Origin of the sequence: Lacipirellula sp. (assembly GCF_965279485.1) — a bacterium.
GTDB lineage: Bacteria > Planctomycetota > Planctomycetia > Pirellulales > Lacipirellulaceae > Lacipirellula.
In genome coordinates this window covers 3,566,016-3,623,428 of sequence record NZ_CBDIIC010000002.1, presented here as the reverse complement: position 1 = coordinate 3,623,428, position 57,413 = coordinate 3,566,016, and the positions used below count along the sequence as shown (strand labels likewise).

Genomic DNA, 57,413 nt, shown 5'->3' with positions numbered 1-57,413 from the left:
ATGCGGATCGGCGCGATCGGGAAAACTTTCCGCGGCGCGACGGCAAACCTGCAGCGCGAGTTCGCATTCGCCGCAGCGACCGAGTCCGGCGGCAAGCGTGGCGAGCAGATCGACGGCAAGGTCGGGCAGCGTCGCCAAGTGGCAGTAGATCGCAGAGGCCGATTCGCGGAAGCCGCCGCGATCGTAGCATTTGGCCAGCACCAACTGGGCTCGCGGCGAGAGCGGGATCAGGAGACTCGCCCGCTCGATCGCCGTGAGCGCCAGCTTGAAATCTTCCTTGGCGTAGGCGAGCGTTCCCAGCAGTTCCCACAGCCGACCGTCGTCGGGCCGCTGATCGAGATCGGCCGTGATGAGGTCGACGGCGTCATCGATGCGGTTGACGTTGAACAAGCCAACCGCTCGCTCGTACGTGTCGTCGATTGCGGAATTCGCCACGGCGAAGCCTCCAGAAATAGAGGGTAGGGGGTGTGCTGGACGCGGCCTTTTCAGCCGGCTTTCGCGGATTTGGGGCGATTCGTCGCCTCAGCCCGCCAACACACTTGATACTGACTCTCAATATCATTAACATAATGGTCGCTCGAGGGGTTTCAAGCCCGATCCTCGCATTTCCTGCAAACTCACAAACTGGCAGCGCTCGTAAGCTGCTGTTCCAGAGTTGGATTCAATCGATGATTAAGCCCTTTGCTGCTCTGACGATCGCCCTGCTAAGTTGCGCGTGCCTCCACCCGTTCGTCCACGCCGAGCGGTATGAATTCGACCACGAACACGTCCTGGGAACGTCGCTCGGCATCGTGATTTCGTGCAGCGACCTCGCTGCTGCGCAAGCCGCGGAGACCCGCGCCCTCGCGGAGATCGATCGGCTGGCGCTCATTTTCAGCACCTACAACGCGGAGAGCGAACTGAGCCGCTGGCAACAAACCTCGGGCTCGGCGACCGCCGTTTCGAGCGAACTGCTCGAAGTGCTCGCGGCAAGCGATCGCTGGCGCGAGGCGAGCGGCGGCGCCTTTCAGCCGGGCGTTGAAGCGCTCAGTCGCGTGTGGCGCGAAGCGGCGAAACTCGACCGCGCTCCGTCGGCCGCCACGCTTGAAGCGGCCGCGAAGCTCGCGAACGAAACGCACTGGAATCTCGACGTGGCCCACGGCACGGCAACGCGGCTCTCGGCGACGCCGCTTTCGCTCGACGGCATCGCCAAAGGTTTTATTACCGAACGAGCGCTCGCCGCGGCGATGGCCTCGCCTGATGTTGCGGGAGCGCTGCTCAACATCGGCGGCGACATGCGCGTCGCGGGCGACGTCACGGAAACGATTCGCATCGCCGATCCGCGGCAGCATGCCGTCAACGCCCCGCCGATCGCCGTGGTTCGCCAATCGAGCCATCGCGACGAGCGGCGACTACCGCCGCGGTTTTGAAGTGGAAGGGGTTTGGCACTCGCACATTATCGACCCGCGTTCCGGCAGCCCGGCCGTTGCTGCGGCGAGCGCCACCGTGATCGCCGCCAACTCGACCGACGCCGACGCCCTCGCGACGCTCTGCAACATCCTGCCGGCGGAGGAAGCGCTTGCGCTGGTTGAGTCGACGCCTGGCGCTGCAGCGCTGATCGTCACCGCCGATCGCCAGCAATTCAGCACGGCGAACTGGCGTTCGTTCGAAACGGCGACGCCGGTCGTGTTCGCTTCCGCCGAAGTCGAAACGCCGGCAGCCGCAACAAACGAAACGGAAGACACAGCAAAGAAATCCACGCCGTCACCGACTACTGCAACGGAGGATGGTGCCAAGAAACCGACGACCGAATCGCCGGAGACAACCAAAACTCCTGCAGAAAAGCCCGCCGAATCTGAAACAGAACTGCTCGAACTCGTCGTCGACTTCGAAATCAATCGCCCCAGCGGCCGCCGGCTGCGCCGCCCCTATGTCGCCGTCTGGCTGGAGAACGCCGATGGCTTCGCGGTAAAAACGGCCGTTCTGTGGCTCCAAACCGAACGCCCCGGCCCGCGGTGGCACCGCGATTTGTCGCGGTGGTATCGTAACGAGGGAAATCGCAAGCTCGTCGATCTCACACCGCTGGTCGGCACGATCGCCTCCGCGACGCGCGGGCCCGGCAAGTACCAGGCGCTGTTCGACGGCACGAGCGACGAGGGGACGCCGCTCAAGCCGGGGAAGTACACGCTGTTCATCGAGGCGGCTCGCGAGCACGGGACCTATCAGTTGATTCGCCACGAGATGGCGCTCGGCAGCGAGCCGATCGCCGCAACGAAGCTAGAAGGCAATGTTGAAATCAAGTCCGCCTCCGTCGCCTACCGACCAAAGCCCGCCGCCCCCGCACCAGCCGCCAAAAAATAGAGTGACGCTGCGGCGCGTCGACTCGGGCGCCATCGTCAATCAGCGGAATCGCTCGAAGCAGTTCGCGGGGGCGATGCGGTGGCTGCACGTCTACTTGTCGATGTTCGCATTCGCGTCGCTCATCTTCTTCGGCGTCACCGGCGTTACGCTCAACCATCCCGATTGGTTTGGCGCCGATATGGAGCGAGTGAGCGAACGGCAGGGAACGCTCGATCGCAAGTGGCTTGGCGAGGGGAGCGAAGAATCAGCCGCTGAGGAGTCGAATGTCGACAAGTTGGCGATCGTCGAATTTTTGCGAGCTGAGCAAGGCGTCCGCGGCGCGCTGGGCGAGTTTCAAGTCGACGAGTACGAGTGCGTCGTCATGTTCAAGGCGCCGGGGTACATCGCCGACGTGATCATCGACCGCGCGACGGCGGAGTTTACCGTCACCGAAGCGAGCTACGGGCTCGTTGCGGTGATGAACGACTTGCACAAGGGACGCGACGCAGGGCCGGCATGGTCGCTGATCATCGACGTCGTGTCGGTGCTGACGGTGTTGCTGTCGATCACCGGGTTCGTGCTGATTTTTTACCTGCGGAAGATGCGCTTCGGCGGACTTGGCGCGGCGCTCGCGGGCGGAGTAATCGTGCTGGCCGTCGCGGCGTACGTGACCTTCTAGCCCCTGGCTCCGCCAGGGGGTTGCACCACGTAGGGCGACGTCCAGCGAAAGAGAGGCCGACCCCCTGGCGGAGCCAGGGGCTATGGAAATGCGAAGCTCACGCAGGGCCGTCCACCGCATGAAAACAGCGGGTGGCAAGCTGCTCCACCGAGCCAACCTCGCTGCGCTGAAACTGATCCGAAATCCGCCCGTCGGCCAGCACGATGATGCGATCGGCATAGGCGGCGACCATCGGCTCGTGCGTCACGACGGCCACCGCGCGGCCGTCAGCGGTGGCGACTTGCCGCAGGAGTTTGCACACAGCGAGCACATTCTTGCGATCGAGATTGCCGGTCGGTTCGTCGGCGAGGACGACCTGCGGATTGCTCACAAGCGCGCGGGCAATCGCGACGCGTTGCTGCTCGCCGCCAGAGAGCAGCGGCGGACGGCGTTTGGCGAACGACTCCATGCCGACGGCGGCGAGTCGCTCGGCCGCGACCGCACGGGCGTGCGACCGTCGACTGCCCGCCAACAACAGCGGCAAGGCGACGTTATCGAGAACGCTCATCGTCGGCATCAGATTGTACGCTTGAAACACGACGCCGATCCGCTCGCGACGGAGCGCGGTGATTCGTGCATCGGACGCGGCGGCGACGTCGACCCCGTCGAGGCGGATGCTGCCGCTGTCGGGGCGAATCAATCCGGCGAGCAAGTGAAGCAACGTCGTCTTGCCCGAGCCAGATGCACCCATGATCGCCAGGATCTCTCCCGGCAGCAGGTCGACGTCGATGCCGGCGACGGCATGCACGGCGGCCGTACCGCTGCCATACGCTTTGCGAAGGCCAGCGGCGGTGAGAACTGGTTGCGTGGCAGTAGTCGTCATGGGGCGTTTAGCAAATGCAGAGCGAATGTTCAGCGGAGGTTAGCGGCGCCCGACATGAGCGTGGCAGGCGGCGTACGGCTCACGCGCCACGCGGCAAGCAGCGCCGCAAGGCCGCAGATGATGAGCGTGAGCAGGGCGCCGGGCCAGAGCCATGCCCAAGGAATCGTCAGTTCCGCGTTGATGCCGGAGAAATCGAGCCGATAGCCGACAACGTTAGCGACCTCGAGCATCAGCCACGCGCCGCCGGTGCCAACGAACGCCGCAACGGGGATCGCCGCCAGCCCTAGCAGCAGGCTCTCGGCGAGGGCGAGCCGTGCGAGCCCCATCCGCGTGAGGCCACAGCTGCGCAGCACGCCGAGTTCGCGCGAGCGCGCTCGCAGCGAAACGACGAGCGTGCCGCTCACCGTAGAGAGACTGAGGGCGAGCGCGAGCAGCGGGGCCACAGCCATCCGCTTGACGGCGCCGCCCCCCCAATCGCCGACGAGTTCGAAGCGGGTGCGATCGAGATCGTCGACCTGCGCGATCCGCTGGTTGGCGACCACCGCCGGGCCGCCGTCGGGTTGAAATTCGATTGGCCGCTGCAAATCGACCGCAGCGGCGAGGGCCGCTTCGAGCGCCTCGCGCTCACGGTTCGACGCATCGTAGGCTTCATCCCGCGGCAGATCGCCGCGGAAGAGGTTCGGCTGGCCGGCGCCGTTCACCAGCGATCCGCCGAGCAAGAAGTTGGCGTAAGCGACAGGAAAATCATGCCGCACCGTGTCGGCGGAGAGGACGACCATCACGCGATGCTTCTCGCCGCGAAGGCGAACCTTGTTGAGCTTCGTCGCCATCCGCCAACCCCGGAGTTCGACGACGGCAGCGACCTTGTATTTGCGCTCCGCACGGCCATCGCCGCCGGGGACGGCGACGGCTACTTCGTCGCCCGGTTTGATGCCGGCGCTCGCGGCGTACCAATCGCTGATGAGGCACGCCTCGCCCTTGGCGACCTCTTCGATCGCTTCCGTCCGATCGCCGGCGATGAACTCGAAGGGGAGGGCGGTCGGCGCCGTGCCAAATGCGAGCGACGCATCGACGCCCATCACCAGCGTCGGCGCCTGGTCGTTACCGGCGAGTCGCGTGTCGACGAGCGTTAGCGGCTGAAAATCCTTCAATAGCGGCGCGGCAAGAGCTTGCTGAGTCTCAACCTCGGTGAGTCCGTACGGATGGATCGACGCGAGCCACCGCGGAATCTCGCGATCGATGACGAACGCACCGATCATCGAGGCGCCCCAGCAGAGGATCCAGAAGAAGCCGCCGAGGCCAACCGCCATCGCGACGACCGAGCCGGCGCTGCGGGCGCCGTCGGCGGCGAGTTGATCGGCAAGCACGAGCGGGTTGGTCCATGTGAGCCACGCAACCGGCCGCACGAACAGGCGTTCGACGAGACGAACGGCGAGCGGCGTCAGGCAGATCGCGGCGAGGGCGACCATCGGGACGCCGACCCACGCGGCGAACTGCGCCCGCACGAGCGAACTCGCGGGGATGAGTAGGACGACGCCGACGGCAGCGACGGCGATGATCACGCCCAACGCTGCAGTTCGAGAAGCGAACTTGGCCGCCCGCTCGGCATCGCCGCTGAAGGCCGCCATCTCTTCGGGCCGCGTCCGCGCGGCAACGAACGCGGGGAGCGCGCTGCCAGCCAGCACGCCAAACAAAATCACGACGCCGGTGATCGCGACGCTCATCGCATCGGGCCCGGCAGGCGGCTTCAAGAATGGCAGCAACATGCCAACGCCGGTCATCATCGCCCACGACAGCACGACGGCGGCCGCCAAGCCGGCGGCGGCTAACAGCGCTCCCTCGGCAAGCACCGCGGCGAGCAACGTGCCACGGCTGGCCCCGATTGAACGGAGCAGCGTCAGTTGCGAGGCCCGTTCGCGAACGCCGTTCCCTTGAACGCCGAGTGCGATGCACACGACGCACGCAGCCGCAAGCATCACAGCGCTCATGACGGCCAAACGGGCGGACTCGATCGTGGGATTGTCGAGCCCCGCCTGGCGGATTGTTTCGACGTCCCAAATTTCAACGTGACCTGGAAGCGCCGCGACGCGCTCCGACCAATCGTCGATGAACGCCTGACGATCGTCGGCTTTGCGGAGCGTCACTCGGACATCGGAAGGCGCGAGCGGGTGACCGGCGAGACGTTCGGCGGCGGCTTTACTGATTTGCCGCGCCATGAACCGTAATCCTTGAGGCGTCGCGACATGTCCCATGTCGCCTTCGCATGTGCCGACGATGCGCGCGACGTGAACGCCGGTATCGCTCTCGAGCCGGCGCCAGGCGCCAATCTTCTGCCGCCAGATCGCGGGGGAGACGACCTCGATCACGTCGACCGCATCGGGGTCGGGCCAGCGGCCTTCGAGCAGTTTGCCGCGCGGCCCGTCGTCGTCCCAAGCGAGATAGCTGTCGCGTCGACCAGGAATCCAGCCCCCCATGCCGCCGTCGTCGAGACTGTAGAACGTCGGCACGTCGAGTTCGCCCGTCTCGGTCCCGGGCATGTCGACGGCCCGCACCGAGACGGCGGTTTCAATGCCCGCGACACGCGGATCGTCGCGCAGCTCGGCGACGAACGACTCGTCGATGAACGGCGAGATCGTGTCGGTCGCGGCGAGGTGCAACTCGATGTCGCTAAGCAGCGACTCGGCGGCTCGCGGCGCCTGCTGACGCATCGCTTCGCGTCCCACCAGCGCCGCTAGCAGCACACTACCGGCGAGGCCGATCGCGAGACTCGCCGCAATAATGCGCCCACGATGGGCGGCAACGCTAGCTCGCAGTAGGATCGGGAGGGCGGAGTAGGACATGGGAGCTGTTGCGAAAACGGCATGCGAAACAAGCACGCAACACCGTGGGCGAAGGTAAAGCCTGAACACCTTGAGAATAGTCGACTCGCCACCGACAGCCCAGGCGTCGCACAGCGCGACGCGCGGTGTCGACAGATTCGCCACCGGCCGGCGACGATCATGTTAAACTAATCTCTCCAGCCGCAGCCACACCGCAATCACGCCCCGCTCGATGGACTATCTGAAACGCATCCTCAACGCCCGCGTCTACGACGTGGCCAAAGAGACTCCGCTCCAACTCGCCCGCAAACTCTCCGAGCGGATCGTCAATCGCGTCTGGCTGAAACGCGAAGAGACGCAGCCGATCTACAGCTTCAAGCTCCGCGGCGCCTACAACAAAATGGCCCGGCTGTCGGCGGAGGAGTTGGCCCGCGGCGTCATCTGCGCGTCGGCCGGCAACCATGCCCAAGGGGTCGCGCTCAGCGCCGCGACGCTCGGGTGCGAAGCGACGATCGTGATGCCGGTGACGACGCCGAAGTTAAAGCGCGACGCCGTCGCCGCGCTCGGCGGCAAAGTCGTTCTCCATGGCGACAGCTACAGCGACGCCTATGCGAAGGCTCGCGAACTCGGCGATGCGCACGGCTACGTGTTCGTTCACCCCTTCGACGACCCCGACGTCATCGCGGGGCAGGGGACGATCGGCATGGAAATCTTGCGGCAGCGGCAAGGCGAAATCCACGCCGTGTTCGTCGCCATCGGCGGCGGCGGACTCATCTCCGGCGTCGCCGCCTACATCAAAGCGGTGCGACCGGAGATCAAAATCATCGGCGTGCAAATGAGCGACTCCGACGCCATGCTTCGCTCGGTGCGAGCGGGCAAGCGGGTGGAGCTAGCCGACGTCGGCCTGTTCAGCGACGGCACGGCGGTAAAGCTCGTCGGCGAAGAAACTTTCCGCCTCACGCGCGAGCTCGTCGATGACTTCGTCGTCGTCGACACCGACGCCGTTTGCGCGGCAATCAAAGACGCCTTCGAAGACACCCGTCGCGTGCTCGAGCCAGCCGGCGCCATGGGAATTGCGGGACTGAAAAGCTACGCCGCCCAGCATGGCCTGCGAGACAAAACGCTCGTCGCCGTCACCTGCGGGGCGAATCTCAACTTCGATCGCCTGCGCTTCATCGCCGAGCGTGCCGAAACGGGCGAGGAGCGCGAAGCCCTCTTCGCCGTGAGCATTCCCGAAGAGCGCGGCAGCTTCAAACGCCTTTGCCAAGCGGTCGGCGATCGCAACGTCACCGAATTCAATTATCGCATCTCCGAACAGCACGCTGCTCATGTGCTCGTCGGCGTGACGACGGCGAGCCGCGCCGACGCGGAGTCGATTCGCCAAGCGTTCGAAGCGGAGCGGTTCAGCGCGATCGATCTCGTCGACGACGACCTCGCGAAGGAACATCTGAGGTATATGGTCGGGGGCCGTAGCGAACTGGCCGCGAACGAACGGCTCTATCGCTTTCAGTTTCCGGAGCGGCCCGGTGCGCTCATGCGGTTTCTTACCAGCATGCACCCGAATTGGAATATCTCGCTATTCCATTACCGCAACCAGGGCGCCGACTACGGCCGCATCCTCGTGGGCATCCAGTCGCCAGACGGCGATGCGGAGGCCTTTCGCGGATTCATCGACTCGCTCGGTTACCCCTACGTCGATGAGACGAACAACCGGGCCTATCAATTGTTCTTGCGGTAGAACAAGGCGCGGCGAAGCAGGGCAGCGACGACGCACTCGACGCGCGACGCGACTTCAGCGGTTGTGGCTCGGAGGATTCGCGAGGGATCCCTTGAACCGTTGGGCCTTCGGCTTCTTGAGTTCGCGTTGCAGCCACTCCACGTCGCGATCGCCTGGTTCGATCGCGAGCGCCGCCGTGCAATCGTCGAGGGCCGCTTGGTCGTTGCCGAGTTGTTCGTGCAGTTTCGCCCGTTCGAACAGCGACCACGTCGAGGGTTCTGCGTCGACCGATGCGGTGAACAGCTTGAGCGCCTCCTCGCGGTTGCCCGTCTTCAGCTGAGCTTGGGCATCGATGAACAGCTGGTTGGCATTGGAGACGGGTGCTTGCTCGCCGCTGCACCCTAAACATGCGAGCAATGCGGCGACAAGCGTCAGGGCCTGCCAGTGCGGCTGCGGCGAGCGCTGAGCCGTGCAAGACAAACGAATCATCAGCTTCTACTGAGTGGGGTTGGGGGGAAGCACCGTTTCAGAGTCGCGCGTCGCCAGGTCGCGCCAAACGATGGGGTCGACGTCGTCGTTCACCACCGCGGCCGAACCGTCGCAATGGGCAATTTGCGTCATGCCCGGGTGGGTGCTGCCGAAAGCCAACTGGAATTTCTGGCAAGCTTCGGTGCCCGAATTCGAACCGGTGCAAACTTCGGTGCCGAGGAGCCCTTGCTGGAAGTTGGGCGGAACGGCGGTCGAGCCGAGACACTCCGAAGGATCGCGAGCCGCGGGGGGGCCGCCGGAGCCGTCGATGTCGTCGCTGCCAATCACCCAATGATCTTTCTTGCCGCCCACATCAGCTTCTCTCCTGGTGGCGGCCGACTGGCCTTCGACGTCATGCACGGCTTCACCGACGATCATCGTGTTCGACGTGCCGTCGAGAACGTTTTTGATGGCGACCTTGCTGAGGGCGAACAGGACGCCATCGAGTTCGGCCATGTACGCGTTATTCACGCCGCGCGGGGTGTTTTGAGTCAACAAGAAACCAGTCGCACTCCCAATGTAGGAGGCGGGCGAGCGCTTCATGACGATCCAGTTATAAGTGGAGACGTCGGACTGCGCCTCGGGCAACCCTGCCGACGGGCACCGAAAGACCTGGAAAGGCATCTCGCAAAGCAGGATGTTGCGCGACGTCGGATCATTCCCAATCGTGGCAGAGTCGTAGGGACCAGAGCTAGCCCAGTTGAAGTTACCGCCTGCGCCTTCGCCAAGTTTCGAGATGCTAACGGCGCCATTCTGCTCCAAGTACGGCAGCAGGGGGTACGACCACATCGATCCTTCGCCGCTCGCAGCCCCCATCGGGAAGTAACCTTTGGCATCGTGATGCATCTGCATCGCAAGGCCAATTTGTTTGAGATTGTTCTGACAGGTCGACCGCCGCGCGGCTTCGCGGGCGGCCTGAACCGCCGGCAGGAGCAGCGCGACCAGCACGCCGATAATGGCGATCACCACCAGCAACTCGACAAGCGTGAAGCCAGCGACGCGTGAACGTCGTCGACCGCGCTCGCGAAAAGATGCGCAGCTTCTCATTGTTCCGTTCCTCAACTCTGCCTGTTCTCTAAATCCGCGAATCTGTTCTGAGCTCTGTTCGTTCTCAGCACACTCTTCGTTCCACGCGAGCCGCTAGCGACGGCGTTTCAGCGCGAATCCGGCTACGCCCAATCCGACGAGCGCGATCGACGATGGTTCGGGGACGGCGGCGACGGCGAACGAGGTGACGTAGCGCACATTCCCGCGGACCAGTTGACCGGGCGTCTTCGGAATCGCCGAGTTGCCGAACTCGCTTTTCCAAATGGCCAAGTCGGCGGCGTTGACGAGCTGATCGGTGTTGGCGTTACCGCTCGCCTTCGTGGCGCCGGCGCCGACAGTTCCGTTACCCCGTTGCCAGGCGAGGAAGTCGGAGCCGTCGACGACGCCGTTGCCGTTGAAGTCGGCAGTGCGGCTATTCGTCGCTTGGGCGTACTGGAAGTTCAAATCTTGCGGATCGCCGACCGAGAAGGCGGCGCCCAGATTGAGCGTGCCCGCGGCGGCGAGTTGGCTGTTGCCCGTGAGGAACGATTCGCCGATCGCCCCGTCATCGGCGGCGCCCGCTTTCTCCCAGCCGTTGCCGGTGCCGTTGCCAGCGGGGAAGCCGGCGAGGTTTTGAGTTTGCAGACTGTTCCAGGCCGCCTTGTTCAGCGAATCGGCGGCACTCGTGATCTGGTAGTAATCGAGCGAAACCGGCTGACCCGTTTGATTGACGATCCGCGTTGCGCCGCTCGTCGTATTCACTTCCAGGGTGAGGATCGTCACGTCCGCCGAGAGCGCTGCGTCGTCGAACGTCACATCGGCGCCGCCGTAGAAGCCGACGCCGATCGGCTGTCCGAGTTCCGGGCTGTCAGAGTAAACGGTGTGGCTGATGCTGACTTTCTGCCACAACGCTTTACTCAGCGCAGCCGAAGAGCCGACGGGACGAATGGGGTAATCGCCCGTGTTCGTGCTAAATTTCTTGAACGTCAGAGATGTCTCTTCCGCGAACGGCTGCGAGCCGTTGAACAAGTAGAGGAATGAACGCGCCTCGTCAAATTCTACGGTTGTCAGGGAGTGGCCCTGAGCATAAATCGAGAAGGTGTAAGTCTTGCCCGCTTCAAAGACATTCGAGACCTTCTGCATGTTGTAGCCGAATCGGCCATGCATCGCCTGAACGCCGGTACGCGGAGCGCCACGCAACGTCGCCCCCTCGGCGTACGTAGCGTCGTAGATCCAGTTTCCGTCGCCGTCGTCCTGTCCTTCCAGATCCAAATTGTCGATCCACGCGCTCGTGGGGCGATAGAGATCGGAGTACGCATAGTGCGCCGCCGGGCCCGACTGCGGGACGACGTACGCCTCGAAGCTCGGGTCGCCGAGCGGAATGTCCACGGCCTGAGCTTGCGAAGGAGCCCACAGCCCCGCGGCAATCAGCGAAACGCCCACAGTTCTACGCCAGTTGGTTATTTTCATCGAAGCGACTCAGCACGAGGTCTGTTTTGAAGTGAAGCCAGAAATGACGAAGCGGCGTTGGTCGATGAGTTACTTTTTGCGATTGCGAACCAGCAGGCCGACGCCCGCGAGTGCGGCAAGCAGCGCCGCCGAAGGTTCCGGAACGGCCGCCACCATGGCGACGAACGCCCCGGCGCCGTTCGATGCGTCGTACGACGTCTTGAAGATCAGGAAGTCGGCGTGATTGTTCTGCCCGTCGCCGTTGAGATCGCCCAGAAAGTACGACTGCGAAACGGGCATCGACGTCAGATCGGCCAGCTGATTGGTGCGCAGAATGTTCCAATCGAGCGCGTTGAGCGTGAAATCGCCGTTCAAATCGCCGGGGCCGATTTTCGTGAGCGAAGCATCGTCGACAGCCCCATCCAAAAACGCTTGGAACGCCACGCCGATCGGCTTGCCGACTTCCGGCGAACCAGGCAGCACGAGATGGCTAATGCTGATCTTCTGCCAAGCGGCCTGGCTCTGAGCGGCCGTCGCGCCGTTGGGACGATTGACGAAGTTGCCCGGGTGCGTTTGCGCGCCATCCGGCGGAATCGGCTCCGACGGCGCGAACCGATCGTGCGGGAAGTAAGTGAAGCTCGGCGAGATCGGGTTGTATTCGTCTTCGTTGTACGTCAGCGAGTTCTCGCCGGTGACTTCATAGTCTTCGCCGTTCGGGCCGATGTCGTTCCCGTAGAGCGAAGCGTCGTAAATGTTGAGAAAGATGCGCGACTGCCAGCCATAGGGAGGGCCGAGCAGCTGCGAGTCGTTGTCGCCTTGGGCGTAGACCGAGAAGGTGTAGGTGGCGCCCGCTTCGAACGTCGTCGCCAACTTTTGACCGGTCATATGGCCGCGGCCATGCATGGCTTGCGTACCGGTGCGCGGGGCAGGGCGTTTCGTCACCGCGCCAGCTTCGGCGTAACTGGCGCTATAGATCCAGTTACTGCCGCTCGGCCCGGCGTTCTGATAGTTGTCCGCCCCCGGGCGACCAATCCATGCGCTCGTGGGGACGTACTTATTGGAGTAGGCGTAGCCGCCAGCCCCAGGCGTCGTGAGGACGTAGGCCTCGAAACTAGGATCTGCCAGGGGAATGTTGATCGCTTGTGCGTGCTCCGGAGCGAGCATGCCGCACGCGACCAACGAGGCGCCGAGAACCTTGTACCATTGGGAGAGTTTCATAGATGCGACCCCAGTTAAAGTACTTTCACTGGTTCCTAAATTTTTTGCGAAGAACAGATTCGGGGAGTGAGCCGCCTGCGAGGAGCAGGAGGAGGGAGCTGATTAGCAGTCAAAAGGAAAGCGAACTTGCGGTCGTTTCGAAAAGATCACGCGTCGGGAGAGTGCCGCCGAATTGTTGCGAATGCCTGAAAATTGCGGAAATTTAGGACGCAACGCCGCTGAACAATTGAAAAGGCCGCCAAGCCTACTGGCTATTTTACTTACGACTTACCGAATCGTCCCTGTTCTTGACCGCAAAAAAACTGTGATTTTTCACAGGCCTTCGCGGGGGCAAAAACTAGTCCCCAAAAACTGCCGCCGAGGAATTCGGCAGAAGTTTGGTGGAATTCTATGGAAGACTCCTGGGAAGGGAAGCAAGATAATAAGTAAAGTACTTGAGCGACCACTTGCTCGTTGCCGCAGCCCTTACCCGCACGGCTCCGGAATCGGCAAGGCGGGAGCGAATCGATCCCCTCTTCTCCGCGTCAGCCAATGACGCAACGGCGTTTCAGGCGCCCACCGCGCTGCAGGCGGCACTCGTGCCAACGCCGACATTTCACCCAGGAGTTGTCTCATGAAAGTGATGAATTGGAAACGCGCCGTCGCCGCCACATTGGTGGCCGCCGGCTGCTGGGCGCCATCGTTCGTCCAGGCCGCCAACCTGCCACTGAGCGATCCCAGCTTCGAAGCGTACGCCCTCTCTAGCGGCGGCTACGCCTATGCCAACGTCTACCGCCCCACAAGCGGCTGGGTCGGCAACCCCGATGGCACGGGGCCACTCGACGGCGGCTTCAACGCCAGCAACTGGATCTACGATTCCGTTTACGCCGAAGGATCGACGCTCCGCGGCGCCCCGCGCACCGGCACTCAGGCCATGCATGGCCGCGGCCAATATAGCGCGCAAGAATCGTCGGCAGTCTTCGAAGCCGGCAAGACCTACACCTTTTCGATCTTCGCGCAAGGCGATCACAACTCCGCGATCATCGGCGACAACATCACCGGGCCAGGTTGGGATTCGCGCGTCTGGCTCTATCTCTACGACGGCAGCAAGCCGTTCTCGGAAGCGGGCTCGTTGACGTATGGCCGCTACTCGCCAGCAGGCGATCGGTTCAACCAAAACAACTTCGTCAATCGCACGCCCGGTTCGACGGCCGCCCAAAGTCGCGCGCTATGGCAGCAAATCAGCATCAGCTGGACGGTGCAGCCTGGCGCCGCCGAAATCGGCAAGCCGATCGGCGTCGCGTTCTGGTCTGCCTCGGACAACTGCTTGGATGACGCGTCGCTGTCGGCGACTCCCGAGCCTTCGAGCGCGATCCTGGCCGGCTTGGCCGGAATTTCGCTGCTGAGCACGCGCCGTAAGCGCAGCTAGTCGCACGCTAGGTTCGTCGCACACGAGAGCCGTCCGCTTGGGGAGCGGGCGGCTCTCTGTTTATTTACGAGCTGCGCATCGACCGACTAAACTAAAACGATCGTCAAACGATCGTTGCGACTGCGGTCGCACCTTCTCCACCGGCATGATTTCAGGAACGGCGACATGGCCCCCGGGCGCAAGAAAAAGCCGCATGGCAAGAAGCCGGCGTCTCCTCGAAACGCCCGCAACGGCGCTGCCGACAAAAGCAAGCAGCTTGAGCAACTCCGTCGCGCTCAACTTGGCCACGCGCCCGACGTTCGCATCGACAAGGCGCAAGCCGCCTGGCACGCGCGACGCTACGACGAAGCGATTCGCTTGTATGAGCGCGCCCTCGAAAGCCAACCGACGAACGCCGTCTTGCTCATCGACGTCTCCCGCGCGTATGCACTGAGGTTTCGCCATGCCGAGGCGCAAGAGCTCGTCGATCGCGCCTGCCGGCTCCACCCGAACGATGCCCGCCTACAGTGCATGCTGGGGCGAACCTACGTGCAACTTCAGCATTTCGAACAAGCCATCGGCTGCTTCAACCGTGCATTGGAACTGGAGCCAGACTCGCCGGAGCGGGCGCGAACGCTGTACGAGCTGGCTCACATGTACGAACGGCTCCACCGCTTAGACGAAGCGCGGGCCGCCGCCGAAGCCTCGCTCGCGCTCGCCCCGCAGCAGTATGTGTTGCGCTACTTACTGGCCGTGGTCGATCGCCGCCAAGGGAATGTCGAGTCGGCGCAGCAGCGGTTGAATGAACTTCTCGCATCAAACGATCGCATGACGCCGGAACTTCGCGCCGATGCAAACTACCAACTGTCGTTGATCAACGATCGCCAAGGGGACTACGACGGCGCCTTCGTGGCAGCGGCGGAGGCGAAACGGATTCTCAGCAGCGCCGCAGGCGACGTACGCTACGACGCCGCGGACATTTCCGCCGCCGGGCAACGCACTTACGCGACCGTTTCGGCAGAACTCTTCCAGCGGTGGAATTCCGCCACGCCGCAACTGGCGTCGCTGCCGGGCCGCTTGGCCGTGCTCACCGGGCATCCTCGCAGCGGCACGACGCTGCTCGAACAAGTGCTCGATTCGCATCCTGGCCTCATCAGCGCAGACGAAGTGCCAGCGATGTCGGAGACGGTCTACATTCCGCTCTGCGACGGCTCCCCAATGACGACGCCGGCGCCGGCGATCTTCGACGCCAAGCCAAACGCAGAAATCTCGGCTCGACGGTTAGCGTATTGGCAGGCGATGGAAGGTTCGCTGCGGCAATCGATCGGCGACCGCATGTTGCTCGACAAGAACCCCGCCCTCACCGGCCTGCTGCCGCTCATCGGCCGCGTCTTCCCCGACATGCGCATCGTCTTCGCGCTCCGCGATCCCCGCGACGTCGTGATGAGTTGCTTCCTGCAACAGCTGCCAATGAACCCCGTCAGCATTCACTATCTCACCATCGAGGAAACGGCGCGCGAATACGCCGCCACGATGCGGCTGTGGCTCAAGCTGCGGACGATGATGACCAACCCGTGGATCGAGGTCCGCTATGAAGACACGGTGGCCGATATGGAATCGCAAGCCCGCCGCGTGCTGGAATTTCTCGAACTTCCTTGGGACGATGCGGTGCTCAACTACCGTCAGCGCGCCCAAGAAAAACATGTCCATTCGCCAACGTACGAGGCGGTGACGAAGCCGCTGTACACGAGTTCGATCGGCCGTTGGAAGAACTACGCGAAGCAGCTTGAGCCGTGTCTGTCGACGCTGCAGCCGTATATTGAGGCGTTTGGCTACGAGCAGGCTGCATCGTAGTTCGCCGCTTGGCGTCCATCGGCGTCACTAATTCATGCGCAAGCGGCGACGCGCAAGTGTTCCGCCAATTCGCGCGCGATCCGCCGCCGCTCTTCATCAGTCCGCGCTCGCAGTGATGCGGCGGGGTGCCAAGTGATGATCGTCCGCTCGCACCACTCGCTGGCGAACGGCACGCCGCGCGTTTTCAGCGCCCGCGTATCGCGACCGAGCACCGCTTGCGCCGCGGTCACGCCCAGGCAAACGAGCACGCGTGGCGCCACCGCCGTCATCTCGGCTTCCAGCCACGGCCGGCACGCCGAAATCGCCCGGCTCGGCGGCTTCTTGTGAAGTCGCTGCTTGCCGCGCGGCTCCCAATGAAAATGTTTTACTGCATTGGTGAGATACACCTCGTCGCGAGCCAACCCAGCGGTGACGAGCGCGTGGTTCAGCACCTCGCCTGCCGGACCGATGAATGGCTCGCCATGCCGATCCTCTTGATCGCCCGGCTGCTCGCCGACCAGCACCAGCCGCGCCGTACTCGGCCCGCGACCAAACACCGTTTGCGTCGCCCGCTCGCACAGTTCGCAGCCACGGCATCCCGCCGCCGCCCGCGCGAGCGACTCAAGATCGCGCGCCTCCGGCAAGAACTCCGCCGCCGAAACAGCCCGCGTACCAGAGGCGCCGTACTTCAGCATCGCCGCCACGCGCGCCGGGGCTTCGGCGAGAATCTCGGGAATGATTTGCGTCTCCGGCAGCGCCGCCCAATACCGCACCGGCATCTCGCGGCGCATCATCGCCAGCTTGATCCGCGCCGGATTGAAAATCGAGCGATAATACGACCGCCACATCTCATCGAGATCATCCGCCGATGGCGCCGCACTCGCCGGCGCCCCCGGACCGTACGTCAGCGCGGCCCCATCCCAGCTCGCCGATTCGTCCGGCGTGAGAATCGTCCACCGCATCGACTTGAACCGCCGCGAAAAAAACGGCCCCACGAGCCGCAAGATGCGATGGTCGGGCCGATGCCACGCAACAAACTGCTCGCCATCCTCAGTTTCAATCCGCCGGAACCGCACGAACGCCTGCGCCTTATGCGCATCGCGGCCCACGCTCTTCGCCATGAGATCGAACCGCCGCACATCATCGTCGAACGCCACGTGCAGCAAATTCGGTTCAGCGGTCGTCAGCCGCCATAGCACGCGGTACAGCAGATTCCAGCGATGCTCGTCCCGATGGCAAGCCACCATGCGAGCCCGCTTCAGAAAATCTGGTGGAACCGTGACGCCGCCGCGCCGTTGACGAGCGGCAGCTTCTCTCGCCGCCAATGCGCGACCGCCGTCATCGCTCTCATCTCCAAATAACGACTTCTGCGTTGAGGGCGAACAGAAATCAACATCCCCCGCCGGCACGCCATCGCGTAGCAACTCGCGAGCCGCCGCGCGCCACGCCTCGAAATGTTCCACCTCAATAACGCGCACGCTGCTTACACCTCGCCGGAATGGGCGGACCGCGCCGCATCAAACAAATCGAGCTGCCGCAATCCAGTCGGATTGCCGCCGAGCCGCGCCCGCAGCCACTCGCTCTCCAGATCCTTCGCCCGCGGCAGATGATCAATCGCCGCCACGAAGTGCTGCACCCGCCGCCACGGCAACCGCAGCTTCCGCAAGTCGGCCAACCGAATTGCCCGATGCCGCCGGCTATCGACAATCCGGTTCACCGACCGCACCCCGATCCCCGGAATCCGCAGCAACAACTCCCGCGGCGCCCGGTTCACGTCCATCGGAAACTGATCGCGATGCGCCAACGCCCACGCCAACTTCGGATCGATGTCGAGCGCCAAGTTCGGCGCCGCCGGCGTTACAATCTCATCCAGCTTGAACCCGTAAAACCGCAACAGCCAATCGGCCTGATAGAGCCGATGCTCGCGCACCAGCGGCGGCGACGCGGGCGGCAACCGATCGTCGGCGAACGGAATCGGACTAAACGCTGAGTAGTAAACGCGGCGCAACCGATGCCGCTGGTAAAGGTCGGTCGCCGTGCCGAGGATCGCCGCGTCAGGCGAATCGGTGGCGCCGACGATCATCTGCGTGCTTTGCCCCGCCGGTGCGAACGTCGGCGGCTTCAGCCCCGCCTTCCGGTCGTCGCGGCGCTGATCGATCTCCTCGCGAATATCGCCCATCGCCTCGTCGACGTCCTCGCGCCGTTTCTCCGGCGCGAGCTCCACCAAGTCCGCCGCCGTCGGCAACTCGATGTTAATGCTAATCCGATCGGCCCATCGGCCCGCCTCGATCGTAAGCCGCTCGGCCGCCTTCGGAATCGTCTTCAAATGAATGTAGCCGCCGAACCGATGGACCTCGCGCAGCGTCCTCGCCACGGCGATCAGTTGCTCCATCGTGTAATCGGGGTTCTGAATAATCCCCGAACTGAGGAAGAGCCCCTCGATGTAGTTGCGGCGATAAAACTCGATGGTGAGCCGCACGACTTCGTCGACCGTGAACCGCGCCCGCGGCACGTCGCTCGAGACGCGATTGATGCAGTATTTGCAGTCGTAGATGCAGTAGTTGGTGAGCAGAATTTTCAGCAGCGAGACGCATCGCCCGTCGGGAGTATAGCTATGGCAAATGCCCATCCCCTCGGTGCTGCCGAGCAAACTGCCGGCTCGCGTCTGCTTCGACCCGCTGCTCGCGCACGAAGCGTCGTACTTCGCGGCGTCGGCGAGGATTTCAAGTTTGTTGCGTACGTCCATGACGCCCCGTTTGGGTGAAATCGGCCGCGATGCGACCGCATCGGTTATTGGCTGGCGCGCAGAACACCTGGTCTTTCGTACACTACACTATATTCCTTGGCCAGAGCACGGGCCAGCCCGAGCGACGCGGTGACGCCTCGCGGCCCAAACCGGCGCGGCCCCAGGCTAGCGGAGGCGTACAGTCTCGCGCTGTCGACGAACGGCGGCGTCGCTGACAGCGTCTCGGCCATTGATATACTGGCGCCTGCATTAATCCGTCGATTCGCCCCTCAGGGGCTGTACGCTTCAAGGGCATGCATCGATGTCGAACGCATTCACTGCTTACCGCGATGAGAACGGCTCGCCGTTGGTGCGGCAATCGATCGTCGGATTCTTGGACATTCTAGGATTCTCGCAAGTCTCGACGTCTTGCCGGACTCTCGAAGATTCGCAGGCGGTGCTGGACAAGATTGCGGCCGCAATCGATGAGTCGCGGAAGCACGTTCGCGATTATTTCGCCGAGAGCGACCACGCTCGGCAACCTTGGTCGCTGAAGTTTTTCAGCGACAATCTCGTGCTCGGTCTGCCGATCGACCACGGCGACGCCAATACGGACTCCGCCATTGAGTTTGTCCTGCGTTGCACGCAGCGCTATCAGCTGAGTATGGCGTTGCGCGGTTACTTCGTGCGGGGAGCGCTGACGCAAGGCCCGCTCTGCTTGACCGACGAGATCATCTTCGGCTCCGCGTTGGTCGAATCGTATCAGCTCGAGTCGAAGGCTTCGATCGTTCCTCGCGTCGTCCTCACGGAGCCGTTACAACAGCTCGTTTCGCAAGCGAGCGATCGCGCTGGCTCGGCCGCAGCCTTGAAGTCGCTCATTTGCCGCGACGTCGATGGCTGGTGGTTCGTCAATTACCTGCAAGTCGCCGCGACTCCGCGGGGCGTCGAGTGGGAGGTAATTCGCCGTCACAAGGAAAGCATTCTCGATTCGCTTTCCCGGACGACGCGTCACGACGTGCTACCGAAGTATGGTTGGGCCTGCCGTTACCACAATGTGTTTTGCCATTGGCATCGCAATGCCCCAGGGTATGCGGATGCGTACCGCATCGACCGCGCTGACGAGCATTCGTCGATCCACTGCTTGGGCGACAGCGGTGCGGCGGCTGCGGTTTAGCCAACTAGTCGTCGTGTCGCGTCGCGTGGAAGTCGCGATGCGATTTTAGGCGACACCAGGCGTTTCCCCTAAGTGGTTGCTGGCTTAAGCGTTGCGTCCAAGTCGGGCGAAATAATCGTGTCGCCGAGGCGACATGAAGGGACTCTCGGGGGCGCCGGCCTAGCGATTGTTGTGGGCGATGGGTCCGCGAGAGCGCGAGTTTTTAAGGAGCGGGTGCGGGTTCCGTGTGAATGGAATACTGCACCTGCGATCCTAGCCAACGGGGCAGCGTCTGACAGCGCGTGATTTTCGGCCAGTGAGCGGATGCTCGGCGACGATGCGTCCTCGCGTCGGCAGAATGCCAGGATGCGTGCGGGCGTTTGCTTTCGCCAACTGCTACAATCAAGCTCGCGTTGGTTGGGCGTCTCGTACGCCGCAACCTTTACGTGCCCGTCCCCTCGTCACGAATCTAGAAACTTTGATGACTTCTCTTAGTGTCGCTGCGCGCCGCGGTTGGCTACGGCCCGGGGCGGGTTTGTCGCGAGTCTTGTTGATCGTCGCTTGTGTTGGCTGTGCCGCTGGGGCGCCGGAGCCGGTTGCTCCGCCGACGCCGAGCGTGACAGTCGCGGCGGTGACGGCTCGCGAGATCACCGATTTCGACGAGTACACTGGCCGAACCGAAGCGTCGGAGATTGTCGAGATTCGTTCTCGCATCTTTGGCTTCCTAAAAACGATCGACTTCAAAGATGGCGACTTCGTGAAGGAGGGGCAGACGCTCTTCACGATCGAGCCGGACGAGTATCAGGCGATTCACGAGCAGTCGCTCGCCAAGATTGCCGTCAACAGCGCCAATCTCGAACTCTCGCGCAGCAAGTTGGCGATGAAAGAAAAGCTGCGGCCCAACGGCGCGATTTCGCAGGAAGAGTATGAGGAAGCCGTGGCCGCGGTGCACGAGGCGGAGGCGACCATCGCGGCGGCCAAGGCCGATGCGAATCGGACCGCCGTCGATTTGAAGTACACCGAGATCAAGGCGCCGATCAGCGGTCGCGTCGATCGGGCGCTCGTCAGCAAGGGGAATCTGCTCACCGGCGGGCAAAGCTCCGGCACGTTGCTGACGACGATCGTCAACGAGCAGCCGATGTACGTCTATTTCGACGTCGACGAGCGTTCGCTGCTGCGTTACATGCGCCAGCGTCCGCCGGAGAAGTCGTCGACCGGCAACCTCAGCGACCAGGGCGTGGCGTGCTTTGTGCAGTTAGCCGACGAAAAGGATTTTCCACATCGCGGGCTGATCGACTTCGCCTCCGCCGCAGTGAACGCAAGCACCGGTACAGCTCGCCTGCGCGCTGTGTTTGAGAACGCCGATCACGCTCTCGCCAGCGGATTGTTCGTACGAATTCAAATCCCGGTGAGCAAGCCGTATGAGGCGTTGCTGATTCCTGAACGGGCGCTCTCGACTGATCAAAACACGAAGTTCGTCTACGTCGTCGGCGACGACGACGTCGCCAATCGCCGGGTTGTGGAGCTTGGCCGGCGCGAAGGCGAGTTGCGCGTCATCACTTCCGGCCTGTCGGCGGGCGATCGCGTGATCGTGAAGGGGATGCAGCGCGTGAAGCCAGGGCAGAAGGTTGACGCTGAAGTGGAGCCGCAAGCAACGACAGCCGCGCCTTCGAGCTAAGGCGCATTCGAATGATCTGCTCGCCCGTTGCCGTCGCAGCGGACGCTCGTCGTTTCCTTGTTCTCGAAGACGTCTCCATTACGCCTCGCATAAAACTTCATGGCGAAATTTTTCATCAACCGCCCGATCTTCGCCGCGGTGATCTCCGTGATCATCACGCTTGCCGGCGTCATTGCCGTGACGGGGCTGCCGGTGGCGCAGTATCCAGAGATCACGCCGCCAACGGTGCAGGTGAGTTGCTTCTACCCCGGCGCCAGTTCGCAGGTGGTCGCCGAAACGGTGGCGGCGCCGATCGAGCAGCAGGTGATCGGCGTCGAGAACATGCTCTACATGAACTCGCAGTCGACGAACGACGGCGGCTACAACCTCACGGTAACTTTTGCCGTCGGCACGAATCTCGACATGGCGCAAGTGCTGGTGCAGAACCGCGTCAATCTCGCGCTGCCGACGCTCCCCGCCGAGGTGAAGCAGACGGGCGTGAGCGTGAAGAAAAAGTCGCCGAGCATTTTGCTCGTGGTGAATCTCATCTCGCCAGAGGGGACTTACGATCAGCTGTACCTCAGCAATTACGCGACGATCAATTTGCGCGACGAGCTCGCGCAGATCACCGGCGTCGGCGACGTCACGTTCCTGGGGCAGCTTGATTACAGCATGCGGGCATGGCTCGACCCCGACAAAGTTGCGGCTCGCAACCTCTCGGCGAGCGACATTGTGACGGCGCTGCGCGAGCAGAACGTGCAGGTTGCCGCGGGGGCGCTGGGGCGTCCGCCAATTCCAACCGGCCAGGCGTTTCAATACACCCTCTCGACGCTCGGGCGGCTGACGACGCCGGAGGAGTTCGGCGAGATCGTCGTGAAGACCGGCGGCAGCGGCGAGACGACGCGCCTCCGCGACCTCGTGACCGACGTCCGCACCGACGACGCGGGCGTTGCGTTCGGCGGCATTCAGCTCGGCGCCAAGGTGGAGGATACGTCCTGTCGGCTCGACGGCCAGCCCTCGGTCGGCCTCGCGATCTTCCAGCAACCAGGATCGAACGCGCTCGACACGGCCGACGCCATTCGCGCCCGAATGGCGGAACTGAAGCGCAGCTTTCCGCCCGACGTCGATTACGCGATCGTCTACGATACGACGCCGTTCATCAACGAGTCGATTCACGAAGTTTTCAAGGCGCTCCGCGACGCGATCATTCTGGTCGCGGTGGTGGTGCTGGCGTTCCTCCAGTCGTGGCGGGCGACGCTCATTCCGCTGATCGCCGTGCCAGTGGCGATCATCGGTACGTTCGCGGTGATGATGGGACTTGGCTTCAGCATCAATAATCTGTCGCTCTTCGGACTGGTGCTGGCGATCGGCATCGTCGTCGACGATGCGATTGTCGTCGTCGAGGCGGTCGAGCATTACATTGCTCACGGCCTCGCGCCCAAGGCGGCCGCCGAGAAGGCGATGGGCGAGGTCACCGGGCCGATCATCGCGATCTCGCTGGTGCTGATGTGCGTGTTCATTCCGTGCGCGTTCATCTCTGGCATCACCGGACAGTTCTTCCGCCAGTTCGCGCTGACGATCGCGGTGTCGACGTTTTTCTCTGCAGTTAACTCGCTGACGCTCAGCCCGGCCCTGTGTGCACTGCTGCTCAAATCGAAAGGCGAGAAGCCCGATCCGCTCGCGCGCCTACTCAATCTTGCCCTCGGCTGGTTCTTTAAGCTCTTCAACTTGGGCTTCACGAAGGCGTCGGACGTTTACGGTCGCGTCGTCGGCATGCTGCTTCGCGGCAGCGTCGTCGTGCTCGCGGTGTACGGCGGGCTGCTTTACTTCACCTATGTCGGCTTCACTAGCGTGCCGACCGGGTTCATCCCGAACCAGGACAAAGGCTACCTCCTCGTCGACGTGCGGCTGCCCGACTCGGCCTCGCTCGAGCGGACGATGGCCGTCATGAATCAGGTCGAGGCGATCGCCCGCGGCGTCACCTCATCGCCAATCGAAGAGGAGCACGACGCCGTCGCTGCAGCCAGTCACGTCACCCTAGTCAGTGACGAATCTTCTGACGAACCGCACGCCCACGCCAGCGGCGGCATCCCCGGCATCGCCCACACCATCGCCATCTCCGGCCAGTCGATCGTTCAGAACGCCATCGGCTCGAACTACGGCACCGTCTACGTCATCCTCGACGACTTCCATCATCGCCATGGCGCTGAGCTCAACGCCGACGCCGTCGCCGCCAAACTTCGCGCTGCTTGCTACCGCGAGGTGCAGGAAGCGAACGTCGCCGTCTTCGGCGCCCCGCCGGTCGACGGCCTCGGCAGCGCCGGCGGGTTTAAGTTGATGGTTCGCGATCTTAGCGCCCTCGGTTTCGAACCGCTCCAAGAAGCGGCCGACGGACTCGCCGCCGCCGGCAACGAGCAGCCGGGCCTCGTTGGCTTGTTCAGCGCCTTCCGCGCCCGCACGCCGCAGATGTTCGTCGACGTCGACCGCGTTCGCTGCAAAGCGATGGGAGTCCAGCTCAACGAAGTCTTCCTCACGCTGCAGCTCTACCTCGGCGGTTACTACACGAACGACTTCAATCAGTTCGGCCGCACCTGGCAAGTGAACCTGCAGGGCGATCCAAAATTCCGTCTCAGCCCCGAGCAAGTTCGCCAACTGAAGGTCCGCAACCAGAATGGCGAAATGGTGCCGATCGGCAGCGTTGCCAGCATTCACGAGATCGCCGGCCCGGCGCTCGTCGTCCGTTACAACGGCAAGACGGCCGCCGCAATCAACGGCGGTTCGCTCCCCGGCGTCAGTTCCGGCACGGTCATCAGCACGATGAACCAGCTGGGCGACCAAGAGTTGCCGCAAGGAATGGATTTTCAATGGACCGAGCTCACGCTACTGCAAATCCTCGCCGGCAACACGGCGATGATCGTCTTCGCACTGGCGGTGGTGCTCGTCTTCCTCGTCCTCGCCGCTCAGTACGAAAGCCTCACGCTCCCCTTCGCGGTGATTCTCGTCGTGCCGATGTGCCTGCTATGCTCGGTGATCGGCGTCGCTCTGGCCGGGATGGATATGAACATTTTTGTGCAGATCGGCCTCGTCGTGCTCGTGGGCCTCGCCAGCAAGAACGCGATTCTCATCGTCGAGTTCGCGAAGGAGAAATCGGCTCAGGGGGTCGCGCCGCGCGAGGCGACGATCGAGGCCTGTCGCCTGCGTCTGCGGCCGATCATCATGACCTCGCTCGCCTTCATCCTTGGCGTCGTGCCGCTCGCCATCGCCGTCGGGGCCGGCGCTGAAATGCGCCGCGCGCTCGGCATCGCCGTCTTCTCCGGCATGCTCGGCGTCACGCTATTCGGCATCTTCTTAACGCCGGTCTTTTACTTTGTTCTAGCTCGCAGAACTGATCGGCGAACTCCGTCGTCAGCGTCCCGAACTGCCGAAAACGCGTCTCCCCAACACGAAGGCTGAAGAACACGGAACGCACAAAAACTCTCGCCGCAGCGAGTGGAAAAGCGAAGGCCTCTACAACGCCGCCGCCATCCCCAACAGCCCCGCCACAATCGCCGTAGTAATGATCACCGTGCGGAGCGTGAAACGACTGCCGAGACGGAGGGCGCCGACGCCGGCGAGGGCGAAGACGAGAGACGGATACCAGAGTGGGAAGTAATAAAACGGCCCAACAACCCCGAACCATCCAACCTTCTTGCCACCCTCTTCGGGATAGCCCAATTTCTCAAGCCTCGCCTCTTCACGGACGTGGAAAAAATACAGCTCGATCCCTGACCGGCGCGAGAAGTGCGGGGTTTTCCCTAAAGCCGCCATTCCGTCGGCAGACTGCAAAACAATCTTCTCGGACGCCAGTGGGTAACTCCAGTAGAAGTCATCCTCGCCCGAACCCCGCCAAGACAGCATCAAGAACGCCACGCTGACCGCGAAGCAAATCGTCGCCAGAGCGTAGCGGAGGTAGGTGAGCATTCGGGCAGTATAGCGGACGGCGAGGGCGGAAACTAATTGGCAAGGCAAGCCCGCCGGTTACATTGATTCGCATGGAACGACTCGCCTCGTGGCTACTGCTCGCGTTCGGCATCCTGATGGCCGCCAACGGCATTGCTTCAGGTCCTCATGCGTTTGGGGGCGGTCGTGGAGCGGTAGCGGCGCTAGTCTCCATCGGGCTGCTTTGCGCGCTCGTCGCCGGGTGGAGCTTGGCTCGACGCCGACAAGGATAGCCGGGTAGTAAAAAGCTGCCGGCGAAAGAGAGCTTCAGCACCGACGCCTGCAGGTGGCCGAAAATCGCCCGCTGCCAAACGCCGCTCCATCGGTTAGGCTCGCACATGCGGCATTCTTTTTCCGACGAACGCTCGCGCGCTCTTTGAAAACTCACGTCCCGCCGATCCAGCAGCCGCGGCCAACGCTCCGTTGTCGATCCGCGCGACCTCCAGTTCCGGCTCTGAGAACCAGCGCCTCGCGCCTCCAAACTCCCCTTACTGTCGCCTCCACGACGCGACATTAAGGAGGCCATCGCCGCAACACGAGCGGCGGTCGCCACTTAGAACAAAACCTTCGTGTCGCCTAAAATCGCATTCCGACGTTCACGCGACGCGACATGACGACACGACGTCTCGCGGCGCCAGTTTCAACCTCGAGCTCGACGCCGGCATCACGCCGTGTGACTGCCGCGTGCTGGAAAGATGACCGCGACGATCAATGTCGCGATTGGAAACGCGAGTACCCAACGCGGGCAATAATACTGAGCGAGCGTCCCCAAAAAGGCGCCGGCTAAGAATACGGCCCACAGTCCGCCAATGAGCACCGCTCGGCGCAAGTGCGTATCGTGCGGCCCTTCCGCAGCGTCGACCGGCAGTCGCAACCACGCCAGCGCCAAGTGCTCGGCCAGCTTGTGCAGCCCGCCTGAAACATAGCCGATGTTGACCGCCTGCCCGCCAATCTGCGTGATCGTGGCATTGAGGGCGCCCATCGACACGCACAATAGCGCCACGGAAAGCCACGCCAGCGGACTGACCGCATCGAGCACTGCTTGCGCCGCCAAGAGACCCGTGGCAATCAAGGCAACCGTGCGACCCGCGCGACGGTTCAGCGAATGCAGCAGCGTCACGCCGATAAACGCGCCGAGCACGAAGCAGACGATCGCGAGCAGACTGAGCGCGGCGACGGCAAACCGTCCCGACGCCGCCTCGACGCCGCCGCGAGTGGTGTTGCCGCTCATGAACGAGGCGTACACCTGGAACTGAATCAGCGCATACGCATCGACGTACCCGGCGACGCCGGCGAACGCAAACGCCGCTGCCCCTGAAAATCGGGACCACGATTCGTTTACCGGCGAAGCTTTCTCTTGGCTCATCATTCTTACTCAACCGCGAATCCTTGCTTGCGTGGCATCTGACTTATCGTCACTCGGCCCCCACATGCGCTCCCTTTTCCGCCACCGACCGCTTCATCAGCAACACCAACGGCACGAGGCAAATCGCCAGCACCGCCGCCAGCCAGAACACGTCGAAGTACGCCAGCGACGACGCCTGCTGCTGCCGCAGGTCGTCCAAGCTTTGCAGCGCCATCTGATGCGCCCCGATTGGATCGCCAGACTGCTTCAAAAACAATGCCTTGGCCTGAGCGAAATATTCGCTGACGTAGGGGTTAAGCGGATCGAGCAATTCGTTCAACCGGGCGAGATGGAACTGCTCGCGGCGTTCTTGAATCGTTTGGCTCATCGAGGTGCCGACGCTCCCCCCTTCGTTCCGCAGCAAACTGAACAGGGCGATCGCCGAGCCACGCAGCTCGCGCGGGATGTAGAGATACGCGGCGACGTTGATTGGCGCGAAGATCAACCCCAGCCCGCCGGTGAGCACCATCCGCGGGGCGATCACCTGCCACGGGCTGATCTCCAGATTCATGTACGCCATCCAGTAATTCGAAATCGCCAACACGACGAGCCCCGTGGCGATCAACCAGCGGGCGTCGAAGCCTCGTCCCAAGAGGGCGCTCACAATCACCAGCATCGAAATCGACGAGATGCCGCCCGGCGACAGCACGAGCCCGGCATGCAACGCGTCGTAACCGAACAACGTTTGCAACATCGCCGGCAGCGCGATGCTCGCGGCGTAGAGCACGGAGAACGCGCTGAAGATGATGATCGCCGACATCGTAAAGTTGCGTTCGCCGAGCACGCGCAGATTAATGAGCGGATTCTCCCGCCGCAACGACCGATAGACGAAGAGCGCGGCGCCAACCGTTAGCACCAAGGTCAGCGTCTGGATGCGGCCGAACGGATCGCCGAACCAATCCCACTCTTGTCCCTTGCTGAGCAGAATCTCCCAGCTAGAGATCGCGAGCGCCAACAGGCCGATGCCGATGTAGTCGAGGTTGAGCGGCTCGCTCCGCAGCTTCGCCCGCTGCTCTTTCAAGTATTCCGGATCACGCACCAGAAAGTAGCTCGCCGCGAACGCGAGCGCCCCGACGGGCAGGTTGACGTAAAAAATCCATCGCCAGCTGTAGGTGTCGACCAACCACCCGCCGAGCGTCGGACCCACGATCGGCCCGATGAGCGCCGCGACGCCGAACACCGACATCGCGGTCCCTTGCTTCTCCGGCGGGAACGTATCGATGAGGATCGCCTGGCTCGAAGGCTGCAGCCCGCCGCCGGCGAGCCCTTGCAAAATGCGACAAGCAATGATCTGCGACAGGCTTGTCGCGATGCCGCACAGCCCCGACGCAATCGTGAAGATGGCGATCGAGAGCAAAAAGTAATTACGTCGCCCCAGTCGCGCTGAAAGCCAGCCGCTGATCGTCAGCACAAACGCATTCGCGGCCAAGTAGCTGGTGATCACCCACTCGGCGTCGATCTCCGCCGCGGAAATGCCGCCGGCGATATACCGTAGCGCCACGTTGGCGATCGTCGTGTCGAGCACTTCCATGAACGTCGGCACGACCACCGCGGCCGCAATGATCCACGGATTGATGGCCGCGTTCGCAGGCGCTGCAGGTTGAGCCACAGTTCAGGTTCCTGAAGTCGTTGTCGAGACTTGCGAGGGGAACTGACGAGATCCCCGCCGTCGCCAAGGCAACTAGCGGGCCAGAGTGTTGTAGTGAGTGTTTGATCTGGGTGCCACTGGCATCTTGCCAGTGCTGAAGCGGGTACACGTTCAACGCCTCTCACTGGCAAGGCACCCGAGCGGCGGATGAAAACTTGCCTCAGCGACAACTATTTCGTCGCCACAACATTTCTCCACACGCAAAGCCGCCGAAAAATCAAGCAAAACCGCATCGGCACGACGCTTGCCTTGGGCCGTCCCGTCAACGCGGCCGCCGCACCATTTCGAGCCGCGATGAACCAACCGACTCAACTAACTTGGAGGGAGTTTAGCATGTCGCCCAGCCTGGAAACGCCGACCGCCGTCCCGCCGTCCGCCCGTATGATCAGCCGCTTGGCGCCGCCGATGCCGCCCCGCGACGCGAACGGCGGCGACACGAGCTTCATGAACAACGTTCCCGATCCGCTCCTCGCCGACAAGGAACTCCCGACGTTCAAGTTCGCCCTCGAACGTTCCGTCGGCAAGATCATCGGCAACAGCGAAGGCAAAGAAGTCACTGTCGAAGAACTGCCGATCTCCAAAGGGATCGCCGGCGTCTCGATGCGGCTTGAACCAGGCGCCATGCGCGAGATGCACTGGCACGCGACCGCCGCCGAATGGGCGTTTGTCGTCGAAGGCCGCGTCCGCACGACGGTGATCGATCCGCAAGGCAATTCTGAAACGAACGATTTTGAACCGGGCGACGTCTGGTTCTTCCCCCGCGGCCATGGCCACATGCTCGAGTGCCTCGGCAACGAGCCGTGCCACTTCGTGTTGATTTTCGACAACGGCTACTTCTCGGAGTTCGGCACCTTTAGCGTCACCGACTGGCTTGGCCACGTGCCGAAGGCGCTCTTGGCGAAGAACCTCGGCGTCGACGAGTCGCAGTTGGCCGATTACCCGACGAGCGAAGTCTACTTCGCCCGCGGCGCCGTGCCGCCGGAGGTCGCGCAAGCCCCGCTGCATGGCACGCAACAACCGCCGCTCACGCACAAGTACCGCATGCTCGCCGAACCGCCGCACGGCGTCTTCGCCGGCGGGCAAGAGTGGCGCGTCGATTCGACGAACTTCCCCATCTCAAAGACGATGGCCGGCGTCATCCTCGACCTGCGGCCCGGCGCGTTGCGAGAACTCCACTGGCACCCCACTGCCGACGAATGGCAATACGTCGTCGAAGGCAAAGTGAGCGTCACACTGTTCGGCTCGCACGGTCGCTTCCGCACCGAGATCCTCGAAGCGGGCGACGTCGGCTACATCCCGCAAGGCTACGGCCACTCGATCGAGAATATCGGCGACGGCGACGCTCGCTTGCTGATCGGCTTCAACAGCGGCGTCTATGCATCGATCGGCCTCTCGCAATGGCTCGCAGGCAATCCAAAAGATGTGCTCGCGACGAACTTTAGCCAACCGGCCGATTCGTTCGACGACATCCCGCACGAGGAAGTCTTCGTCGCTGCAGAGACGCGGTAGCAATCCTCACGCTCGCTAGGCTTTGTCTCAAAAGCGCTGTTCGAGCGAGTTGCATCTTTTTCTCCCGGAGGGAGATTCGACAATAGCCCAGCAATTCATTGCTGGGTCATGGCTCCGCCGTGAGGACCGATGTCCCGTAGGGACAATTGAAATGCTTAGTCATTCAGTCGTCCCTACGGGACTTCTTAATGGGCCGGGGCTGTTTACCCAGCAATGAATTGCTGGGCTATTGTCGGTCGTCCCGCTGGGACGTTTTCTTACCTTGGAGCGTTAGCGCCAGAGTTCCAATTACAACCAAAGGCGTTTTGGGACAAAGCCTAGTCAATCAAGTAGCTGCGTCGCATCAATCGCTTCGACTTCGCGCATCAATCGCTCGCATAACGACTCCATGCGGTCCATCAGCGGGCCGCATGGAGTCAGTTCGTTGCGTGCGGCATGCTCTTCGATTGCCGTGGCGACGCCACCCGCGATGCTGGAGAAGGCGCTGAGCATTCCGCTGAGTTTGTGGGCCGCCTCGCGCAGGGCCGCTGCGTCGCCCGCTTGAAACGCGACGCGAACGCTCGTCCACAATGCCGGAAGTTGCTCGGCGAACACGACCTTCATTCGCTCCAGAATCGCCGGCTCCCCGCCGCAACTCGCGGAGATCACAACCAAGTCGAGCAGCGAATCGCCGGCAACCGCTGGCGGCGTTTTCTTCTGCTCCACGCCAGGCGAAGCAGCCGCAGCGATCGTGTTCGTACTCATAAAACTCGCTAACGCCGCGTTGAGCGCCTCGCCGCGGATCGGCTTCGTGAGAAACCCATCCATCCCCGCCGCAAGGCACCGATCGCGATCCTCCGTTCCCGAGCGAGCGGTAAGCGCGAAAATCGGCAGCCGTCGTTTGGTCCCCGCTTCCGCCGTACGAATCGCCGCGACAACTTGAAAGCCGTCGAGCTCCGGCATGTGGAGATCGAGCAATAGCAGGTCGAACGCGCCGTTCGAGGCGAGCGTCAGTGCTTCGCGACCGTTGCGGGCGAGCGTCACTACGTGGCCGCGTTGACTTAGCAGCTGCTCCATCAGCTGCGAATTGAACTCGTTGTCCTCGGCGACCAGAATCTTCAGCGATCGCTGCGCGGCAGCGGAAGCGCCGGGAAGCGTGCGAGCATCCGGCGTCGGCAGTTCAACCGTTGCCGGCTCGCTGGCGTCGATCAGTAGCGACGCAGTAAATGCAAACGAGCTCCCCGCGCCGGCGACGCTCTCGACCGAGATATAGCCCCCCATCAGTTCCACCAATTGGGCGGCAATCGTCAGTCCTAAGCCTGTCCCGCCGTACTTGCGAGTGGTCGACGTATCCTCCTGCTCGAACGGTAAGAAGATCGCTGCCAGCTTTTCAGACGGGATGCCGATGCCAGTGTCGGTAACGGTGAAGCGAATTCTTCGCGTGTCGCTCGACGCTTCGTCGTCGCCGGCCAGTTCCACGCCGACCGCGACCTCGCCGCGCTCGGTGAACTTGATCGCGTTGCCGACGAGGTTGATCACCACTTGCCGCAACCGGCCAACGTCGCCAACGAGCTTGTCGGGAACGTCGGCATCGACCGACGCGACGAGCGGCAGTCCCTTCCGATCGGCGCGAACCGCGAGTGCACGAATCGTCTCGTCGATCATCGACCGCAGCGAGAAAGCGACCTGCTCCAGCTGGACTTTGCCCGCTTCGATCTTCGAGAAGTCGAGCAAGTCGTTGATGATCACCAACAGGTTATCGGCCGACGATTTGACCGTTTCGAGATATTGCTTTTGATTTGGTTCGAGCCGCGTATCGAGCGTCAGCTCCGTCATGCCGATGATCGCGTTCATCGGCGTGCGAATCTCGTGGCTGACGTTCGCCAGAAATTCGCCCTTCGCACGATTGGCTTGCTCGGCCGTTTCCTTCGCATGCAGCAGTTCGGTCGCGAAGGCGACTCGCTCGGTGACGTCGCGATAGTTGGCGACGATCCCCGCCACCGTCGCGTCGGCCAGCAGATTCTGGCCGATCGCCTCAGCGCTTCGCCACGAACCACTCGCGGTCCGCAGCCGGCATTCCACTTTGATCAGTTCCAGCGGCGACGCGAGCAACCGCTCGAAAAACTCTCGCTTCCGCGGCAAATCGTCGGGATGAATAATCGCGTCGCGATAAATGTTCTTCCCAATGAACTCGTCGGCCGCAATCCCCAGCACGCGCTCGACCGACGGCGTTTGATAGAGAATATTTCCCTCGGCGTCGAACACGCTGATGACGTCGGACGAGTTCGTCACGAGGTAGCGAAACCGCTCTTCCGTTTGCCGCAGGGCTTCGTCGGCGCGCAGCCGCGCCTCGGCGAGCAACCGCCGCTGCGCTCGATGGAGCGCTTCGCTCATCGCGCTGATGAAGACGCCGGTGATGACGAACAGCACGAGCGCCACCGTCTCGCCGACCGCTCCGTCCAACGACTCGGTCAGGAAATCGTCAAGCAAGAAGTGCCCCAGCAACGCACAAAGGAAAGTTACCAGCAAGCCGGGCCACATGCCGCCGAAGTAAGCCGCGAAAATCACCGACGGTAGAAAGGTGCTGTAGAGCCCGCGCTCGCCGATGTGAGGCGCGAGCCAGTATCGCAGCAGTAGCCCGAACGCAGTCGCGATGAGCGCCGTCACATACGCGGTCGCCTGAGAGCGCGGACTCTCGTGCGACTGATCGAAGAATTGCCGCAGCCGCAAGTTACGCAGCCAAGATGGCGCCATAGTGACTCAACCGTTGTTAGAAGCGAACTCCCACTGCCACGCTAGACAACGCACCGCCGGCCCAGGACAATGCAGCAGGCGGCAACGCCACCGCTGCGCGCCCACCGCTAAGAGAACCTTCATGGCCCACCTGCTGCTGATCGACGACGACGTCGCTCTCGTCCCTGAACAAGTCAGCCAGGCATTCGCGGCTCCGACGCATCGCGTTGACATTGCTCACACCGGCGCAGCGGGGTTGGCGCAAATTTCGAACGATCCGCCCGACGTCATTTTGCTTGATGTTCGCCTGCCGGACCAGTCGGGTCTCGACGTCTATTTGCAGATCAAAGCGCTCGACGCGCGGATTCCCGTGATCTTCATCACGATGACCAAGGGCGCCGAGCTCGCCATCGAGGCGATGAAGCTCGGAGCGTTCGAATACCTGTTCAAGCCGTTGAATTTGAACGAGCTGCGCCGCGTCGTTGGCGAAGCGGTCGAGGTTTCCCGCCGCATGCGGCAACCAGCCGTGATGGCGCAAGAGCTTCCCGCGGACGACGTCGACGGCGCCATCGTCGGCGGGTGTGCGGCGATGCTGGACGTTTACAAGTCGATCGGCCGCGTCGCGGCGCAAGACGTGCCGGTGCTGATCACCGGCGAAAGCGGCACCGGCAAGGAGCTTGTCGCCCGCGCCGTTTACCAGCATGGCGCCCGCTCAAAGGGGCCTTTTCTGGCGCTCAACTGCGCGGCCATTCCGGAGAACCTGCTCGAGAGCGAACTCTTCGGCCACGAGAAGGGCGCCTTCACCGGCGCCGACCGCCGCCGCATCGGCAAGTTCGAACAGTGCAACGGCGGCACGCTGTTCCTCGACGAGATTGGCGACATGCCAATCGCGCTGCAAGCAAAAATCTTGCGGCTGATCCAAGAGCAAGAGTTCGAACGCGTCGGCGGCGGTGAGACGATACGCACCGACGTGCGGCTGATTGCCGCAACGCATCGCGATTTGAGAGCGTGGTCGGAGGAAGGGAAGTTCCGGGCCGACCTCTACTACCGGCTCGGCGTGTTCACGATCCGCTTGCCGGCGCTCCGCGAGCGAGACGGCGACGTGGCGACGCTCGTTCATTTCTATGTGCGTAAGTTTTCGCAAGAGCTCGGACGCGACATTCGCGAGATCTCGCCCGAAGCGATGGCCCGGCTCTCCGCGTATTCATGGCCCGGCAACATTCGCGAACTGCAAAGCGTCCTCAAGCAAGCGCTGCTGCGAGCCAGCGGCCCGACGCTGCTCGATAGCTTCTTGCCGGAACTCGCCCCCAGCACTGCGACGCCGGCCGAAGCGAGCGGCAGCGCAACGGGCGGCTTCCCGCTCGATGCGCTCATTGCCGAACGGCTCACGCCCGAGATGGCCAACCTCTACGCCGAAGTTCACGGGCTGGTCGATCGCGTGCTGCTGGCCCGCGTACTGGAGCACACCAACGGCAACCAACACCAGGCGGCGAAGATCCTCGGTATCGCGCGGCAAACGCTGCGGATGAAACTCCGCGACCTCGGGCTGCAGGTGACGCACGCGGTCGAGTCGTCGGACGAGAACTGAGTCGATGAGTTCGTCACTCTAGACTTCGCCACCTCACCTGCATTTCAGCCCCTGGCTCCGCCAGGGGGTCGGTCACCATCTTGGTTGGCATTGCCCCGCGTAACGCTACCCCCTGGCGGAGCCAGGGGCTGCAGTTGCGACGGCGATACAATGCTTCATCCTCTCGATGAAGCATCAGCCGCCCGGCGTCGGGTCAACCGCCGCCGTCGGCAGCTGCAGCGGATACTGCAAGAACTTCCCGGCGTTCGGCCCCGTCGCCTCTTTCCGATAGTAAACGTACGGCTCGACCGACAGCCCTACGAACAGCGGCGCCACGTCCGGGTCGTAGTCGACCAAGTCAATCCGTACCGGCAGCCGCTGCACGATCTTCACGAAGTTGCCAGTCGCATTCTGCGGCGGCAGCAGAGCCAGCGTCTGTCCAGTCCCCATCTCGAAGCCGCTGATGCGTCCCTTGAACTCGCGACGGCCGCCGTACATATCAACCTCCAGCGACACCGGCTGGCCAATCCGTAGATTCGCGAGTTGCGTCTCTTTGAAGTTCGCGTCGACCCAGATCTCGGTGAGCGACCGCACCGCCATCAAGCTCTGGCCCGCCGTCACGTTGTTGCCGGGGTTCACATTGCGACGCGTGACGACGCCGTCAATATCGCTTACCACGGTGCAGTAGCGGAGGTCGAGCTCCGCCTGCTCCAAATCGCGGCGAGCCTGCAGCACGTTCGCCTCGGCCTGCTTCACCTCGGGCGATTCGGGAACGAGTTCTTCCAGCACGCGATTTGCATTACCCTTTTCGTCCCACAGATGGAACTGTTCGAGCACCGCCTCCGGCGTCGCGTCGACGCTCGCCAACGGCAGCCCGATTTGGGCCATCGTCTCGATCATGCTCGCCAGCGCTGCCCGCACTTGCGAGAAGGTTTGCACCAAGTCGGCCGGCGTATCGTCCAGCTCGCCCCCTTCCGCCGGCTTGGCAGACAGGCCAAGGGCCACCCGCGTGGCATACACATTCTGCAGCGCCTGCTCGACGCTCGCCTCATCGACCCGCGTTTGCTCAATCCGCTCATCGAGCTCTTCCTGGCTGATCGCCCCCTTCGGCGCCAGCCGTTCGGCGCGGTGTAAATTCACCAGCCCGAGATCGCGCGTGGCGATATTGCTTTTGTAGGTCGCCACGTTGGCGTGCAAGTTTGCGATCTGCGTCGCCACTTGCTCCATCGAAGTCTCCAGTTGCCACCGCTCCGAACGAATGGCCGCTTCCAGCCCGCGCACATTGGCTTGAGCGACGACGAGTTCTGCTTCCGCGGCGTCAACGGCCGCCTTCTTCACCTCCACTGCCACGCGAAACGGCTCGGGGTCGAGCTCCACCAGCACGTCGCCGCGCTTCACGCGAATGTTGTCGTCCACCAGCACCCGCGTCACCTGCCCGCCGACGCGCGGCGCGACAAAAGTCACGTGGCCATTCACGTAGGCGTCGTCGGTCGACACCGTGGTGAACGCCGTCCGCACCACCGGCACGATGAAGTACAGCACGAGCACCGTCGCCGCGATCGCCAACGCGATGTAGAGCGCCATCCGCTTCGGCGTTGCCCCGGCGTCGCTCGGCTCGGCAGCCGCATCGACCGGCGTAGCGCCTCTCCCCGAAAGCCACGACGGTTTTTCCACACCCTGGCGAACCGGTGCGACCGGAGCCGGCGCACTCGGCGTCACCGGAACCGGCGTGCTCGGCGCCAACTGAGCGGGAGCGACTGGGGCGGAAGCGACGCTGCTGGTGGTGGATGAAGTGTTCATGCCGGCTACAAACGCACTTTCGGCGCCAGGACGTCGCAACGAGTAGCGCGGCCCGCAATCCTCGCAGAAACGCCCGCTGCATCTCACCGCTCCGAGTCGCTCGCTATTCCTCACTCTCCACGCCCGGGAAACTTTGTAGTCGCCGAGGCAATTTTCTAGTCGAACGTCCGGCGACGGCCGCAGTGCAAAACCGGCCTCGCCTGCGAAAAACCCCTGGTTTTACCGCGTTTCCGCAGATGGCACGCCGGTTGCGAATAGCCGCAACCACAGTGGGGATAACCGTGGTCCTCGCAGCCCCCCCACGAGGAGCGAATCATGCCAACCGAACCAACTAACGCCGCCTCCCGCATTCTGCCGGCCGGCGAGCGCGCCCCCGAGTTTTGCCTCCACAGCACGCCCGATCAAACGGTCACGTGCGGCGACTTCCTCGGCCGCCCGCTCGTGCTCGTCTTTTACCCCGCTGATTGGAGCCCCGTCTGCGGCGACCAACTCGCGCTCTACAACGAGCTCCTTCCCGAGTTCCAAAAGTACGACGCACAAATCGTCGGCATCTCGGTCGACGGCATTTGGTGCCACCTCGCCTACGCCGAGCAACGCAAACTTCACTTTCCGCTCCTCTCCGATTTCCAACCGAAAGGCGCCGTCGCCGAAGCGTTCGGCGTCTATCGCGAAGGGGAGGGTGTCTCAGGGCGGGCCCTTTTCGTCATCGACGCGGAAGGGATCATTCGCTGGAGCTACCTCTCGCCGGTCGGAGTAAACCCCGGCGCCGACGGCATCTTGCGAGCCCTCGAACAACTCACCATTTCAACCGGAGCCCACTCATGAAAACCGCCGACGCCGCCCAACTCACTCTCCCGGTCTCGGCGCGAGACCACCAATTCGGCGACCGCCGCGCCGCCGTCACCGTCGTCGAATACGGCGACTACGAATGCCCCTACTGCGCACGAGCCCACTTGGTGGTGAAGGACCTCGCCGATCGCCTCGGCGATGCGTGGAACTTCGTGTTCCGCAACTTCCCGCTGACGACGATTCATCCGCACGCCCAACATGCCGCCGAGGCCGCCGAAGCCGCCGGCGCCCAAGGCCTGTTCTGGGAAATGCACGACTACCTGTTCCTCCACCAAGACTCGCTCTCCGACCGCGACCTGGTCCGCGATGCATCGCTACTCGGCGTCGAAGAACAACAGTTCGTCGACGACCTCCGCGACCACAAATTCGCCGACCGAGTCCGCGAAGATTTCCTCAGCGGCGCCCGCAGCGGCGTCAACGGCACGCCAACGTTCTTCATCAACGGCGTCCGCTACGACGGGCCCATCGAAAGTGGTTCGATACTTGCAGCGATTGAATTAGCCTCCGCTAGCGGCTGATTCAATCGAACCGAGCCCTATCGCGCTGCTGGACTAGTCGCTTAAGCAACCAGTCCGAACCCTCACGAACGCACGCCCCCCATCGCATTCTCTGAACCCCGACCCCCAACCCCCGAACCCTTCCCGCTGCCCCCGCATAAGGAGTCTCCCCATGTCCGCCGCCGCCCACGCCCTCGACCCGGCTCTCGATCCCGCCATCGATCACCGCATCCGCGCGTTCCTCAAGAAGCTCAACGCCGCCGGCGGCCCGCCGATGGAAGAGATGACGCCCGCAGACGCGCGGGCGGTCCTCGTGAACGCCCAGAAGTCAGTCCCGGTCAATCTGCGGCCGGCCGACGTCAGCGAGCGGACGATCACTCAAGACGGCTTGCAGGTCGATCTCACCATCGTTCGCCCCGCCGGCGTGACGACGACGCTGCCGGTCTTCATGTTCTTCCACGGCGGCGGCTGGGTGCTCGGCGATTACCCAACGCACGAACGGCTGATCCGCGACATCGTTGCGGAATCTGGCGCCGTCGCCGTCTACGTCGGCTACACGCCGTCGCCCGAAGCCCAGTACCCCACGGCCATCAACCAGGTGTATGCCGCCACGAAGTGGGTCGCAGCGCACGGCAGCGAAATCAACGTCGACGGCAGCCGCCTCGCCGTCGTCGGCAACAGCGTCGGCGGCAACATGGCCGCCGTCGTCGCCCACATGGCCAAAGACCAAGCCGGCCCCGCGCTCCGCCTGCAAGTCCTCATGTGGCCGGTGACCGACGCCTACTTCGAAACCGAATCGTACGAGCAATACGCCGAAGGCCGGTTCCTCACCCGCAACATGATGAAGTGGTTCTGGGACAACTACACCACCGACCCGAACGAACGCTCCGAAATCTACGCCTCGCCCCTCCGCGCAATGACCGAGGAACTCCAAGGCCTGCCGCCGGCGCTGGTGCTCACGGCCGGCAACGACGTCCTCCGCGACGAAGGCGAAGAATACGCCCGCAAGCTAGACGTCGCCGGCGTCGACGTGACGGCCGTCCGCTACGAAGGGATGATCCACGACTGGGGCCTGCTGAACCCGCTCAGCAAAGTCCCGGCGGTGCGAGCCTCGCTGCGGCAAGTGGCTGCGGAGATCAAACATCATCTGCGGTAGCGAGCAGGACGGCGAAAGTGTAGTGCAATGAAAATTGATCAACTGCGCGACGGCCGATTGTAAGGCAGCGAGATGCCGTGTTCACCGAGAACGCGCTCGTAGTGGGCTAATCGTCCCAGCAGAGCGTCTCGAACTTCCGCTGCTGCGTCGATCAGTTCTTCATCGCCGGATCGCTCCGCTATCGAGCACACTAATTCTGCGTTGCAAAGCAGGTTACTCAACGAGTCGCCCTGGATGACGCAGCCAGGAAAGCGACGCCCGGGCATGCGGACGATGTCGGAATTTGATGCTTCGGAATAGACTTCAATTTCTTTAATTTCCATCTGCATTCCGCGATTGGCCAAGTTCGCCACTTCACCGCCCCCGCTCCCCAGCCGTTAGTTCCTGAAGCTTCTTGCGCTAGCCTTGCTCCCCCCCCGCTGGCCGCAAGAAACACTTCGAGGCTGCGTTGGGAAATATCTTATCGAACATATCGACATAGTCTGGACCGCCATCAGGGTAGCGGCTGCGATACTCCTGCAGCATGGAGCGAGTTAGCGCCACATCCCAGCAGCCCCACCCGTAAACTTCGACGGGCAGGTTGTGGAACGCATCGGCTAACGCTTCCACCTGCGCAGCCCGATCCGAGATGGATCGCAATTCGATGAAAGCCGCGTGCAGAAGCTCTGCCAACGCACGTCGCTGATTGTCGTCGGGCAATGGGTCTCGTTCCATGCCGCCCACTATACCCGCTGGCGAGGGGCGGGGCGAAAGCTAGTCACTTCATCCACGTCGCGGCAGCCAGAATCGCCGCCATCACCGCGACAATGGCCATCGCATGGAGCCCGTCGCGAACGCTAAACCGCTTGACCGATATAGAAACCCCGACGAGCCGGCCAAGCGCCGCGATCGATGCTATGAACGCTAGAGCAATCAGGATATTGAGCGTTCGCTCCTCCATCCCCGCATTCTACCCCCGCCGCGCCCTAGTGAAAGAAGACCTAGACGACCGATTCTGAGTCGCAGAACTCAGCTAGAATCCCCACCACGCTGAGCGCACCGGCGGCGACGAGGGTGGAACGTCCAGGACTATTGGAACGACTGGAACCGCGGGATTCACTGCTTGCATGGCGGGTGCAAGATGATTGATGTACGCCTCGGGGAAAGCGCGGCGCAGCTTCGTCGTATGGCCGTAGAACTCGGAGTCTGGCGGAATGTCGATTGACCAGACGGCTCGATCGCCAAGCAAAGCGCGTAGAAGCGTGGCTTGATCGCCATACTTGACGTAAACGCCGCCGGCTCGGGCGCGAGTGAGGAGCGCCTTCCGCTCGTGGACGATGCTCGCCTGCCAAACAAGAATGGCGGCAATGGGGACCACAATGAGCAGCATCCTCACGCTGAAGCGGAAGCGGCAGTGCTTTGGAGCTTCACTCATGCCGCCCATTTTAACGGCCGCCGAGACGGATGGGAGGGGAGCCTTGCAAAACAAATGTCTCGGAGAGAGATTGGCGTATTCTGATCCCCTTGGAGCCATCCATGACGACGCTCGAAGAGTTCATCTCTGAATCGCTGGACCAAATTTTAAACGCCGTAGCGGTTGCTCAGTCTCGCGCGAAGGTTATGGGCGCCGTGGTCGCCCCAACGCTAGTGGCGCGCCGCGGTGACGCGGCGGAACTCTCAGATGAGAATTGGCATATCCCTACCACAGTCGAGTTCGACGTAGCTGTGACGGCTACAGACGGGAAAGCCACCAAAGGAGGCATAGGCGTCGTTGCAGGACTCGTCAGCCTGGGCACGACCGGGCAGTCCGAAAAGCTATCCGAGACAATCAGCCGAATCAAATTCAGCGTCCCGATTTTCTTTCCAGACAGAAAACGAGACTCGAGCGGTCCAAGCGGATTCGTCGGAACTGCATAAGTTGCAGCTAGGAGCTTGCTTGAATGAGCGACTGGAGCAGAAAAATAGAGATCGATCCCGACTGGCAAGATTACGAAATCCAGATCACGCCAGGATGGACTCGCAAGGTCTCTGACTCTACGTCGAGACGCAACCGACTGATCCCAGTCTTCTACGATTTCGCTGCGGATTTGAGCGGTGCGACAATGGCAGCCAGTCTGCCGTACCTCCTCACCTCAAATATAGTCCACTACCACAAGGGCTACGTTCAAGCAAAAGAAGAGCCCACCACAAGCCAACGTCTCGCCGATGTCGTGACGCTGCTGCTCGCACGCAAGCTCAGAGGCAGAGCAAACCTCACTGCCGACCAGCTGCTCGAAATTCAGAGTGCGTGCTTAGAGATCCAGCAGGAATTCAAAGTCGCCTACGCACAGACCAGCGGTATCAGTCACGACTACGTCTGGGACGGTTTCATGAAGGAACCTCGCACTCATCGCATGGCGTGGCACAGCCAGCAGCTTTGCTTCGTTGCAGCGTTCTCTGCGTTCGAAAACTTCCTTGTCCAATCGGTTGCCGTCGCCATGAAGCAGCCCACTTTCAAGAAAAAGCGAGCCGAAGAGTTTCCCGAACTTCGCGACGCCTTTGGACAGGCAATCTACGATCAGAGTTGGAGCGACAAATACATGGCGTCGGTTCGACTTGCTAGAAATGCCATTCTTCACAATGGTGGGCGAGAAACAGATTCCCTGAGAACGCTGGGGCACGGGTTCCTCGTGAAGGAGAAAATGCTGCAAATAAAGGCTAGCGACAATACTCGATTGCTCAGGCACCTCGAAGCGTCCGCAGAAAGCATCATTCACGTCGGCAGCCAGATTCCGGCCGTAATCCGTGAAAAGAAGAGACGACGAAAGCGAAGGCGCTAAGGAACTTATCTATGACTTTCGTACTAGCCTGGAAGCACGCGAAGCATGTCTATCTTTGTGCAGATAGCGCGGTCACCTACCCTAGTTTGCCTCCTGATAGCGACCTAACTACTGCATTTGGCGAAAACTCGGGCGACAGTACTAACTCACTCGTGGACGAACGAGCAATGAAGCTCGTGAATTTAGGACAGGCCATTGTTGGTTTATGCGGAGATTACTCAATTGCCCGCAGAGTGCTGCTCGCACTTCGAGACGAACTAATCCACCAGCCTCCCAAGGAGGCTTTTTCCGCTGCATTGCGAGACTATGAGCCACAAGACGACTTGCGCAAAATTAAGTTGGTCATAGCATGGCCCCAGGGCACTGAGGCTGTAGCGTGTGGCTACAACGCAGATGGGGGCGGCCGAATCGAAGACTTGGAGTCCGACCACGCATTTCGACTTAGTGGAACTTCTATGCATCGTGAGCTCACGATCGAGGCGATCGCAAAGGTCACGAAATCGGCAGCCACTCCCGCTCAGCAACTCGCTTGCATCCTGTCTTTACTTCAAAGCTATGGGGTCAATCGCAACTATCTCCAAGAAGGAATTGGCGGCGCCTATTGTGGCGCGGTCGTTACGCCATCTGAAATCAAGTGGCAGGGCGACATCATGTATATCATCACGCAACCGGGCCAATACTTGACGCACGCTATTACGACTCGCATTCGAGACAACGTTCTGACTGTTCAAACAACGATTGGCAGCCGAACTAAGGTCATGGCGGAACTTCTCAGCAGCGGGCCACTAGATGATTGGCTCAGCGAGCATAAGTTTGAGATAGAGGGAGTCATGAGCGACTACTCATTCGATTTTGTGTCGTTTCTGACAGCGGGATATCCCATTTGCACAGTCGTTGAAATGAACGGCGCTGAGAAGTCCGCTGATTTGCGGATGCCCAAGGTAGTTGCGGTGTTAGGCAGTGATGAATTGCAAATGGAGTTAGAGATGTCGGCCAGAGTGAGAGAAGCAACGGTGCAGCCGTCTATCGCGGAGGACAGTGGCACAGTGCGGCCGAAGTTAACCTTCTTCGAATTTGCACCCCATCAATGCGAGATGACCGTGCGTTGAACTGGGACGCTACTCGCACGACTACGGCTACAAAAAAGCAGGCTGCGGAAGTTTAATATTTCCGCATCCGCCAGCAGTGAGTTGCACCGCCTCTGGCATCCCGCGCAGCTGGAGCCGTTGTCTACCTCGGTCGACTTCAGCATCGGTGCCTGCAAGTGGCCGAAAATCGCGCGCTGCAAAATGCCGCTCCATCGGTTAGGCTCGCATGTGCGGCATTCTGTTCAGACGTATGCCCGCGCGCTCTTTGAAAGCTCACGTCTCGCCGATCCATCGGTCGCCGCCACGGCTCCGTTGTCGGTCCGCGCGACCTCCAGTTCCGGCCCTCAGAACCAGCGCCTCGCGCCTCGAAACTCTCCTTAATGTCGCCTCCGCGACGCGACATGAACGCGACCATCGCCGCAACACGCGTGGCGGTCGCCACTTAGAACAAAACCTTAGTGTCGCCTAAAATCGCATTGCGACTTTTACGCGATGCGACATGACGCGACACGATGTCTCGCAGGGCTCAAGCGACAGTCCGTGAATAGCAGATTCATGTTGGGCGAAGCGACGCATTTGGCAGCTCGTTGCAGCTGCTAGATCCCTCGCTCCGCTCGGGATGACAAGCAATGGGGCAGAAACCTGCCGGCTTCAAAAGAAAGGCAGCCCAATAAAAAAACCCTCGCCGAGGCAAGGGTGATTCGCAATGCGTCGCCGCCCGCGAGGGAGCAACCGACAATGTAAAAGTAGCGGAGGAGGGATTCGAACCCCCGACACGCGGATTATGATTCCGCTGCTCTAACCGACTGAGCTACTCCGCCGAAGCGAGATCCGTCGCCGCTTGAGGTCGGAAACCCCAAGAAACTCGGCCAATCTGCGGGTCGCAGTGGCGAGGCGGCGGCAGCGTCCCGAGGCTCCTCGGGACGGCGTCTCGCAATTCTACTCTCCATTTCGGCGTTGCGAAACCCTTCCTGCAGGCGGCCGCCGCAACGCCCGATTTTGCCGATTTTCAGGCTGCCTGAGGGGCCTCCCGCGCCTGCGGAAGCAGCCGGCTCAGCTCCCCTGGGCCTGCTTCCGCGAGACGGCGATCCGCTTCCGTTCGACGTCGACCTCCAGCACCTTCACGCGAACCAGATCGCCGACGGCGACCACTTCCGACGGGTCGTTGATGTAGGCGTTGGCGAGCTGCGAAATATGAATGAGCGCGTCCTGGTGGACGCCGACGTCGACGAAGGCGCCGAACTTGGTGACGTTCGTGACGACGCCGTCGAGCAGCATCCCGGGGCGGACGTCGCCGATCGCGTTGACGCCGTCGCTGAACTTTACTTGGCGGAACTCGCTCCGCGGGTCGCGGCCCGGCTTGGCGAGCTCGGCGATGATGTCGGCGACGGTCGGCAGGCCAAACGTCTTGTCGACGAACTCGGCGGGCTGCAGCCGCGAAGTGAGCGCGGCGTTGCCGACGAGTTCGCGGGAGTCGACGCTCAACGACTTCGCCATCCGCGAAACGACGCTGTAGCTTTCGGGATGGACGGCAGAATCATCGAGCGGCTCGGCGCCTTGGCGCACCCGCAAGAAGCCGGCCGCTTGCTCATACGCCTTCGGGCCGAGCTTCGGGACCTTGAGTAACTTCGCGCGGCTATCGAAGCGGCCGTTCGCATCGCGGTACTCGACGATCCGCTCGGCCAGCTTCGGGCCGATGCCGGCGACATAAGAGAGGAGGGCAGGGCTCGCCAGATTGAGGTCAACGCCAACCGAATTGACGCACGACTCGACCTCGCGGCCGAGCGCCGACTGCAGCTGCTTCTGGTTGACGTCGTGCTGGTACTGGCCGACGCCGATCGACTTGGGGTCGAGTTTCACCAGCTCGGCGAGCGGATCTTGCAGGCGGTGCGCGATGCTGATGGCGCCGCGGATCGTCACGTCGAGGTCGGGGTACTCGCTCACCGCGAGTTCGCTGGCGGAGTAGATCGAGGCGCCCGATTCGCTCACCATTGCTTTGATGACATCGCTGCCGAGCGACTTGAGCACCCCGGTGACGAAGTCGTCGGTCTCGCGCGAGGCAGTGCCGTTGCCGATGGCGATCAGGCGGACGTTGTGCTTGGCGATGAGGTCCTTCAGTACGCGGCCAGCGCCGTCGACGTCGTTCTTCGGCGCCGTGGGGTAGATCGCGATGCTGGCGAGGTACTTGCCGGTGCCGTCGACGACCGCGACCTTGCAGCCGGTGCGAAAGCCGGGGTCGATGCCGATCGTCACCTGCGGCCCGGCCGGGGCCGCGAGCAGCAGCTGTCGCAAGTTGCCGGCAAAGACGCCGATCGCCTCGTCGTCGGCCCGCTCCTTGAGCGTTTGCAGCGTCGTCGACGCGACTGACGGCAACAGCAGCCGCGTGTAGCAATCGTCGACCGTGCGGAGCAGGTCGTCGTGGAACTCGAACTGCCGGTTGTGGGCGAGGCGCGGCCGGAGCTTGCCGAGCGTGAACTCATCGTCGAGCTGCACGCCGACGTTGAGGAAGCCTTCGGCTTCGCCGCGCTGCATCGCCAGAAAGCGATGCGAGGGGACGCGTTTGGCCGATTCGCGATGGTCGAAGTAGGTTTCGAACTTGGCGCCATCGGTCTTCTTGCCGCGCTTCACGGCGGAGGTGACATGCCCAAAACCCATCGCTTGCTGAGCGAGCCATTGGTTGAGCTCGACATCGTCGGCCCAGCGTTCGGCGACGATGTCGCAAGCGCCTTGCAGCGCGGCCTCGGCGTCGGGGACTTCCTTGGCCGGATTGACGTAGGGCTTGAGGACTTCCTGACGCGGACGGTTGAGTCGGGTTTGCTTCCAGAGCAGCTCGGCGAGCGGTTCGAGGCCGCGTTCTCGGGCAATCGTCGCGCGGGTGCGACGTTTGGGTTTGAAGGGGAGATAAATGAGTTCGAGCGTTTGCTTATCGCTGCACTGCTCGATCTGGCGACGGAGTTCGGCGGTGAGCGCGCCTTGCTGGTCAATCGTCTTGAGAATCGTTTGCTTCCGCGCGGCCAGTTCGCGGGCCGCCGTGAGGGCGTCGTCGATCGCGCGGAGCGCCGTTTCGTCGAGGCCGCGGGTCGCCTCCTTGCGGTAGCGGGCGATGAACGGCAGCGTGTTGCCGGCGTCGAGCAGTTCGACCGCCGCGCGAACCTGCTGAGCGTTCGCGCCGACGGCGGTCGCGATCTGGGCGATGACGGAATCGAGATCGAAGCAGGCAAACTCGGTCGACATGATGCTGGCGGCGGCTCGGGCGGTTTTCGCGTAGAATCAGGGGGCGAACTTAACCCGTTTTACACGCTCCGGCAACTCGCCGCTCGCACTGATGGCCACGACTCCCACGCGCATCGGCATTTTCGGCGGCAGCTTCGACCCGGTGCACCGCGGCCACCTGCTGCTCGCCGAGTGCTGCTGGCGGCAGGCGGGACTCGATCGGGTCGTGTTCATTCCGACCGCCCAGCAGCCGCTGAAGCCGCGCGGGCCAGTCGCGGGCGAGGCCGATCGGCTGGCGATGCTGCGGCTCGCGATTGCGGAGCGGCCGGAGTTCGACGTCTCGACGATCGAGATCGACCGCGGCGGCGTGAGCTACACGGTCGAGACGCTGCGGGCGTTGCAGCTGGCGCACCCGGGCGCCGAGCTGTTCTTTCTGATGGGGGCCGATTCCCTCGCCGATTTCCCAACCTGGCGCGAGCCGGCGACGATCTGCGAGCTAGCGACGCCGCTGGTGGTGCGACGGGCAGGCACGCCGCCGCCGAACTTCGAGGCGTTGGCGCCGCTCGTCTCGGCAGAACGGCTGGCTTCGATTCGCAACCAAGAAGTAGAGATGCCGGCCACGCCGATCAGCAGTTCCGCGATTCGGCGACTGATTGCGGAGCGGGGCGAGTGGCAGGCGCTCGTGCCGGAGCGCGTTGCGGAGTATATCGAGGAGCGCGGGCTGTATCGCGCGTAGGTAAAGACGTGCACTGGGTCGGGGGCCTTTTGCCACTGGAGGCGCTCCGCTCAGAGCCGCGCTGCTAGTGGCAAAAGGCCCCCGACCCCTTCGACTACGCCGCACGATTCACGCGAATCATCCCCGCTAGCTGCGGCGAGACCGGCATCCGCCACACGGCATCGTCGGTCCGTAGTGCATCAGTGATGACGCTGAGCTGCTCATCGACCGACTGCGTCACATCGAGCAGCAGCCATTTCTTGCCGCCGAAGAAGCAGTGGCCGCCGCCGGCGCCGTCGAGATACTCTTCCCGCAGCGTGTAGTCGAGTCGCCGCGCGAGGTCCGCGGCTTCTGCTAGCAGGGTGACGGATTGCATGAGGGGTCTTTCGTTCGAGGCAGAGGCGCGCGAAGTCGCGAGCGGCTCAAGATTGGGGCGGGATTGTAACGCGATCAATTCCAGTCGCCCAGCGTGATTCGACGATAGAACAGACTGAAGCAACATCTTTTCCTGCAACGAGTTAACGACCGCGGCCCGGGCAAGACGCCCGATGTGGCGAGGCTGCGGCGACGGGGCAGGGGAGGGGGTTTCACTACCACCCGACAGCGCAACGCCTGCAGTCGTTGCCGCTACCAAGCCGAGGGGCGGATGCCGAAGACTTCTCACGACGACGAACTCGCCGCCCTCAAGCAAGAACTGCTCCGCTCGCAGAAGATGGCGGCGCTCGGCGAACTCGTCGGCACGACGACGCACGAGTTCAACAACGTGTTGATGACCGTCATCAACTACGCCAAGCTCGGCATGCGCAACAAAGACGAGGCGTCGCGCGACAAAGCGTTCGATCGCATACTCGCCGCGGCGATTCGGGCGGAAAAGATCACCAACGCCGTACTCGGCATGGCCCGCAATCGAAGCGAAGAGTTCGCTCCCACCGAATTGGAACCACTCGTCGACCAGTCGCTCCTGCTGCTCGAGCGCGAGATGCAAAAGTATCGCGTGCAGGTTCGCAAGGAGTTCAGTGCGGCGCCGCCGGTACGAGCGATCGGCAATCAGGTGCAACAGGTGCTGATCAACCTGATGACCAACGCCCGCCAAGCGATGCCCAACGGCGGCGAGCTGGTGCTGCGGATCACGCACGATGCGAAAGCAGGCTTCGTCGACCTCACGGTCCGCGACAACGGCAGCGGCATTCCACGCGAGCAGCTGACAAAGATCTTCGACAAGTTCTACTCGACAAAATCGGGTCCCGACGCCACCGGCAAAGGGGGCACGGGCGTCGGCCTTTCGACTTGTCGCGAGATCGTCGACGCGCACCACGGCCGGTTACGAGTCGAGAGCACCGTCGGTAAGGGAACGGCGTTCACCGTGCGGTTGCCGTTGTGGCAAGAAAAAAGCGAGTCGACCGCCGCGGCGCCAATTGCGCCGCTGGGCGTGCCGAACTCGCTTTCATCGTCGACGACTTCTATGGGAACTTAGCTGCGGCGGGCACGCCCGTAGGCGGCGAGGCCCATCGCGGCGAGGCCGATCAGGGCGATCGAAGCCGGCTCCGGCACGGCGCTAACAGCCGGAGTTGCCGGAACACCCGAGCCGAACTCACGCTGCCAGACCAGGAAGTCGGCGCCATTGGTAACGCCATCGCCGTTGGCGTCGGCGCCGTTGCTCGGCTGGCCGTAGGCCGTCTTCCATGCGGTGAGGTCGAGGCCATCGACGCGACCGTCGTGATTGAAGTCAGCAGCGTAAGAAGGCCCGCCAGCGACAACGCTCAGCACGACCGAGTTGTTGGCGTACGCGACGTCCCACTGTAGGCCGCTGGAAAGCGGGGCGAGGGAGAAGTCGGTGCTCTTGAACTCGCCTTGCAGCGTGCCGACCGCGCCAGCGGTAGCGTGCGGGAGATTGGGGAATCCCATGGCGGCCAAGCGCAAATCGATCTCGTTCTTCTCGGCACTGAGGTCGGTAACGCCGGCGCTGAGGATCGTCCAGCTGTCGCCGAGCACCGGAGCGTAACCGTCGAGTTGCACCTTGAACGAACCGTTCGCAATCTTGGCGTTGCCAGTCACCTTGATGGTCGTGTGCGCCTGGCCGGTGATCTGCGCGACCAACGTCGACGATAGGGCGACGTTGTTGACGTTCATTTCAAAATCGCCGTTGGCGATAACGACGCTGTTGCCGCCCCGAACGCGGAACTCGGTGACGCCGCCGGTACCCGGCTTGCCATCCCAATCCATGCCGCGACCGACGATGATCGCGCCGTTGTTGACGACGCCGGTAGCGGCCAAAACGCCGCCGTCGACGTTCACGAAGCCATTGCCGCGGCGATTGCTGATCGCGATGAAGCCCGAGCTTTGCAGGACGCCGCCGGTGAGATTCATCGTGCCGGTGCGAGGTCCGACAATACCGGTCTGCTCGGGGGATTGATTGCCGCCGTCGCCGATTTCAAAGTCGCCGCTCGTTTGCACGAACGCGCCGCCCGATTGGTTCCACGTGCCCGTGCCATACTTGCCGATAACGGTGTAGTCGGCCGTGGCGTAACCGCCCTGCATGTTGAAGGTGCCAGTGCCGGTGCGGCCGAGAACGAAGTCGTCGGTCGACTGCAGTTTAGCGAAGGCGCCGCTAAGGGTAAGCGTGCCCGTGCCGGCGCCGTTCTGTCCGCCGACGAAAATGCTGCCGTCGCCCGTGCGGAGCGTCGCATTGTTCACGGTGACGATGCCCGTCCCTGCTTCGCCGATGCGGACGCCGCCCTCGTTGCCTTGATCAGCGAAGATGTCGCCGCCGGTGATCGCGAGCGTGGCGGAAGAACCGGCCGTGGAGGCAACGTTTACCGAGCGAGGATTCGTATCGCCGCTGGTGTAGTTCGCCGTCCCGGAGTTAATGAAGACGTTGCTGGCGGTTGTCGGCGGACCGCTCGGGGACCAATTGCCGGCAGTGCCGTAAGCGCCGTTGCCGCCGTTCCAGTTGTAGGTCTGTGCTTGCGAGAGTTGAGGAAGGAACGACAACGCCGCGACGGCCAACGCGAGGCGCATGCCCCGCTGGCCCGAGAACGAGAATCTCATGGGGGTGAATCCGCGGAAGGAGGAGAGTGCCTGGTCTCTGTTCAGGAGAGAGCGAACGCCGCAGTTCGCCCAATTCGATGCTAACCACCGAGATAGGGGCGGACAATGCGTAGTTCCCGCCAGCAGTGCTGCGACTCCGCTTTGAACGGCGACGAACCTCGCGTCACTTGCGGTAAAGCGCACCGCGCGTTGTCGAAGAAGGAGTTCGCCCGCTCGACGGGCGAGATCGCGATATCGCGGCAATTCTCAGGCGTCTGCTCTCGCTCGCCCCGCGGTCGTTGCGGATAGATGCAGCCGGCGTGCGCGATTTCGCGACCAATCGCGGAACTAGGCACAAAGGTCTCTGATGCCCTTACTCACGGTGAGCACGCCGACAAGCACATGAAGAATTAGTGAATTCTTTCGCCGTGACACGCCTACGGCGCGACAACAGGCATCGTCGGCGAGACGAGCAACCGCGACTGCAGGTCGGCGATAATCGCCTGCTCCAGTTCTGGATCGCGGCCAATGAAGATCCAGTTGCTCGCCAGTTGCGTCCGGCTGACGGCTTCGGCGGCGGTGCTGGGGAGCGAGGAGTCGTTGCGGAACGTCGCGGCGCCGGCCGTGGAATTCTCTGGCCGCGGCAAGTCTTCGAGATCCTTCTCGACCAGCACGTCGACGAGATAGCCGGTGGCGTCGGGCATGACGCGAATCGTGGCTCGGCGGCGGATCGTCTGGAAAGTGCTTTCCCAACGGTTGTACTTGCCAACCGAGTCGCGACGGTGAAACTCGGGAACCGTCGCGCCAATCTGCGGGTGAACGTCGATGCGTCCCTCGGTGAGGACGTCGCCGACGAGTTGCACCTGCCGCTCGCGTTCGATGCGGAAGTAATCGTCGACCGTGTCGACGATCTGCTCCCAGGTCCAGTCGCGATTGGCGACCGGAATGTGGATTTGGCTCGAACCGCCGTCGCCCGGGACAACCATCGGCACGCCACCCGCCATCGGGTTGTTCGGATCCATCGAGAACGGATCGACCATCACCCCTTGGCCGCTGATGACCGGCGGGGCGCCGAAGAGTTGCGGCGGCGCCATCACCTGCTGGCCTGGCGCCACGGGTTGCACGACTTCGATCGGCTTACACCCAGTGATGAGCAGGACGCCGCCGCCGATGAGCGCGCAGCAGCCCGATCTCCGCGTTTCAGCGGCGAACTTCGGCAGCCATCGGCGCACCAGCGACAAACGCGGAACTCCTTTTCCGAGCGAAGACGGATCTCAAGCGGCAACGGCCCGAAACGGGGGCGGCGAATCTTCGTGAAAGGGGGCGGTTGGCACAAGACCGAACCGCCCGCGTGCTAGCACGTACGTCCGATCGCTTTGAATCAAGCGATGGGAATCTCTCGCAGAGGCGCGGAGACGCAGAGAAAGACCTATAATTCGGGTCAAATCGCTCGCTTGCAATTCCCTCTGCGTTCTTTGCGCCTCTGCTAGAGACTTATTGCGTAAGTCACCAGCAATCGAGCGAGATTAATACTCGCTCTCGATGCCCAGCCGCATCTTCAGCTGTTCGAACTGCTGAATGTACTCGTCGTTCGTCGAGTGGACGTGCTCGGCTTCGGTAATGAACCGCATGTCGTCGCGGCACGGAATGTTCCAGTCGCCGAGCACGTGCTCGTACTTGGTCAATTCCTTGCCGTAGACGATCAGCAGCTTGTGCTCGTCGAACTGCACTTCCTGCGGGGTCGCCGGGTTCAGCACGGCGATGCCAGTGCAGCCGTCGTTCACCAACAGGTCTTCGAAGTCCCACAGAATCGACTGCAAGATCGGCATGTCGATGTGTTCGCGGTACAGGTCTTGGTGACCCGACGCGTTGTAGTCGTGGCTCGTTTCCAGGACGACGTCGACGACCGGCCCGAGCGGATCAAGGAGTTCCATGAACGCCTCGAACAGCTGCTCACGCGAGGCGGCGGCCATCAGGACGGGGACGTTCTTCTTCGATTGCTCGTCGCGGTACGTGTCGTGACGGTAGCCGCAAGACGGAACGACTTCCAAGGCATACGAAGGACGCACGGCGTCGCTCAACGTAAAGCTGCCATACCGCGCGACGCCGAGGTGAGCTTCGAGCTGATCTTCGTTCAGCGTTTCGAAACTACTGGCGGGGGCTGCGGGCAGCTCTTCGTGATAGACGTTGCGAAAGAATTTCTTCAGGAAGCCCATCGAACACTCACGGCAAGGTCAAGCAGAGATTGATACCTAACGTCAAACAACCAACTTCAACGCGATACGCCGGGAGTGATATGCGCGGAGCGTCTGGGTTAACGCAGCCGGGAGGCTGGGCCTCCGCACGTCTAAAGGGTACGGTCGCCGCGGCCTCACGGTTTCTTACTAAATCGTAGGTCACGGTCCGAACCGAGTGCGCTTCGCGACTGTCCGCAAACAGCTTTCGCGAAACCGCCGTCCGTGCAGCCGATACAACTGGACCGTTGCGGCCTGCGCTAGAGGGGGGAGCGGACGAGCGTCAGCGCAAACTGCCGCTGAACCTGCGGCGGGAATCAGAACCGGCGCGGGCGGGCGCCTAGGCGGCGGCAGGCGGAACAATTGATACAATCCAAACCTGCGGCGGGTTCAGCGGCCAGGGTTCAGGGAAGACAGTGGAAAGAAGAGGTGCGGCGATGAAGATTTACACGCGGACCGGGGATGCGGGGCTCACCGGACTGTACGGCGGCGGGCGGGTGCGGAAGAACGATCTCCGCATTGCCGCGTACGGCGCCGTCGATGAACTGAACGCTCAGCTCGGCGTCTGCCGATCGGCCAATCTGCCGGCGGCGCTCGACGAACCGCTCGCCCGGTTGCAGCACGAGATGTTCGCGCTCGGGGCGGAACTAGCCAGCCCGGGCGATGCGGCGCCGGGGCAATTGCTGCTCGACGACGCCGATATCGCCGCGGCGGAACAGGCGATCGACTGGTTCGAGAATCACCTCCAGCCGCTCAAGACGTTCGTCCTGCCGGGGGGGACGTCGGCCAGCGCGGCGCTGCACGTCGCCCGCGCCGTCTGCCGCCGCGCCGAGCGCGACGTTTGCGCCCTGGCCGAGGCGGCGCCAATCCGGGCGGCGGTCATCCAGTATCTCAATCGCGTCGGCGACCTCCTGTTCGTGATGGCCCGTTATGCGAACCATGCCGCCGGCGTGCCGGACGTGTTGTGGGAAAAGAAGTCGTGATCCTGGGCGCCTGCCGTCTCGACAACCGCCGCGCCGCTGTCGACAATTCGCCGAGCCGGAAGCGTCAGCGCCCGGATGCCGCCGTGATATAATGGAAGGCTCGCTCCCCCGCTCTTATCCCCGACGAAGGTTTGTTCCGATGATCAAGATCGAAGCCATTATCCGGCATTTCAAGCTGGAAGACGTGAAGAACGCCCTCACTTCGCAGGGACTCGGCGGCATGACGATCACCGAAGTCCGCGGCTTCGGTCGGCAGAAGGGCCACACCGAAACCTACCGCGGCACCGAATACGCCGTCGATTTCGTGCCGAAGGTGAAGCTGGAAGTCGTCGTCTCGGAAGCCGAGTTGAAGAAGGTGGTCGACACGATCATCCGCACCGCCCAGACGGGGCAAATCGGCGACGGCAAGATCTTTGTCTCCGACCTGCGTGATACGATCCGCATCCGTACGGGCGAGACGGGCGCCGACGCGGTTTAGTCCGGCTGGCATGGCGAGAATCGTACAAGACGCTGTCGGGCTGAATGCCCAACCTACGGCCCAGGAAACGCATAGTGAGTTCCGTTCCTCCTTCTGGCAATGCAGCGAATATGGCGGACGCCATCGCCGCCGCCCGTGAGGAAGTTGTTGCCGGCCGGGGGCGGATTCGCGAAATGCACGACCGCGGCCTCGATGGCCAGCAGGTCTGCAATCGGCTGACGACGGTCGTCGATGGCGTCGTCGGCAAACTATTCGACGCTGCTGCAGCAGCCGAAGGGGATGCCGCCAAAGCGCGGAACAAGCTCGCTCTGGTCGCTCTTGGCGGCTACGGCCGCCGGCAGTCGGCGCCATTTTCCGACGTCGATCTGATGCTCCTCCACGGTAGCGCAGACGCGAAAGAACTCTCCGCCCTCGTGCGGCGGTTCACCAACGCGATCTTCGACGCGGGGCTGCAACTCGGGAGCAGCCTCCGCTCGGCCGAGGAGGCGATCCAGCTTGCCCGCACCGATGGCGTCATCTGTTCGTCGCTAATCGACAATCGGCTCGTCGCCGGCAGCCAGCCGTTGCACCAGCACTTTCGCGAGTTGTTCGACCGCATGGTGCGGAAGCGGTCGAAGGCCGTCTGTAAGTCGTTCTGCGACGCCCGGGCGGAGGAGCGAAATCAGTATGGCGAGAGCCTCTACCTGCTCGAACCGCACGTGAAGCGTTCCCGCGGCGGGCTGCGCGACATCCACCTGCTGCGGTGGATTGGCTTCGCGGAGCTCGGCGAGTCGGACCCCGAGCGGCTGTTCATGCAGGGGGCGATGTCGAAGCTCGACCACCATCGGCTGCAGTCGGCCCAGGCGTTTCTGCTGCGGCTGCGGAACGAAATGCAGTTCCACGCGAACTCGGCGAAAGATCTGCTTGATCGGGCGGAACAGCTGCGGATCGCCGCGCTCATGGGCTACCGCGGCGGCGAGGGGCTGCTACCGGTCGAGCAGTTCATGCGCGACTACTTCCGCCACACGAACCATGTCTGGCAAATGGCCCGCCGTCGCGAAGCGACCACTTTCAGCGGCGCCACGATGACGACCCGCATGCTCGACCCCGTGCTCGGCCGGAAGGTCGAGGGCGATTACCGCATCGGCGTGCGGGAGGTTTCGGCCACCCGAAGCGGCATGGCGAAGCTGCAGGGGAATCTCGGCGAAGTGTTGCGGCTGGTCGACATGTCGATCAGCGAAGGGAAACCGCTCGACCACTCGACCTATTCGGCGCTGCTATTGGCGGCGCCCGAATGCGGCGAAGAGGTGAGCCCCGCAGTTGCCGAGCGGTTCCTCTACCTGCTGGGGACGCCGTCGCTGGCGGCGCCGTCGCTGCGATTGCTGCACGAGTTGGGATACCTTGAGAAGGTGATCCCGGCGATGAAACATGCTCGCTGTTTGCTGCAGTTCAACCAGTATCACAAGTTCACGGTCGACGAGCATAGCCTCCACGCGATCGAGCAAGTGACCAGTTTCGCGAAGCGGGAAGACTCGCTCGGCGAGGCCTACCGACACGTAGCCGATCGAAAGCGGCTCCACCTGGCGCTCTTGCTGCATGACCTCGGCAAGGGGTTTGAAGAAGAGCACAGCGAGGTCGGCCGGCGGATTGCCGAGGAGGTCGGCCCACGGCTCTACCTCCATCCCTCGGCGACGCGGGACGTCAGCTTCCTGGTCCACCAGCACCTGAACATGACCGATCTCGCGCTGCGGCGGGACATCGGCGACCGGGAGCTGATTCGGCGGTTCGCCACGCTCGTCGAGACGCCTGACCGGCTGCGGATGTTGTTCGTGCTGAGTTGCGCGGACCTCGCGGCGGTGGGGCCAGACGTGCTCACCCAGTGGAAGGTCGACGTCCTAGGCGAGCTGTTCCACAAGACGCTCGCCACGCTCGAAGGACAGCCGTCGCCGCACTCGCGGGCGCTCGACGAACGCCGGAACGAGATGGCGTCGGTGTTGTCGCCGGCAGAGCAGGGCGACGCCTGGTTCGAACGGCAGATCACAGCGTTCCCAGCGGCGTTCCTGGCGACCCATTCGGGACGGGATATCGGCGCAGCACTGCGACGGTTCCGTAAGCTGCCCGAACAGGGCGCCGACGCGTGGGGCCACTACAACCGCGATAACGCCACGGTCGAGTTCATCGCCGGCATCGATCGGGGCCGCGGTCGCGGGGCGTTCTCGAGCATGGCAGGCGCCCTATCGAGCAACGGCCTCCAGATTCTGGCGGCCGACATGCAGGTGATGGCCGAGGATCTGCTGCTGCTGCGGTTCGTAGTGACCGACCCCGACTCCAGCGGCGAACCGCCGCCGTCGCGGCTCGCTGCGGTGTCGAAGGACATGATCAAGTCGGTCGACTCGAAGGAGCCGCCGCGATTCCGCAAGATCTGGGGGCAAGACAGCGCCGAGGCGTCGCTCCGCCTCACCGGACTGCCGAACAACGTGCGAATTGACAACACCGCCTCGGCGACGGCGACGGTGGTCGAGGTCTACACGTTCGACCGCGTGGGGCTGCTCTACAGCCTCGCCCGCCGGCTGCATGACCTAGAGCTAACGATCTGGCACTCGAAGATCGCCACGAACATCGACCAAGTAGTCGACGTGTTCTACGTGACGAACCGCGGCGGTGGGAAAATCGAGGACGCCGAGCGGCTTGAGCATATCCGCCGCGAGATGCTGCAGGTGATCGAGCAGCGGTAGCCGCAGGTCAACGCTCCGCTGGAGCGGCTGATCAATTGGGAATGCTGAATGGGGAATGGGGGCGGAACCGTTCTCCGACCTCCACATTCCCCATTTATTTCGCTCCGGCGGGTCGTTGGCCGGCGGCTACTGCGATCAGCGCATAAAAAAACCGGGCCTCGATCGCTCGAGGCCCGGTCTTTATTTTTTGATTGACCGCGTTAAGCGGCCATCAAGTTAGGCAGCCGGGGCTTCCGGGGCAGCCGGAGCGGCCGGGGCAGCTTCCGGAGCGGCAGCCGGGGCAGCGGCTTCGCAACCGCAAGGAGCGGCAGCGGCTTCGCAACCACAAGCTTCAACCGGGGCTTCGCAACCGCAAGCCGGGGCCGGCTCGCAGCAGGTCGGGGCCGGTTCGCAGCAAGCTGGCTTGCAGCACTTCTTGGCACGGAGCTTGGCGAACAAGCCACCGCAATGCTTCTTGTGCTTGCCACCGCAGACCGGTTCGCAGCAGACCGGAGCAGCCGGTTCGCAGCAAGCTGGCTTGCAGCACTTGCGGCCGAAGAGGCTCGCGTTGGCTTGTTGATCCTCACCGACCATGGCGAAACCAACCACAGCGACCAGGACGGCAACCGTCGAAAGAACGATACGATTCATCTCAAACTCCTCCCACGTGAAAGCGGAAAAAAAATATTGGGGTTACCCCACGTGACCGTCGAAACTGCTCTCTCCCCTGTGCCGCCTCGACGGTCGATCGCGGCTGGGTAGAAACTCTCGTTAGTAACTCGATTGACAGCATTCGCTCGCAGGCGATTGAATACTGAGGTTGGCAGGCGCCGAAACTTAGGGGGCATACACCGTTTGTTCGCGTCAGCGAACTTAGGAAGGACCAAATTACCGGACCAGCTACCACTGTCAAGTAGCCGCTGGCAAGCGGCGAGGTGTACGCGACCTTCAAGGGTTACGATGACCTTGAGGACTCGAAAGTTTAGCACACCCTATGCAGCGGGTGGAGGAGCCTAGCCATTTCTAAGGAAATTCCCCCAGCTTCACACGGCCCCGGCTAACGCCTTACGCCAATGAAAAAAGGCGTAAGTGGCTGACAAATAGCCACTTACGCCCAACAGCAGTTTTCGTTGAAAAAGCCTGATTTTCTCGCGTTTTTAGCGAGGAGCCGTTTGATTAAACGGGTCCGACGCGACCGAGGCGGCAGGTTGCTCGCCAGCAGGAGCGGCCTGTCCGGCGGGTGCCGCGAGTTGATCGGCCGGCACGCCGACGGGCGACGCTTGCTGCGGCTCCATGTATTCTTCCAGGTGCTCGAAATCGATTTTCACGAAATCTTCGCCCTCGGCGGGTTCGGGCGCCATGCCGTGAATTCGCCACTCGCCGTCTGCCAACCGCAATGCCCAGTAGATGGAGTCGTTGTAGGCGACGCCGTCAGCGTCGAGGTCGGTCCAGGTCGAGTAAACAATCGCATGCTCGCCGTCTTCCATCATCTCCACATGATTGATGGTGAACCGCGCGGTAGAGCTTCCGGGAGGTGCGATGCACATTTCGTGCTCGTCGATCCCCTTGAGCGCCAGCGGCGTTAGCAGTTTCTCGGCCCCTTCACTCCCTTTTCCAATGCGTACCGACTCCAGAAAGTCGTAAACGACCCGACCCACAGGATCGCTGGGGATCTGGGCGGCCGTTGCCGC

General features: G+C 62.7%; 49 protein-coding genes and 1 tRNA gene (2 of these 50 cut by a window edge). 23 read left to right on the top strand and 27 right to left on the bottom strand.

Annotation, left to right across the window (positions count from 1 at the left end):
- Positions 1–435 carry the 5' portion of a tetratricopeptide repeat protein gene (locus ACQY7R_RS22135; protein WP_428307724.1) on the bottom strand. It extends 321 nt beyond the left edge of the window, so 435 of the gene's 756 nt are visible here — the first part of the coding sequence; the start codon lies at positions 433–435; its stop codon lies off the left edge, out of view.
- Between the two features lie 233 nt (positions 436–668).
- Between ACQY7R_RS22135 and ACQY7R_RS22130 the strand changes: the two genes are divergently transcribed.
- The 3 genes from ACQY7R_RS22130 to ACQY7R_RS22120 are packed head-to-tail and all read left to right on the top strand — an operon-like array spanning position 669 to position 2,998.
- Positions 669–1,409 (top strand): FAD:protein FMN transferase, encoded by a 741-nt coding sequence (locus tag ACQY7R_RS22130; RefSeq protein WP_428307723.1) that lies wholly within the window; start codon positions 669–671, stop codon positions 1,407–1,409.
- Positions 1,330–2,340: a DUF2271 domain-containing protein gene (locus ACQY7R_RS22125; RefSeq protein ID WP_428307722.1), complete on the top strand. Its 1,011-nt coding sequence runs from the start codon at positions 1,330–1,332 to the stop codon at positions 2,338–2,340. Before ACQY7R_RS22130 ends, ACQY7R_RS22125 begins: the two co-directional genes overlap by 80 nt.
- Before the next feature lies 1 nt (position 2,341).
- Entirely contained in the window at positions 2,342–2,998 is a 657-nt protein-coding gene (locus ACQY7R_RS22120; RefSeq protein ID WP_428307721.1) for a PepSY-associated TM helix domain-containing protein, read from the top strand.
- A 97-nt stretch (positions 2,999–3,095) separates the two neighbouring features.
- Here ACQY7R_RS22120 and ACQY7R_RS22115 read toward each other — a convergent pair whose 3' ends face one another.
- Positions 3,096–3,860, bottom strand: coding sequence for an ABC transporter ATP-binding protein (locus ACQY7R_RS22115; RefSeq protein WP_428307720.1), 765 nt, complete (start codon positions 3,858–3,860; stop codon positions 3,096–3,098).
- A gap of 29 nt (positions 3,861–3,889) precedes the next feature.
- On the bottom strand, positions 3,890–6,700 hold the full coding sequence (locus ACQY7R_RS22110) for an FtsX-like permease family protein (protein WP_428307719.1): 2,811 nt from the start codon (positions 6,698–6,700) through the stop codon (positions 3,890–3,892).
- Positions 6,701–6,911: 211 nt separating this feature from the next.
- Between ACQY7R_RS22110 and ilvA the strand changes: the two genes are divergently transcribed.
- Complete coding sequence (ilvA, locus tag ACQY7R_RS22105) at positions 6,912–8,417, top strand: threonine ammonia-lyase, biosynthetic (protein WP_428307718.1); 1,506 nt, start codon at positions 6,912–6,914, stop codon at positions 8,415–8,417.
- A gap of 54 nt (positions 8,418–8,471) precedes the next feature.
- Here ilvA and ACQY7R_RS22100 read toward each other — a convergent pair whose 3' ends face one another.
- From ACQY7R_RS22100 to ACQY7R_RS22085, 4 genes are all read right to left on the bottom strand, one after another.
- Positions 8,472–8,885 (bottom strand): hypothetical protein, encoded by a 414-nt coding sequence (locus ACQY7R_RS22100; protein ID WP_428307717.1) that lies wholly within the window; start codon positions 8,883–8,885, stop codon positions 8,472–8,474.
- A gap of 6 nt (positions 8,886–8,891) precedes the next feature.
- Complete coding sequence (locus tag ACQY7R_RS22095) at positions 8,892–9,971, bottom strand: DUF1559 domain-containing protein (protein WP_428307716.1); 1,080 nt, start codon at positions 9,969–9,971, stop codon at positions 8,892–8,894.
- Positions 9,972–10,064: 93 nt separating this feature from the next.
- Entirely contained in the window at positions 10,065–11,420 is a 1,356-nt protein-coding gene (locus ACQY7R_RS22090; RefSeq protein ID WP_428307715.1) for a PEP-CTERM sorting domain-containing protein, read from the bottom strand.
- Positions 11,421–11,489: 69 nt separating this feature from the next.
- Positions 11,490–12,617 (bottom strand): dockerin type I domain-containing protein, encoded by a 1,128-nt coding sequence (locus tag ACQY7R_RS22085; RefSeq protein WP_428307714.1) that lies wholly within the window; start codon positions 12,615–12,617, stop codon positions 11,490–11,492.
- A 613-nt stretch (positions 12,618–13,230) separates the two neighbouring features.
- Here ACQY7R_RS22085 and ACQY7R_RS22080 point away from each other — a divergent pair.
- Positions 13,231–14,025 carry a PEP-CTERM sorting domain-containing protein gene (locus ACQY7R_RS22080; RefSeq protein WP_428307713.1) on the top strand — a complete coding sequence of 265 codons (795 nt, stop codon included), beginning with the start codon at positions 13,231–13,233 and terminating at the stop codon, positions 14,023–14,025.
- Positions 14,026–14,190: 165 nt separating this feature from the next.
- Positions 14,191–15,858: a sulfotransferase gene (locus ACQY7R_RS22075; RefSeq protein ID WP_428307712.1), complete on the top strand. Its 1,668-nt coding sequence runs from the start codon at positions 14,191–14,193 to the stop codon at positions 15,856–15,858.
- Between the two features lie 32 nt (positions 15,859–15,890).
- Here ACQY7R_RS22075 and ACQY7R_RS22070 read toward each other — a convergent pair whose 3' ends face one another.
- Positions 15,891–17,315: a UdgX family uracil-DNA binding protein gene (locus ACQY7R_RS22070; protein WP_428307711.1), complete on the bottom strand. Its 1,425-nt coding sequence runs from the start codon at positions 17,313–17,315 to the stop codon at positions 15,891–15,893.
- Between the two features lie 5 nt (positions 17,316–17,320).
- Positions 17,321–18,583 (bottom strand): putative DNA modification/repair radical SAM protein, encoded by a 1,263-nt coding sequence (locus tag ACQY7R_RS22065; RefSeq protein WP_428307710.1) that lies wholly within the window; start codon positions 18,581–18,583, stop codon positions 17,321–17,323.
- A 301-nt stretch (positions 18,584–18,884) separates the two neighbouring features.
- Between ACQY7R_RS22065 and ACQY7R_RS22060 the strand changes: the two genes are divergently transcribed.
- The 3 genes from ACQY7R_RS22060 (at position 18,885) to ACQY7R_RS22050 (ending at position 24,825) form a co-directional block, all read left to right on the top strand.
- Positions 18,885–19,736, top strand: coding sequence for a hypothetical protein (locus ACQY7R_RS22060; RefSeq protein ID WP_428307709.1), 852 nt, complete (start codon positions 18,885–18,887; stop codon positions 19,734–19,736).
- 460 nt (positions 19,737–20,196) lie between these two features.
- Positions 20,197–21,393 (top strand): efflux RND transporter periplasmic adaptor subunit, encoded by a 1,197-nt coding sequence (locus tag ACQY7R_RS22055; protein ID WP_428307708.1) that lies wholly within the window; start codon positions 20,197–20,199, stop codon positions 21,391–21,393.
- Between the two features lie 99 nt (positions 21,394–21,492).
- The gene (locus ACQY7R_RS22050; protein WP_428307707.1) at positions 21,493–24,825 is read left to right on the top strand and encodes an efflux RND transporter permease subunit; all 3,333 of its coding nucleotides are present in this window, start codon (positions 21,493–21,495) and stop codon (positions 24,823–24,825) included.
- Between the two features lie 54 nt (positions 24,826–24,879).
- Here ACQY7R_RS22050 and ACQY7R_RS22045 read toward each other — a convergent pair whose 3' ends face one another.
- Entirely contained in the window at positions 24,880–25,332 is a 453-nt protein-coding gene (locus ACQY7R_RS22045; protein WP_428307706.1) for a hypothetical protein, read from the bottom strand.
- A gap of 71 nt (positions 25,333–25,403) precedes the next feature.
- On the opposite strand from ACQY7R_RS22045, the gene ACQY7R_RS22040 reads away from it, so the two are divergent.
- Entirely contained in the window at positions 25,404–25,583 is a 180-nt protein-coding gene (locus ACQY7R_RS22040; protein WP_428307705.1) for a hypothetical protein, read from the top strand.
- Positions 25,584–26,014: 431 nt separating this feature from the next.
- On the opposite strand, the gene ACQY7R_RS22035 is transcribed toward ACQY7R_RS22040, so the two are convergent.
- Positions 26,015–26,716 (bottom strand): YoaK family protein, encoded by a 702-nt coding sequence (locus ACQY7R_RS22035; RefSeq protein ID WP_428307704.1) that lies wholly within the window; start codon positions 26,714–26,716, stop codon positions 26,015–26,017.
- 49 nt (positions 26,717–26,765) lie between these two features.
- The gene (locus ACQY7R_RS22030) at positions 26,766–28,364 is read right to left on the bottom strand and encodes a DHA2 family efflux MFS transporter permease subunit (protein ID WP_428307703.1); all 1,599 of its coding nucleotides are present in this window, start codon (positions 28,362–28,364) and stop codon (positions 26,766–26,768) included.
- A 186-nt stretch (positions 28,365–28,550) separates the two neighbouring features.
- Here ACQY7R_RS22030 and ACQY7R_RS22025 point away from each other — a divergent pair, with 186 nt between their 5' ends.
- Positions 28,551–29,912 carry a cupin domain-containing protein gene (locus tag ACQY7R_RS22025; protein WP_428307702.1) on the top strand — a complete coding sequence of 454 codons (1,362 nt, stop codon included), beginning with the start codon at positions 28,551–28,553 and terminating at the stop codon, positions 29,910–29,912.
- Between the two features lie 321 nt (positions 29,913–30,233).
- Here ACQY7R_RS22025 and ACQY7R_RS22020 read toward each other — a convergent pair whose 3' ends face one another.
- Positions 30,234–32,645, bottom strand: coding sequence for an ATP-binding protein (locus ACQY7R_RS22020; protein WP_428307701.1), 2,412 nt, complete (start codon positions 32,643–32,645; stop codon positions 30,234–30,236).
- Positions 32,646–32,766: 121 nt separating this feature from the next.
- On the opposite strand from ACQY7R_RS22020, the gene ACQY7R_RS22015 reads away from it, so the two are divergent.
- Positions 32,767–34,212: a sigma-54-dependent transcriptional regulator gene (locus tag ACQY7R_RS22015; protein WP_428307700.1), complete on the top strand. Its 1,446-nt coding sequence runs from the start codon at positions 32,767–32,769 to the stop codon at positions 34,210–34,212.
- Between the two features lie 174 nt (positions 34,213–34,386).
- Here the strand turns inward: ACQY7R_RS22015 and ACQY7R_RS22010 are convergent, their stop codons facing one another.
- Positions 34,387–35,991: an efflux RND transporter periplasmic adaptor subunit gene (locus ACQY7R_RS22010; protein WP_428307699.1), complete on the bottom strand. Its 1,605-nt coding sequence runs from the start codon at positions 35,989–35,991 to the stop codon at positions 34,387–34,389.
- Between the two features lie 315 nt (positions 35,992–36,306).
- Between ACQY7R_RS22010 and ACQY7R_RS22005 the strand changes: the two genes are divergently transcribed.
- The 3 genes from ACQY7R_RS22005 (at position 36,307) to ACQY7R_RS21995 (ending at position 38,493) form a co-directional block, all read left to right on the top strand.
- On the top strand, positions 36,307–36,816 hold the full coding sequence (locus tag ACQY7R_RS22005; RefSeq protein ID WP_428307698.1) for a redoxin domain-containing protein: 510 nt from the start codon (positions 36,307–36,309) through the stop codon (positions 36,814–36,816).
- Entirely contained in the window at positions 36,813–37,358 is a 546-nt protein-coding gene (locus ACQY7R_RS22000; RefSeq protein ID WP_428307697.1) for a DsbA family protein, read from the top strand. Before ACQY7R_RS22005 ends, ACQY7R_RS22000 begins: the two co-directional genes overlap by 4 nt.
- Positions 37,359–37,509: 151 nt before the next feature.
- On the top strand, positions 37,510–38,493 hold the full coding sequence (locus ACQY7R_RS21995) for an alpha/beta hydrolase (protein ID WP_428307696.1): 984 nt from the start codon (positions 37,510–37,512) through the stop codon (positions 38,491–38,493).
- Positions 38,494–38,531: 38 nt separating this feature from the next.
- Here ACQY7R_RS21995 and ACQY7R_RS21990 read toward each other — a convergent pair whose 3' ends face one another.
- The 4 genes from ACQY7R_RS21990 to ACQY7R_RS21975 form a co-directional block, all read right to left on the bottom strand.
- Entirely contained in the window at positions 38,532–38,816 is a 285-nt protein-coding gene (locus ACQY7R_RS21990; protein ID WP_428307695.1) for a DUF6959 family protein, read from the bottom strand.
- A gap of 76 nt (positions 38,817–38,892) precedes the next feature.
- On the bottom strand, positions 38,893–39,207 hold the full coding sequence (locus ACQY7R_RS21985; protein WP_428307694.1) for a hypothetical protein: 315 nt from the start codon (positions 39,205–39,207) through the stop codon (positions 38,893–38,895).
- 43 nt (positions 39,208–39,250) lie between these two features.
- Entirely contained in the window at positions 39,251–39,433 is a 183-nt protein-coding gene (locus tag ACQY7R_RS21980; RefSeq protein ID WP_428307693.1) for a hypothetical protein, read from the bottom strand.
- Positions 39,434–39,505: 72 nt separating this feature from the next.
- Entirely contained in the window at positions 39,506–39,907 is a 402-nt protein-coding gene (locus ACQY7R_RS21975; RefSeq protein WP_428307692.1) for a hypothetical protein, read from the bottom strand.
- Between the two features lie 101 nt (positions 39,908–40,008).
- On the opposite strand from ACQY7R_RS21975, the gene ACQY7R_RS21970 reads away from it, so the two are divergent.
- Genes ACQY7R_RS21970 through ACQY7R_RS21960 form a run of 3 tightly spaced genes read left to right on the top strand, consistent with a single transcriptional unit; the run spans position 40,009 to position 42,400 of the window.
- On the top strand, positions 40,009–40,389 hold the full coding sequence (locus ACQY7R_RS21970) for a hypothetical protein (RefSeq protein ID WP_428307691.1): 381 nt from the start codon (positions 40,009–40,011) through the stop codon (positions 40,387–40,389).
- A gap of 23 nt (positions 40,390–40,412) precedes the next feature.
- Positions 40,413–41,291, top strand: coding sequence for a hypothetical protein (locus ACQY7R_RS21965; protein WP_428307690.1), 879 nt, complete (start codon positions 40,413–40,415; stop codon positions 41,289–41,291).
- 11 nt (positions 41,292–41,302) lie between these two features.
- Entirely contained in the window at positions 41,303–42,400 is a 1,098-nt protein-coding gene (locus ACQY7R_RS21960) for a hypothetical protein (protein WP_428307689.1), read from the top strand.
- Between the two features lie 726 nt (positions 42,401–43,126).
- Here the strand turns inward: ACQY7R_RS21960 and ACQY7R_RS21955 are convergent.
- Positions 43,127–43,200, bottom strand: a tRNA-Met gene (locus ACQY7R_RS21955).
- A 232-nt stretch (positions 43,201–43,432) separates the two neighbouring features.
- A complete protein-coding gene (locus ACQY7R_RS21950; RefSeq protein ID WP_428307688.1) occupies positions 43,433–45,613 on the bottom strand; it encodes a Tex family protein in 2,181 nt (726 codons plus the stop codon).
- 91 nt (positions 45,614–45,704) lie between these two features.
- Between ACQY7R_RS21950 and nadD the strand changes: the two genes are divergently transcribed.
- Positions 45,705–46,328 carry a nicotinate-nucleotide adenylyltransferase gene (gene nadD / locus ACQY7R_RS21945; protein ID WP_428307687.1) on the top strand — a complete coding sequence of 208 codons (624 nt, stop codon included), beginning with the start codon at positions 45,705–45,707 and terminating at the stop codon, positions 46,326–46,328.
- A 94-nt stretch (positions 46,329–46,422) separates the two neighbouring features.
- Here the strand turns inward: nadD and ACQY7R_RS21940 are convergent, their stop codons facing one another.
- Entirely contained in the window at positions 46,423–46,683 is a 261-nt protein-coding gene (locus ACQY7R_RS21940; RefSeq protein ID WP_428307686.1) for a hypothetical protein, read from the bottom strand.
- Positions 46,684–46,953: 270 nt separating this feature from the next.
- Between ACQY7R_RS21940 and ACQY7R_RS21935 the strand changes: the two genes are divergently transcribed.
- A complete protein-coding gene (locus tag ACQY7R_RS21935) occupies positions 46,954–47,781 on the top strand; it encodes a sensor histidine kinase (protein ID WP_428307685.1) in 828 nt (275 codons plus the stop codon).
- Here ACQY7R_RS21935 and ACQY7R_RS21930 read toward each other — a convergent pair.
- The 4 genes from ACQY7R_RS21930 to ACQY7R_RS21915 all read right to left on the bottom strand — a co-directional run bounded on the left by ACQY7R_RS21930 (position 47,778) and on the right by ACQY7R_RS21915 (position 51,550).
- A complete protein-coding gene (locus ACQY7R_RS21930) occupies positions 47,778–49,355 on the bottom strand; it encodes a dockerin type I domain-containing protein (protein WP_428307684.1) in 1,578 nt (525 codons plus the stop codon). The genes ACQY7R_RS21935 and ACQY7R_RS21930 overlap by 4 nt on opposite strands.
- Positions 49,356–49,435: 80 nt before the next feature.
- A complete protein-coding gene (locus ACQY7R_RS21925) occupies positions 49,436–49,690 on the bottom strand; it encodes a hypothetical protein (RefSeq protein WP_428307683.1) in 255 nt (84 codons plus the stop codon).
- An 81-nt stretch (positions 49,691–49,771) separates the two neighbouring features.
- Positions 49,772–50,575 carry a hypothetical protein gene (locus tag ACQY7R_RS21920; protein WP_428307682.1) on the bottom strand — a complete coding sequence of 268 codons (804 nt, stop codon included), beginning with the start codon at positions 50,573–50,575 and terminating at the stop codon, positions 49,772–49,774.
- A 285-nt stretch (positions 50,576–50,860) separates the two neighbouring features.
- Positions 50,861–51,550 carry a hypothetical protein gene (locus ACQY7R_RS21915; protein ID WP_428307681.1) on the bottom strand — a complete coding sequence of 230 codons (690 nt, stop codon included), beginning with the start codon at positions 51,548–51,550 and terminating at the stop codon, positions 50,861–50,863.
- Between the two features lie 455 nt (positions 51,551–52,005).
- Between ACQY7R_RS21915 and ACQY7R_RS21910 the strand changes: the two genes are divergently transcribed.
- From ACQY7R_RS21910 to glnD, 3 genes are all read left to right on the top strand, one after another.
- Complete coding sequence (locus ACQY7R_RS21910; protein WP_428307680.1) at positions 52,006–52,551, top strand: cob(I)yrinic acid a,c-diamide adenosyltransferase; 546 nt, start codon at positions 52,006–52,008, stop codon at positions 52,549–52,551.
- A 139-nt stretch (positions 52,552–52,690) separates the two neighbouring features.
- Entirely contained in the window at positions 52,691–53,029 is a 339-nt protein-coding gene (locus ACQY7R_RS21905; RefSeq protein WP_152097033.1) for a P-II family nitrogen regulator, read from the top strand.
- Positions 53,030–53,103: 74 nt separating this feature from the next.
- Positions 53,104–55,743 carry a [protein-PII] uridylyltransferase gene (gene glnD / locus ACQY7R_RS21900; protein WP_428307679.1) on the top strand — a complete coding sequence of 880 codons (2,640 nt, stop codon included), beginning with the start codon at positions 53,104–53,106 and terminating at the stop codon, positions 55,741–55,743.
- A gap of 216 nt (positions 55,744–55,959) precedes the next feature.
- Here glnD and ACQY7R_RS21895 read toward each other — a convergent pair whose 3' ends face one another.
- Positions 55,960–56,373: a hypothetical protein gene (locus tag ACQY7R_RS21895; RefSeq protein WP_428307678.1), complete on the bottom strand. Its 414-nt coding sequence runs from the start codon at positions 56,371–56,373 to the stop codon at positions 55,960–55,962.
- Positions 56,374–56,879: 506 nt separating this feature from the next.
- Positions 56,880–57,413, bottom strand: partial view of a hypothetical protein gene (locus tag ACQY7R_RS21890; protein ID WP_428307677.1) — the 3' portion only. The gene runs 102 nt beyond the window's last position; the window shows 534 of its 636 coding nt (coding positions 103–636); its start codon lies off the right edge, out of view; the stop codon is at positions 56,880–56,882.

Bases quoted from the DNA above. Each gene is read 5' to 3' on its own strand.
- ACQY7R_RS22035 (WP_428307704.1), bottom strand. From the start codon at position 26,716: ATGAGCCAAGAGAAAGCTTCGCCGGTAAACGAATCGTGGTCCCGATTT.
- ACQY7R_RS21950 (WP_428307688.1), bottom strand. From the start codon at position 45,613: ATGTCGACCGAGTTTGCCTGCTTCGATCTCGATTCCGTCATCGCCCAG.
- ilvA (WP_428307718.1), top strand. From the start codon at position 6,912: ATGGACTATCTGAAACGCATCCTCAACGCCCGCGTCTACGACGTGGCC.
- ACQY7R_RS21915 (WP_428307681.1), bottom strand. From the start codon at position 51,550: ATGGGCTTCCTGAAGAAATTCTTTCGCAACGTCTATCACGAAGAGCTG.
- ACQY7R_RS21975 (WP_428307692.1), bottom strand. From the start codon at position 39,907: ATGAGTGAAGCTCCAAAGCACTGCCGCTTCCGCTTCAGCGTGAGGATG.
- ACQY7R_RS21970 (WP_428307691.1), top strand. From the start codon at position 40,009: ATGACGACGCTCGAAGAGTTCATCTCTGAATCGCTGGACCAAATTTTA.
- ACQY7R_RS21935 (WP_428307685.1), top strand. From the start codon at position 46,954: ATGCCGAAGACTTCTCACGACGACGAACTCGCCGCCCTCAAGCAAGAA.
- ACQY7R_RS22080 (WP_428307713.1), top strand. From the start codon at position 13,231: ATGAAAGTGATGAATTGGAAACGCGCCGTCGCCGCCACATTGGTGGCC.
- ACQY7R_RS21905 (WP_152097033.1), top strand. From the start codon at position 52,691: ATGATCAAGATCGAAGCCATTATCCGGCATTTCAAGCTGGAAGACGTG.
- ACQY7R_RS21980 (WP_428307693.1), bottom strand. From the start codon at position 39,433: ATGGAGGAGCGAACGCTCAATATCCTGATTGCTCTAGCGTTCATAGCA.
- ACQY7R_RS22040 (WP_428307705.1), top strand. From the start codon at position 25,404: ATGGAACGACTCGCCTCGTGGCTACTGCTCGCGTTCGGCATCCTGATG.
- nadD (WP_428307687.1), top strand. From the start codon at position 45,705: ATGGCCACGACTCCCACGCGCATCGGCATTTTCGGCGGCAGCTTCGAC.
- ACQY7R_RS21895 (WP_428307678.1), bottom strand. From the start codon at position 56,373: ATGAATCGTATCGTTCTTTCGACGGTTGCCGTCCTGGTCGCTGTGGTT.
- ACQY7R_RS21960 (WP_428307689.1), top strand. From the start codon at position 41,303: ATGACTTTCGTACTAGCCTGGAAGCACGCGAAGCATGTCTATCTTTGT.
- ACQY7R_RS21985 (WP_428307694.1), bottom strand. From the start codon at position 39,207: ATGGAACGAGACCCATTGCCCGACGACAATCAGCGACGTGCGTTGGCA.
- ACQY7R_RS22075 (WP_428307712.1), top strand. From the start codon at position 14,191: ATGGCCCCCGGGCGCAAGAAAAAGCCGCATGGCAAGAAGCCGGCGTCT.
- ACQY7R_RS21965 (WP_428307690.1), top strand. From the start codon at position 40,413: ATGAGCGACTGGAGCAGAAAAATAGAGATCGATCCCGACTGGCAAGAT.
- ACQY7R_RS22095 (WP_428307716.1), bottom strand. From the start codon at position 9,971: ATGAGAAGCTGCGCATCTTTTCGCGAGCGCGGTCGACGACGTTCACGC.
- ACQY7R_RS22025 (WP_428307702.1), top strand. From the start codon at position 28,551: ATGAAAACTTGCCTCAGCGACAACTATTTCGTCGCCACAACATTTCTC.
- ACQY7R_RS22125 (WP_428307722.1), top strand. From the start codon at position 1,330: ATGCCGTCAACGCCCCGCCGATCGCCGTGGTTCGCCAATCGAGCCATC.
- ACQY7R_RS22000 (WP_428307697.1), top strand. From the start codon at position 36,813: ATGAAAACCGCCGACGCCGCCCAACTCACTCTCCCGGTCTCGGCGCGA.
- ACQY7R_RS22115 (WP_428307720.1), bottom strand. From the start codon at position 3,860: ATGACGACTACTGCCACGCAACCAGTTCTCACCGCCGCTGGCCTTCGC.
- ACQY7R_RS22110 (WP_428307719.1), bottom strand. From the start codon at position 6,700: ATGTCCTACTCCGCCCTCCCGATCCTACTGCGAGCTAGCGTTGCCGCC.
- ACQY7R_RS22060 (WP_428307709.1), top strand. From the start codon at position 18,885: ATGTCGAACGCATTCACTGCTTACCGCGATGAGAACGGCTCGCCGTTG.
- ACQY7R_RS22015 (WP_428307700.1), top strand. From the start codon at position 32,767: ATGGCCCACCTGCTGCTGATCGACGACGACGTCGCTCTCGTCCCTGAA.
- ACQY7R_RS22010 (WP_428307699.1), bottom strand. From the start codon at position 35,991: ATGAACACTTCATCCACCACCAGCAGCGTCGCTTCCGCCCCAGTCGCT.
- ACQY7R_RS22100 (WP_428307717.1), bottom strand. From the start codon at position 8,885: ATGATTCGTTTGTCTTGCACGGCTCAGCGCTCGCCGCAGCCGCACTGG.
- ACQY7R_RS21940 (WP_428307686.1), bottom strand. From the start codon at position 46,683: ATGCAATCCGTCACCCTGCTAGCAGAAGCCGCGGACCTCGCGCGGCGA.
- ACQY7R_RS22005 (WP_428307698.1), top strand. From the start codon at position 36,307: ATGCCAACCGAACCAACTAACGCCGCCTCCCGCATTCTGCCGGCCGGC.
- ACQY7R_RS22065 (WP_428307710.1), bottom strand. From the start codon at position 18,583: ATGGACGTACGCAACAAACTTGAAATCCTCGCCGACGCCGCGAAGTAC.
- ACQY7R_RS22130 (WP_428307723.1), top strand. From the start codon at position 669: ATGATTAAGCCCTTTGCTGCTCTGACGATCGCCCTGCTAAGTTGCGCG.
- ACQY7R_RS21930 (WP_428307684.1), bottom strand. From the start codon at position 49,355: ATGAGATTCTCGTTCTCGGGCCAGCGGGGCATGCGCCTCGCGTTGGCC.
- ACQY7R_RS22085 (WP_428307714.1), bottom strand. From the start codon at position 12,617: ATGAAACTCTCCCAATGGTACAAGGTTCTCGGCGCCTCGTTGGTCGCG.
- ACQY7R_RS21910 (WP_428307680.1), top strand. From the start codon at position 52,006: ATGAAGATTTACACGCGGACCGGGGATGCGGGGCTCACCGGACTGTAC.
- ACQY7R_RS21995 (WP_428307696.1), top strand. From the start codon at position 37,510: ATGTCCGCCGCCGCCCACGCCCTCGACCCGGCTCTCGATCCCGCCATC.
- ACQY7R_RS22090 (WP_428307715.1), bottom strand. From the start codon at position 11,420: ATGAAAATAACCAACTGGCGTAGAACTGTGGGCGTTTCGCTGATTGCC.
- ACQY7R_RS22050 (WP_428307707.1), top strand. From the start codon at position 21,493: ATGGCGAAATTTTTCATCAACCGCCCGATCTTCGCCGCGGTGATCTCC.
- ACQY7R_RS22045 (WP_428307706.1), bottom strand. From the start codon at position 25,332: ATGCTCACCTACCTCCGCTACGCTCTGGCGACGATTTGCTTCGCGGTC.
- ACQY7R_RS22055 (WP_428307708.1), top strand. From the start codon at position 20,197: ATGACTTCTCTTAGTGTCGCTGCGCGCCGCGGTTGGCTACGGCCCGGG.
- ACQY7R_RS22020 (WP_428307701.1), bottom strand. From the start codon at position 32,645: ATGGCGCCATCTTGGCTGCGTAACTTGCGGCTGCGGCAATTCTTCGAT.
- ACQY7R_RS21990 (WP_428307695.1), bottom strand. From the start codon at position 38,816: ATGGAAATTAAAGAAATTGAAGTCTATTCCGAAGCATCAAATTCCGAC.